52 protein-coding genes are annotated in these 54,957 nt (G+C 71.7%); 27 read left to right on the plus strand and 25 right to left on the minus strand.

The window, feature by feature from the left end; translation table 11 throughout:
* The first annotated feature begins 157 nt into the window (after window positions 1-157).
* The 4 genes from ACFKCF_RS57085 (at window position 158) to ACFKCF_RS57100 (ending at window position 3,782) form a co-directional block, all read left to right on the plus strand.
* Window positions 158-754 carry a DUF5994 family protein gene (locus ACFKCF_RS57085; protein WP_394505305.1) on the plus strand — a complete coding sequence of 199 codons (597 nt, stop codon included), beginning with the start codon at window positions 158-160 and terminating at the stop codon, window positions 752-754.
* A 115-nt stretch (window positions 755-869) separates the two neighbouring features.
* Window positions 870-1,193: an STAS domain-containing protein gene (locus tag ACFKCF_RS57090; RefSeq protein WP_394505307.1), complete on the plus strand. Its 324-nt coding sequence runs from the start codon at window positions 870-872 to the stop codon at window positions 1,191-1,193.
* A 5-nt stretch (window positions 1,194-1,198) separates the two neighbouring features.
* Window positions 1,199-2,221: an acyl-CoA desaturase gene (locus tag ACFKCF_RS57095; RefSeq protein ID WP_394505308.1), complete on the plus strand. Its 1,023-nt coding sequence runs from the start codon at window positions 1,199-1,201 to the stop codon at window positions 2,219-2,221.
* 88 nt (window positions 2,222-2,309) lie between these two features.
* The gene (locus tag ACFKCF_RS57100) at window positions 2,310-3,782 is read left to right on the plus strand and encodes a PP2C family protein-serine/threonine phosphatase (protein ID WP_394505309.1); all 1,473 of its coding nucleotides are present in this window, start codon (window positions 2,310-2,312) and stop codon (window positions 3,780-3,782) included.
* A gap of 160 nt (window positions 3,783-3,942) precedes the next feature.
* Here the strand turns inward: ACFKCF_RS57100 and ACFKCF_RS57105 are convergent, their stop codons facing one another.
* On the minus strand, window positions 3,943-4,113 hold the full coding sequence (locus ACFKCF_RS57105) for a hypothetical protein (protein ID WP_394505310.1): 171 nt from the start codon (window positions 4,111-4,113) through the stop codon (window positions 3,943-3,945).
* Window positions 4,114-4,860: 747 nt separating this feature from the next.
* Here ACFKCF_RS57105 and ACFKCF_RS57110 point away from each other — a divergent pair.
* The 8 genes from ACFKCF_RS57110 to ACFKCF_RS57145 all read left to right on the plus strand — a co-directional run bounded on the left by ACFKCF_RS57110 (window position 4,861) and on the right by ACFKCF_RS57145 (window position 10,168).
* Window positions 4,861-5,067 carry a cold-shock protein gene (locus tag ACFKCF_RS57110; RefSeq protein WP_394505312.1) on the plus strand — a complete coding sequence of 69 codons (207 nt, stop codon included), beginning with the start codon at window positions 4,861-4,863 and terminating at the stop codon, window positions 5,065-5,067.
* Between the two features lie 400 nt (window positions 5,068-5,467).
* Window positions 5,468-5,608: a hypothetical protein gene (locus ACFKCF_RS57115; protein ID WP_394505314.1), complete on the plus strand. Its 141-nt coding sequence runs from the start codon at window positions 5,468-5,470 to the stop codon at window positions 5,606-5,608.
* A gap of 186 nt (window positions 5,609-5,794) precedes the next feature.
* Window positions 5,795-6,076 (plus strand): hypothetical protein, encoded by a 282-nt coding sequence (locus ACFKCF_RS57120; protein ID WP_394505315.1) that lies wholly within the window; start codon window positions 5,795-5,797, stop codon window positions 6,074-6,076.
* Between the two features lie 50 nt (window positions 6,077-6,126).
* Window positions 6,127-6,420, plus strand: a complete 294-nt coding sequence (locus tag ACFKCF_RS57125) for a hypothetical protein (protein WP_394505317.1) — start codon at window positions 6,127-6,129, stop codon at window positions 6,418-6,420.
* A 131-nt stretch (window positions 6,421-6,551) separates the two neighbouring features.
* Window positions 6,552-7,163 (plus strand): cysteine hydrolase family protein, encoded by a 612-nt coding sequence (locus tag ACFKCF_RS57130; protein WP_394505319.1) that lies wholly within the window; start codon window positions 6,552-6,554, stop codon window positions 7,161-7,163.
* 367 nt (window positions 7,164-7,530) lie between these two features.
* Window positions 7,531-7,980, plus strand: a complete 450-nt coding sequence (locus tag ACFKCF_RS57135; RefSeq protein WP_394505321.1) for a nitroreductase family deazaflavin-dependent oxidoreductase — start codon at window positions 7,531-7,533, stop codon at window positions 7,978-7,980.
* A gap of 303 nt (window positions 7,981-8,283) precedes the next feature.
* The gene (locus tag ACFKCF_RS57140) at window positions 8,284-8,682 is read left to right on the plus strand and encodes a hypothetical protein (protein WP_394505323.1); all 399 of its coding nucleotides are present in this window, start codon (window positions 8,284-8,286) and stop codon (window positions 8,680-8,682) included.
* 169 nt (window positions 8,683-8,851) lie between these two features.
* Window positions 8,852-10,168, plus strand: coding sequence for a cytochrome P450 (locus tag ACFKCF_RS57145; protein WP_394505325.1), 1,317 nt, complete (start codon window positions 8,852-8,854; stop codon window positions 10,166-10,168).
* Window positions 10,169-10,321: 153 nt separating this feature from the next.
* Here the strand turns inward: ACFKCF_RS57145 and ACFKCF_RS57150 are convergent, their stop codons facing one another.
* Both ACFKCF_RS57150 and ACFKCF_RS57155 read right to left on the minus strand, forming a co-directional pair.
* Window positions 10,322-10,951 carry a DUF305 domain-containing protein gene (locus ACFKCF_RS57150; protein WP_394505327.1) on the minus strand — a complete coding sequence of 210 codons (630 nt, stop codon included), beginning with the start codon at window positions 10,949-10,951 and terminating at the stop codon, window positions 10,322-10,324.
* 77 nt (window positions 10,952-11,028) lie between these two features.
* Window positions 11,029-11,427: a hypothetical protein gene (locus ACFKCF_RS57155; protein WP_394505329.1), complete on the minus strand. Its 399-nt coding sequence runs from the start codon at window positions 11,425-11,427 to the stop codon at window positions 11,029-11,031.
* A 298-nt stretch (window positions 11,428-11,725) separates the two neighbouring features.
* On the opposite strand from ACFKCF_RS57155, the gene ACFKCF_RS57160 reads away from it, so the two are divergent.
* Complete coding sequence (locus ACFKCF_RS57160; RefSeq protein WP_394505335.1) at window positions 11,726-12,706, plus strand: NlpC/P60 family protein; 981 nt, start codon at window positions 11,726-11,728, stop codon at window positions 12,704-12,706.
* A 10-nt stretch (window positions 12,707-12,716) separates the two neighbouring features.
* Here the strand turns inward: ACFKCF_RS57160 and ACFKCF_RS57165 are convergent, their stop codons facing one another.
* On the minus strand, window positions 12,717-13,358 hold the full coding sequence (locus tag ACFKCF_RS57165; RefSeq protein WP_394505337.1) for a class I SAM-dependent methyltransferase: 642 nt from the start codon (window positions 13,356-13,358) through the stop codon (window positions 12,717-12,719).
* Window positions 13,359-13,495: 137 nt separating this feature from the next.
* Here ACFKCF_RS57165 and ACFKCF_RS57170 point away from each other — a divergent pair, with 137 nt between their 5' ends.
* Window positions 13,496-14,221, plus strand: a complete 726-nt coding sequence (locus ACFKCF_RS57170) for a LuxR C-terminal-related transcriptional regulator (protein ID WP_394505339.1) — start codon at window positions 13,496-13,498, stop codon at window positions 14,219-14,221.
* Between the two features lie 79 nt (window positions 14,222-14,300).
* Window positions 14,301-14,828, plus strand: coding sequence for a hypothetical protein (locus ACFKCF_RS57175; protein ID WP_394505340.1), 528 nt, complete (start codon window positions 14,301-14,303; stop codon window positions 14,826-14,828).
* Window positions 14,829-14,979: 151 nt separating this feature from the next.
* Here the strand turns inward: ACFKCF_RS57175 and ACFKCF_RS57180 are convergent, their stop codons facing one another.
* Together ACFKCF_RS57180 and ACFKCF_RS57185 are read right to left on the minus strand one after the other, a co-directional pair.
* Window positions 14,980-16,302, minus strand: coding sequence for an aspartyl protease family protein (locus tag ACFKCF_RS57180; RefSeq protein ID WP_394505342.1), 1,323 nt, complete (start codon window positions 16,300-16,302; stop codon window positions 14,980-14,982).
* A gap of 539 nt (window positions 16,303-16,841) precedes the next feature.
* Window positions 16,842-17,717 carry a winged helix-turn-helix transcriptional regulator gene (locus ACFKCF_RS57185; protein ID WP_394505344.1) on the minus strand — a complete coding sequence of 292 codons (876 nt, stop codon included), beginning with the start codon at window positions 17,715-17,717 and terminating at the stop codon, window positions 16,842-16,844.
* Between the two features lie 54 nt (window positions 17,718-17,771).
* Here ACFKCF_RS57185 and ACFKCF_RS57190 point away from each other — a divergent pair, with 54 nt between their 5' ends.
* Window positions 17,772-19,079, plus strand: a complete 1,308-nt coding sequence (locus ACFKCF_RS57190; protein ID WP_394505345.1) for an MFS transporter — start codon at window positions 17,772-17,774, stop codon at window positions 19,077-19,079.
* Window positions 19,080-19,307: 228 nt separating this feature from the next.
* On the opposite strand, the gene ACFKCF_RS57195 is transcribed toward ACFKCF_RS57190, so the two are convergent.
* From ACFKCF_RS57195 to ACFKCF_RS57220, 6 genes are all read right to left on the minus strand, one after another.
* A complete protein-coding gene (locus tag ACFKCF_RS57195; protein WP_394505347.1) occupies window positions 19,308-20,243 on the minus strand; it encodes an LLM class flavin-dependent oxidoreductase in 936 nt (311 codons plus the stop codon).
* 9 nt (window positions 20,244-20,252) lie between these two features.
* Entirely contained in the window at window positions 20,253-21,356 is a 1,104-nt protein-coding gene (locus tag ACFKCF_RS57200; protein ID WP_394505349.1) for an NAD(P)/FAD-dependent oxidoreductase, read from the minus strand.
* 88 nt (window positions 21,357-21,444) lie between these two features.
* Window positions 21,445-21,918, minus strand: a complete 474-nt coding sequence (locus tag ACFKCF_RS57205) for a MarR family winged helix-turn-helix transcriptional regulator (protein ID WP_394505351.1) — start codon at window positions 21,916-21,918, stop codon at window positions 21,445-21,447.
* Between the two features lie 62 nt (window positions 21,919-21,980).
* Window positions 21,981-23,873, minus strand: a complete 1,893-nt coding sequence (locus ACFKCF_RS57210; RefSeq protein WP_394505353.1) for a DUF2264 domain-containing protein — start codon at window positions 23,871-23,873, stop codon at window positions 21,981-21,983.
* A gap of 76 nt (window positions 23,874-23,949) precedes the next feature.
* Complete coding sequence (locus tag ACFKCF_RS57215; protein WP_394505354.1) at window positions 23,950-24,963, minus strand: LacI family DNA-binding transcriptional regulator; 1,014 nt, start codon at window positions 24,961-24,963, stop codon at window positions 23,950-23,952.
* Between the two features lie 110 nt (window positions 24,964-25,073).
* Window positions 25,074-26,087: a LacI family DNA-binding transcriptional regulator gene (locus ACFKCF_RS57220; RefSeq protein WP_394505356.1), complete on the minus strand. Its 1,014-nt coding sequence runs from the start codon at window positions 26,085-26,087 to the stop codon at window positions 25,074-25,076.
* Window positions 26,088-26,320: 233 nt separating this feature from the next.
* Between ACFKCF_RS57220 and ACFKCF_RS57225 the strand changes: the two genes are divergently transcribed.
* Genes ACFKCF_RS57225 through ACFKCF_RS57245 form a run of 5 tightly spaced genes read left to right on the plus strand, consistent with a single transcriptional unit; the run spans window position 26,321 to window position 32,272 of the window.
* The gene (locus ACFKCF_RS57225) at window positions 26,321-27,394 is read left to right on the plus strand and encodes a sugar ABC transporter substrate-binding protein (protein ID WP_394505358.1); all 1,074 of its coding nucleotides are present in this window, start codon (window positions 26,321-26,323) and stop codon (window positions 27,392-27,394) included.
* Window position 27,395: 1 nt separating this feature from the next.
* On the plus strand, window positions 27,396-28,901 hold the full coding sequence (locus tag ACFKCF_RS57230) for a sugar ABC transporter ATP-binding protein (protein ID WP_394505359.1): 1,506 nt from the start codon (window positions 27,396-27,398) through the stop codon (window positions 28,899-28,901).
* Complete coding sequence (locus tag ACFKCF_RS57235) at window positions 28,894-29,883, plus strand: ABC transporter permease (protein WP_394505361.1); 990 nt, start codon at window positions 28,894-28,896, stop codon at window positions 29,881-29,883. Before ACFKCF_RS57230 ends, ACFKCF_RS57235 begins: the two co-directional genes overlap by 8 nt.
* Window positions 29,883-31,625 carry a CocE/NonD family hydrolase gene (locus tag ACFKCF_RS57240; protein ID WP_394505363.1) on the plus strand — a complete coding sequence of 581 codons (1,743 nt, stop codon included), beginning with the start codon at window positions 29,883-29,885 and terminating at the stop codon, window positions 31,623-31,625. Before ACFKCF_RS57235 ends, ACFKCF_RS57240 begins: the two co-directional genes overlap by 1 nt.
* Complete coding sequence (locus ACFKCF_RS57245) at window positions 31,622-32,272, plus strand: GNAT family N-acetyltransferase (RefSeq protein WP_394505364.1); 651 nt, start codon at window positions 31,622-31,624, stop codon at window positions 32,270-32,272. Before ACFKCF_RS57240 ends, ACFKCF_RS57245 begins: the two co-directional genes overlap by 4 nt.
* On the opposite strand, the gene ACFKCF_RS57250 is transcribed toward ACFKCF_RS57245, so the two are convergent.
* Window positions 32,249-34,894, minus strand: coding sequence for a LuxR C-terminal-related transcriptional regulator (locus ACFKCF_RS57250; protein WP_394505366.1), 2,646 nt, complete (start codon window positions 34,892-34,894; stop codon window positions 32,249-32,251). The two genes, ACFKCF_RS57245 and ACFKCF_RS57250, sit on opposite strands and share 24 nt — an antisense overlap.
* A gap of 76 nt (window positions 34,895-34,970) precedes the next feature.
* On the opposite strand from ACFKCF_RS57250, the gene ACFKCF_RS57255 reads away from it, so the two are divergent.
* The gene (locus ACFKCF_RS57255; protein WP_394505367.1) at window positions 34,971-36,050 is read left to right on the plus strand and encodes a hypothetical protein; all 1,080 of its coding nucleotides are present in this window, start codon (window positions 34,971-34,973) and stop codon (window positions 36,048-36,050) included.
* A 68-nt stretch (window positions 36,051-36,118) separates the two neighbouring features.
* Window positions 36,119-37,348: an epoxide hydrolase family protein gene (locus ACFKCF_RS57260; RefSeq protein ID WP_394505369.1), complete on the plus strand. Its 1,230-nt coding sequence runs from the start codon at window positions 36,119-36,121 to the stop codon at window positions 37,346-37,348.
* 1 nt (window position 37,349) lies between these two features.
* Here ACFKCF_RS57260 and ACFKCF_RS57265 read toward each other — a convergent pair whose 3' ends face one another.
* Window positions 37,350-38,225: a dioxygenase gene (locus ACFKCF_RS57265; RefSeq protein WP_394505371.1), complete on the minus strand. Its 876-nt coding sequence runs from the start codon at window positions 38,223-38,225 to the stop codon at window positions 37,350-37,352.
* A 5-nt stretch (window positions 38,226-38,230) separates the two neighbouring features.
* A complete protein-coding gene (locus ACFKCF_RS57270; RefSeq protein ID WP_394505400.1) occupies window positions 38,231-39,607 on the minus strand; it encodes a M28 family peptidase in 1,377 nt (458 codons plus the stop codon).
* Window positions 39,608-39,683: 76 nt separating this feature from the next.
* Between ACFKCF_RS57270 and ACFKCF_RS57275 the strand changes: the two genes are divergently transcribed.
* Complete coding sequence (locus ACFKCF_RS57275; RefSeq protein ID WP_394505373.1) at window positions 39,684-40,511, plus strand: alpha/beta hydrolase family protein; 828 nt, start codon at window positions 39,684-39,686, stop codon at window positions 40,509-40,511.
* 59 nt (window positions 40,512-40,570) lie between these two features.
* On the opposite strand, the gene ACFKCF_RS57280 is transcribed toward ACFKCF_RS57275, so the two are convergent.
* The 10 genes from ACFKCF_RS57280 to ACFKCF_RS57325 are packed head-to-tail and all read right to left on the minus strand — an operon-like array spanning window position 40,571 to window position 50,866.
* Window positions 40,571-41,521 (minus strand): phosphotriesterase, encoded by a 951-nt coding sequence (locus ACFKCF_RS57280; RefSeq protein WP_394505375.1) that lies wholly within the window; start codon window positions 41,519-41,521, stop codon window positions 40,571-40,573.
* On the minus strand, window positions 41,518-42,741 hold the full coding sequence (locus ACFKCF_RS57285) for an FAD-dependent oxidoreductase (RefSeq protein ID WP_394505377.1): 1,224 nt from the start codon (window positions 42,739-42,741) through the stop codon (window positions 41,518-41,520). The genes ACFKCF_RS57280 and ACFKCF_RS57285 overlap by 4 nt, the downstream gene beginning before the upstream one ends.
* Window positions 42,738-43,430 carry an SDR family NAD(P)-dependent oxidoreductase gene (locus ACFKCF_RS57290; RefSeq protein ID WP_394505379.1) on the minus strand — a complete coding sequence of 231 codons (693 nt, stop codon included), beginning with the start codon at window positions 43,428-43,430 and terminating at the stop codon, window positions 42,738-42,740. The genes ACFKCF_RS57285 and ACFKCF_RS57290 overlap by 4 nt, the downstream gene beginning before the upstream one ends.
* Complete coding sequence (locus tag ACFKCF_RS57295) at window positions 43,427-44,191, minus strand: sugar isomerase domain-containing protein (RefSeq protein ID WP_394505381.1); 765 nt, start codon at window positions 44,189-44,191, stop codon at window positions 43,427-43,429. The genes ACFKCF_RS57290 and ACFKCF_RS57295 overlap by 4 nt, the downstream gene beginning before the upstream one ends.
* The gene (locus ACFKCF_RS57300; protein WP_394505383.1) at window positions 44,188-45,057 is read right to left on the minus strand and encodes an ROK family protein; all 870 of its coding nucleotides are present in this window, start codon (window positions 45,055-45,057) and stop codon (window positions 44,188-44,190) included. Before ACFKCF_RS57300 ends, ACFKCF_RS57295 begins: the two co-directional genes overlap by 4 nt.
* Window positions 45,054-47,081 (minus strand): GH36-type glycosyl hydrolase domain-containing protein, encoded by a 2,028-nt coding sequence (locus tag ACFKCF_RS57305; RefSeq protein WP_394505385.1) that lies wholly within the window; start codon window positions 47,079-47,081, stop codon window positions 45,054-45,056. The genes ACFKCF_RS57300 and ACFKCF_RS57305 overlap by 4 nt, the downstream gene beginning before the upstream one ends.
* Complete coding sequence (locus tag ACFKCF_RS57310) at window positions 47,078-47,878, minus strand: carbohydrate ABC transporter permease (RefSeq protein ID WP_394505387.1); 801 nt, start codon at window positions 47,876-47,878, stop codon at window positions 47,078-47,080. Before ACFKCF_RS57310 ends, ACFKCF_RS57305 begins: the two co-directional genes overlap by 4 nt.
* Window positions 47,875-48,792 carry a carbohydrate ABC transporter permease gene (locus ACFKCF_RS57315; RefSeq protein WP_394505389.1) on the minus strand — a complete coding sequence of 306 codons (918 nt, stop codon included), beginning with the start codon at window positions 48,790-48,792 and terminating at the stop codon, window positions 47,875-47,877. Before ACFKCF_RS57315 ends, ACFKCF_RS57310 begins: the two co-directional genes overlap by 4 nt.
* Window positions 48,789-50,075: an ABC transporter substrate-binding protein gene (locus ACFKCF_RS57320; RefSeq protein WP_394505391.1), complete on the minus strand. Its 1,287-nt coding sequence runs from the start codon at window positions 50,073-50,075 to the stop codon at window positions 48,789-48,791. The genes ACFKCF_RS57315 and ACFKCF_RS57320 overlap by 4 nt, the downstream gene beginning before the upstream one ends.
* A 23-nt stretch (window positions 50,076-50,098) precedes the next feature.
* The gene (locus tag ACFKCF_RS57325; RefSeq protein WP_394505393.1) at window positions 50,099-50,866 is read right to left on the minus strand and encodes a GntR family transcriptional regulator; all 768 of its coding nucleotides are present in this window, start codon (window positions 50,864-50,866) and stop codon (window positions 50,099-50,101) included.
* Window positions 50,867-51,061: 195 nt separating this feature from the next.
* On the opposite strand from ACFKCF_RS57325, the gene ACFKCF_RS57330 reads away from it, so the two are divergent.
* The 3 genes from ACFKCF_RS57330 to ACFKCF_RS57340 form a co-directional block, all read left to right on the plus strand.
* On the plus strand, window positions 51,062-52,789 hold the full coding sequence (locus ACFKCF_RS57330; RefSeq protein ID WP_394505395.1) for an ATP-binding protein: 1,728 nt from the start codon (window positions 51,062-51,064) through the stop codon (window positions 52,787-52,789).
* A 14-nt stretch (window positions 52,790-52,803) separates the two neighbouring features.
* Window positions 52,804-53,943: an exonuclease SbcCD subunit D gene (locus ACFKCF_RS57335; protein ID WP_394505397.1), complete on the plus strand. Its 1,140-nt coding sequence runs from the start codon at window positions 52,804-52,806 to the stop codon at window positions 53,941-53,943.
* Window positions 53,943-54,957 (plus strand): AAA family ATPase (locus tag ACFKCF_RS57340; protein WP_394505399.1); only part of this gene is annotated, 1,015 nt, incomplete at its 3' end. The genes ACFKCF_RS57335 and ACFKCF_RS57340, both read left to right, overlap by 1 nt.

Genomic DNA, 54,957 nt, shown 5'->3' on the forward strand with positions numbered 1-54,957 from the left:
CACCCACCCAGTCTACTTCCGGAATTTCAGAATTCCGGAAGTACGAGGTAGAGTGAAGACACCGAGGTCTTTTCGAGCGTTGGCAGCCAGGTCGGCGTCGCCCCCGGCGAACCACCACCGGCCTCTTTCGCAGGAGGCCTGGACAGGTCAGACGACCATGACGCCGACGCTTCTTTCTCAACCGACACCGCTCAGCCCTGTCTCATCGGCGATCCCTCGGGTCGATTCCGCGCTACGGCTCAGTCTCCACCCGGTGCTGGACCGACGAGCCGTGGTGGACGGGGCCTGGTGGCCATACTCCCGCGACGCGGCCGCCGAGCTGCCCGGTCTCATCGCCGCCGTCGACCAGCGGCTGGGGCGGACCACGCTGCTGGTCGGCGTGTCCCGGGACGCGTGGCAGCGCATCCCGCGCCGGATCCCGGCACGCGGGCGGCAGGTCCGAATCGGCTGGTTCCGCCACGCCGACCCTCACGTGGTCGTTCTGTTCTTCGCCACTGCGGAGCCGGTCGCCCTGCTGGTCATCCCGCCGAGCACCGCCGCCGGTTCCGCCGAGACCACGCTCAAGCTCACCGCACACGACACCGCCGGCTTGACTGCCGATGACATCCTCATCCTCACGCGTTTGCCGCGCGAGCCCGCCGCGCCTGTGTGCGCAATGGCCGCCGGCAGCTTGGCCTGCTGGGAGAACGAGGGCGGGTCGGTCACCGACCAGGAGGCGTGCTCCTCCATCGCACGACCGTCAGGACCCGCGTAACCCGGTCGCCTGCCCGCCGGATCGAACGGTTCAGGAGCCGCCCGTTCTGGCAGCAGGTCGGCTTTCCGGCCGGCAGGCATATCCCGTTTCAGCTTCTCCAGTGAGGAGACATTCCATGACCGTCATCGACACCGCCCCGCTCGCCGGGGTGAGCGCCCCGGCGCCGACCCTCGTGCATCTGTCGGGGGACATCGACATCTTCACCACAGCCCGGCTGCGCCAGAGGCTGATCAGCACCCTCGATCACAGCACCGACCTGCTCGTCCTGGATCTGTCCCGGGTTACCTTCTGCGGGGCAGGCGGGTTGGGCGTGCTGGTCGACGTGCAAGGCCGTGCCCGGACACGGGGCATCACGCTGGCTCTGACCGGTGCTCCCCCGCGCGTGGCCCGGCTGCTGCGCATCACCGGGCTGGACCGCCGCTTCCCGGTCATGGCGTGACCAGCATGCCGACCACCACCCGCACCGCCGCCGAGGCGGGCTATGACGGCCACGCGCCGTTCCCCCGGCCCGCTGCGCCCGCGCGGGCCGGTATCGTCCCGGTGACGCTGACCGCGGCAATCGTCATCGCGCCGTTCATCGCGCTGGGTGCCGGAATCTGGCTGGCGTGGGGAAGCGGGATCACTCTCACCGACCTGCTGCTGGCCGCCGTCTTCTACGTCGTGACCGGGCTGGGGGTGACGGTCGGCTTCCACCGGCTGCTGACCCACCGCTCCTTCACCGCCCGCCCATGGCTACGCGTCGTCCTGGCCGTGGCCGGGTCGATGAGCCTTCAGGGCAACTTGATCGACTGGGTGGCCGTCCACCGCCGCCACCACGCCTTCACCGACCGGCCGGGCGACCCGCACTCCCCCTACCGCTACGGCACCGGTCTCGGCGGGCAGCTGCGCGGCCTGGCCCACGCCCACCTGGGCTGGCTGTTTTCCAGCGAGCCCACCTCCGCCGCACGGTATGCCCCCGACCTGCTGCGCAACGACCCGGCCATGCTGCGGATCTCGCGCGCCTTCCCCGCCTTGTGCGCCGCTTCTCTGCTCCTGCCGTTCGCGGCGGGCTGGGCGATCAGCGGCAGCCTCTACGGTGGGCTGACCGCGTTCATCTGGGCCGGCCTGGTCCGCGTCGCCCTGCTGCAGCACGTGACCTGGAGCGTCAACTCCCTGTGCCACGTGATCGGTGAGCGGCCGCACCAAACCCGCCGCCACGACCGCTCCACCGACCTGTGGCCGCTGGCCCTGCTGTCCTTCGGGGAAAGCTGGCACAACGGCCACCACAGCCAGCCCAACTGCGCCCGGCACGGCCGCAGCCCCCGCCAGATCGACCCCTCCGCCGCGCTCATCGGCCTGTTCGAACGCCTGGGCTGGGCCACCCACGTGCACTGGCAGCCCGCCGACGTCCTCGACCACCAACGCATGGTGGCCGGCAAGCACACACTGCGCACCAGCACCCGCCCCAGCCCGCCCGGGAGACGTTAGCCCTGGTCAGCACGCTTGAAAGGAGCTCGTTCCGCATGGAGGAGACGATCTATTGTGAGGGGAGAGGCTCCAGGGGGAAGGCGTCAAGGTGACGGATGATGGTGAGCGGATGCTGGGCGGCCTCCTGGACGCCACTCAGCTGTCCGCGATGGAGGATCTGCCGGGCCTGGTCGCCGCGTACGGACGGCTGGCCGGCTTCTCTCAGACGATGATCTACGTAGCTGACCTGCAGCAGCAGCTGCTGGTGCCCTTGGCCGGGCAGCGCGACGTGTACGGCGAGCGGCTTGAGGCGATCCGGATCGACGCCACCATGGCCGGGCGCGCCTTCCGCGGCGTGGAGATCGTCGAGGCCCGGCATGTGATGGATCCCGCCGCTCCTGAGAGCGTCCCTGCCTCGCCGGCCGGCGAGGGGCCGCAGCGACTATGGGTGCCGTTGCTGAGCGGCACCGAACGGGTCGGCGTCCTGGGAGTGAGCGTGCAGCGGGGATCTGAGGCCGCGGCGTTGCTGGCCGGCCGGCTGGCCTCGCTCGTCTCGCTGCTGCTGATCAGCAAGCGCCCCTACAGCGATTCCTACTCCCGCCTGGTCCGCACCCGGCCGATGACGCTGTCGGCCGAGGTGTTGTGGAACCTGCTGCCGCCTGGGGCCTTCGCCGATGACAGGGTGGTGGTCAGCGCCGCGCTGGAGCCGGCCTACGAGGTGGGCGGAGATGCCTACGACTACGCGATCGACGGCGACATCCTGCATGTGTCGATCTTCGACGCGATGGGGCACGACACCGCGGCCGGGCTCACCGCCACCATCGCCATCGGGTCCGCCCGCACCAGCCGCCGCCAGGGCACGAACCTGCCCGCGACGAGCGAGGCTATCGACGCGGCGATCGCCGAGCAGGTCACCGGCCGCTTCGCCACCGGCGTCCTGGCCGATCTCGATCTGCGGACCGGCCGGCTGACCTGGGTCAATCGAGGTCACCATCCGCCGTTGGTGATCCGAGGCGGCCAGCAGGTCGCCACCTTGACCAGCGTGCCCGACCCACCGATGGGTCTCGGCCTGGACCTGTCCACCGGCCTGCTGCACTACCAGCTCGAACCCGGGGACCGGCTGCTGTTCTACACCGACGGCATCATCGAGGCCCAGAGCCCGAACGGGGAGCTGTTCGGGCTGGAGCGCTTCATCGACTTCATCATCCGCCGCGAGGCCGACGGCATGTCGGCCCCGGAAACCCTGCGCCGCCTGATCCAGGCCATCCTGGCACACCAGCGCGGCCGGCTGCAGGACGACGCCACCGTACTGACGGCCGAATGGCGCACCCAGCGGCAACAGCCGCTCACCCTGGAACGCTCCAGGCTGACCGCGCCGCACGAGGCACGAGGCAACACGATGATCAAAAGCCATCGGCACGCCGAAAATCAGGCGGCCAGCTCGACGTCGGTGAAGTCGACCTCTTTCAGCAGGGGGTCGAACGGATCCGGCTGGCGATGTAGCTCGTCGGTGGCGTACGCGCCGAAGCGGCTGATGTGGGCCGCAGGTAGGGGGCGATCTGGCCGATCTGGTCGGCGGTGATCTTCCGGACAGGGCGGCAACGCCATGTCGGCGTCGAGCCCCTCCCACTCGTGCCCCTGCGCGCACTTGATCATCGGCCCGCCTGGAACCCGACCCAGAGGGCCGGGGAACTCCTGGTAGCTGCGTAGCGCCGTCCCTCTGGGCGGGGTTAGCCGAAGGCTCAGCCAGTCGTTGACCTCGGGCTCCTCCCTGAAAAGCGCTCCGACCCGGCTACGGACGACTCTTCGGCGAGAGCCACGTCCAACCGCGCGGCCACCTCATCGGCCCGCTCGGGCACGACGACAGGGAGGTTCTCCCGGATCACACCCGCGATGCTGTCAAGGTCATCCATGCCTCGCATGGTTACACGCTGCGGGCCTGGTATCCAGCGGTGATCCCCCGAGAGCCCTGACGTGCTGCAGCCTGCCGCCCTCAGCGACGTACCGGACCTCGAACTCCCCGTCCCGAGGAGGCACATCCATCGCGCCCGCCAGCGCGCGCAGAGTCGTCATGGCTGAGCGTTCTGCACCACCAAGATCGGAGCCGAAAGCCGGAATCCGACAACTCAAGCTGGACACCGACAGCTTCTGTTGAGCGACAGGAGAGTGTCAGCGGGCCGCGACACCATTGTCAGTAGCAGAGTGTGATCAAGCAGGTGGGCGGAGCGTCTCGATGAACAGCAGCCGATCGGGCGGCGGCCGACCCTCACATACCACCGGTCCGGGTGCGCATGCCTGAGGTGGGCGGCGCACCCATGCGTCGTCACGTGGGACAACAGGGACATCACTCGGTATGTCACGGTGACCAGTCACTGTGCGACGACGCAATGCGTTCGGCATCAGCCAGGCGTTCGCGCGGGACTCGAGGGGTTGATTATGAGGGCGGCCCCCGCCCACGAGGAGGCGTGCGCTTCACAGCTGAAGGTGTGCTACGTTCTATCTAGTTGCAGTTGTGGTACCCCATGAAACTTGTGTGCACCTGACGGTATGTAGCGTCAGGTGCATTTTTGTTGCCGGTCTTCTCCGGGTGGGCTTATCGCGGCGACGCGGGATTCGTACAGTGCGGATTCCGGTTCTGCACCTATCAAGAGGAGATCGACATGGCTAGTGGAACCGTGAAGTGGTTCAACTCGGAAAAAGGCTTCGGCTTCATCGAGCAGGACGGCGGCGGCGCCGACGTCTTCGCCCACTTCTCCAACATCGTCTCTCAGGGCGGCTACCGCGAGCTACACGAGGGCCAGAAGGTGGCCTTCGATGTGACCCAGGGCCAGAAGGGCCCGCAGGCCGAGAACATCGTTTCCGCCTGACGAAGCACCGCCACGAGCAGGCCCGCACCTTCCCGGTGCGGGCCTGCTCGTTTCCGGGTCAGAGCGTGGCGGAACGAAAAATGTACGCTACGACTGTTCCCCCGGCTCAGAGCGAGCATGTGGGCTACGGCCCGTAGGCGCGCTGGCGTACGTTTCCGAATCCATGACACACGTGGGTCCGGCGGGCGGGTCGCCGTACCCTGTGACCGTTTGATGATCTACGGGTTCTCCGCCGCCTGCCGGTTGGCCGTCGGCGGGCGGCGCATCTGGCCCGCCGCCAAGGACGCCGCCGCGGGGCGTTGGGCCCGCCGCGGCCGGCGTCTACCAGCGGTTCAAGCAGCCGTTCCTGGACACGGTCGCAGGCGCCAAGAGCAAGGAGCTGCTGGTCCGGGACGAGGACGTGCAGGTGCTGCACGGGTTCGCCACCGCCGCTGACGCGCAGGCGTACCTGTCCACCGAGCTGTTCACCCAGGACGTCGTCACCGCTCTGCAGCCCTACCTGAACGGGGCTCCGGACGTGCGCATCTACGAGACCGCCTGACGCCGCCAACGGTGGTGGCGCCAGGCGTCATCACTGGGGCACGCAGCCTGAATGCGCTCGCCGCTCGCACACCCCGTCGGCGAGCTCGCCCTCGTCCCGCCATCGCGACGACAGCGGTTACGCATGTGCCGAGGAGTTGCCCGCACGGCTCCGCAGCCGCCCCACGTCCCGCAGACAAGGACTTTCGTGCCTGAGACCGAACACCTCCCCGGCACCGACCCCATCCCGGCCATCGACGCTGTCCAGCGGCGCACGATGACCGTGCCGGTCGCCGCACAGATCATCGGCACCGTGGGGGTAGGTGTCGCACCCTCGATCGGCATCCTGCTGGCCGGAGCGGTCACCGACAACGAAGCCTGGGCGGGTCTGGCCCGTACCGCGAGCACGCTCGGCGCAGCCCTGCTCGGCCTGCCGCTGGGCACTCTCGCCGCGCGCCGCGGACGCCGCGCCGCCCTCGCCGGCGGCTGATGGACAGCAGCCGCCGGCGGCGCGGTGCTGGTCGCCGCGGCACGTGGAGCATGATCGTCCCGCTCTTCGCCGGCCTGCTGCTGATCGGCGTCGGCTTGGCGGTGAGCCTGCAATCACGGTTCGCGGCCACCGACCTCGCATGGCCGCACCACAAAGCCCGCTCGCTGGCCCTGGTGGTCTGGGTGGGCACCCTCGGCTCCGTGCTCGGCCCGAACCTCGGCGTGCCCGGCGAGATCATCGGCGCCGCCACCGGACTCACCGTGTACGCCAGTGCCTTCCTCATCGCCGCGGTCTGCCTGGCCATCGCCGGTCTGATCGTGTTCGTGTGGGTGGACGGCGGCTGAGGGCGCCCAACCTTTGGTCCCAACGACTGATGGCCCGGCGAGCCGACGGACTTCATCGCCGGTTCGAGCCGGTGCGGGGAGCTTGGGCTGGGGAGGATGGGTACGTGGACCGAGCTGATGAGGTTCGCCGGGTGGAACAACTGCTGGACCTCGACGTGGCCAGGGTTGCTGTCGTCCTGGTTGATTTCCAGCGGGATTTCTGCGGTCCGCCCGGCGTTGACGGGACGCAGGCGGGGACGTCCGGCAACGCGGGCACGGCGATGCGGGCGAACGTGTTCGCGGCGGAGGCCGCGCGGCTGGGCGCACGGGTGATCTACGCGCAGCAGGTGCTGGAGTTCGATCGGCTGACTTCGCGGCAGCGACGCTGGGAGGAAGGCAGCCGGCTGTGCGTGGCGGGATCGCAGGGCGCGGAGCTGTTCGTGCGGCCGGTGCCGGGTTCCCGGGTGGTGCGCAAGGATCGGTTCGATCTCTGGCAGAGCCGCGAGTTCATGGACGTCCTGGCGGAGTGGGACATCGACGGCTTGGTGATCGGCGGGGTGGAGCTCCAGTGCTGCGTGCTGTACGCGGTCCTGGGGGCGGAGGAGCGTGGGTTCCACTATGTGGTCCCGCAGGACCTGGTGTCGGGCATCGACCGGTGCGAGAAGACTTCCAACCGCGCGGTTCGCGACTATCTTCGCTTTGCCCATCCGTCGCCGGAATCGGCAGAGGTGCTGCTGGCCGGTTGGCGCAGCCGGTTGGCTTGACTCGACGACAACGAGCTGAGCACCAGATCGCCCACTGCGGGCGCAACATTCGCAACCGCATCAGCACCTCCTGGGCGGCGTGACAGCGTGAGCGTCGCATGAGGCGCCACGGGGGCCGACAGAAACCTGCTGATCCGGGTCAGAAGCCGCGCACGCTCGTAGGTGATCCAGTCACCGAGACCTTGCGCACCTGGTAGAGGCTCAATCCGGTGGCGGCCACCAGCTGCCGGAGGCCGTGTCCGTACTTCGGCCGGCGTGAAAGCGCACACCCAGCACCTGACCGACCAAGACTGCGCCGTGGATGAAAACGCACGGGCCGGGTGTTGGAGCGTCCTGAACGTGAGTTGCCGATCAAGGGATGGATGCCATGCCTCTTGCGGGTGAGTACGAACCCAGCCCGACGCAGTGGGTGCGCGAGCAAGTGGAGCTGTACGAGAGCTCCGGCGGCACCAAGGGAACGACTCTGCTGGACACGGGAATGCCCGTCATATTGCTGACCACCCTGGGTGCCAAGAGCAGCAAGATCCGCAAGACGCCGCTGATGCGCGTGGAGCACGAGGGCCGATACGCCGCCGTCGCCTCGCAGGGCGGCGCTCCCGAGCACCCCGTCTGGTACTTCAACATCAAGGCCCACCCCCATGTGGAACTTCAGGACGGCCCTGCCAAGCAGGACATGAAGGCCCGTGAGGTGACCGGCGCGGAGAAGGCCGAGTGGTGGGAGCGTGCGGTGGCGGCGTATCCGCCGTACGCCGACTACCAGAAGAAGACCGACCGGGAGATCCCGGTGTTCGTGCTGGAGCCGCTGGACGGCGACTGACCGCGCGGAAGTCTTGCTCCACGGGACGTACGGGATCCGCGCCCGCCGGGCGCCTGTGCGTCCCGTGGTGCTTCTCCGTCGTCACGCCTGGGACATGCTGGCCGCAAGCGACGCCCCTCACGCTCAGCACGCCCTGCGGCGGGTCCGCCGTTGCAACCGACGTGCCCGACGGTTGCCGGAGGACGTCGCGAGCCGGCCATCAGGCCGGCCGCAGAACGCCGACACGATTCATAAGACTCTCATCCCATCACCATGTGGCTCCAAGACCCCTCCACCACCCTGGTGCCGTAAGGAGGAGGTGTCATGACCGTGGTACCGGATGTGATCATTGGGCCATCGCCTGTCACAGGCCTGCGGGAGTCGGTGAAGGCGTTCGTGGCCGATTGGGGCAGGCAGGCGAGGATTCCGGTGGAGGTGTGGGCCCTGCCGGAGGGTGCGGTTCCGCAGGAGGCGGCCCTCCTCGCCTTCGCGGTGCTGGTCGACGCGTTCTCGGCCGTCGAGCAGGCCACGTACGTCTCCATGGCGCTGACCGCGGGGGTCACGTTGAGGCTGACCGTCTGCGACGACGGGCCGGGGCTTGGCTCGCACGAGGTCATCGACCGGAGAGAGCTTCAGGCCCGGGCCGCCGCGTTGCGCGGGCGGTACGACATCGCCTCATCGGCCGGCAACGGGACGACCGTCACGCTGGAGCTGCCGCTGTGAGCCTCCGCCCTCGTCCTTGATCGCTGAACCAGCCGCCTCCACCTGCGGGTGAGCGGGTCGGACCCGAGGCGGTGACGGTCGCCGGAGGCCGCCGCGGGTGCTCGGCACCTTGCCAAGCCGCCCTTCACGGGAGATACGTAGAAGAGATCCGTATGTCCTTGGAGGGAACGTGTCGGTGATTCCCGGACCGCCCGCGCGAGGTGACGGCGGGCTGCATGACATCGCTGCCGCGGGCGGCCTGCACGCCTACCAACTGCGGCTGCACGCCGAATACGGGCCGGTCGTACGTTTCGAGCTGCCCGGCACGGACTCAGCGGTCTCCATCGCGGACCCGGTGCTGCTCGAGGCCACCGCCGAGGTCGACAAGCGGCCGGAGGAGCTGTTCGCGTTCCTGGCTCCGCTGTGCGAGGCCGGCAACCTGCAGACCTTGCCCGCGGACGAGCACACGCCATGGCGCCGCGCGGTCCTGTCCGTGCTGGCCGGCCGCCGCTCCCACGAGGCCCACTTCGCCGGCTTGACCGCGCTCGCCGGCCGGCTGGCGGACCGGTGGGCGGAACAGGCCGGCGAGGGACCGGTCGAGCTGCAGAAGGACCTGAGCGCGCTGTCGCTGCGGATGATCTGCCAGTACGCCCTCGGCACCGGCGTCCACGACCCGGACGAGGTCGTGACGGCCTTCGAGGTCGTGCTCACGGAGTACCTGGGCCGTCAGTACCAGCCGGCCGACCCGGGAACCGAGGAGGAGAGACGCAAGCGTGCCCAGGAGGCCCTGGCCTACCTGCGCGCCACCGTGAACGACGTGCTGGCCTCGGGCCGGCAGGACGGCAACGCCCTGGCCGCGGCGTTGGTCGCGGCGGGGATGAGCCCGGCCCGCGTGCGTGACACGGTGTTGATGATCATGCTTGCCGCCCATCACACGACCGGCGTGGCGGTCTCGTGGACCCTCCACCTGCTCTCCCGGCACCCCGCTGAGGCCGAGCGGGTCACGGCGGAGATCGACGAGGTCCTGTCCGATCGCGTCGCGCCCGAGTACGCCGACCTCAAACGGCTGACCCGTCTTCAGATGGCGCTCAAGGAATCGATGCGCCTGTATCCGCCGGGTCCGTACGGGGCCCGCGAGACCACCGAAGATCTCGTCCTGGCCGGCTACGAGATCCCCACCGGGACGACCGTCTTCTATCCGTTCTGGGCCGTCCACATGAACCCGCGGTACTGGCCCGATCCCGAGACGTTCGACCCTGGCCGGTTCGCCCCCGACCAGATCGCCGGCCGGCCTCGCTACGCCTACATCCCGTTCGGCCTCGGGCCGCGCAGCTGCGAAGGCGCGAGCCTGGCCATGATGGAGGCCGAACTGGTGCTGGCGATCCTCCTGAGAAGATTCCGCTTCCAGCCGGCCTCCGGACACGACGCCGTCCCCGTCGAACGGTTCGTGCTGTGGGCCGCGGACGGGATCCGCATGAACCTGACGCCACGACCGGCGACCCGGTGACGAACGCCCACGAGCTCCGGACGGTGCGCCGGGTCACGGCCGCCCGGCGCGGCGGACACTGGCACTCGCACGGTGTACGCCGCAGCGGATCGCCTCGCTGAAGGCCATCCCAACGGGCGCGAGACCCGCCCGGCCCCCGAGCGCGGCCGTCTCCTAGAGGCGGTCGAGGATCTCCCGCAGCTGGGCGACCTCGGCCTGCTGGGCGGTCTCGATGGTCCTCGCCAGCTCCTTGGCCTCGGCGTCGGAGCCCTGCGCCTGCTCGGTACGCGCCATCTGGATCGCGCCGTTGTGATGGGCGATCATCAGCTCGGCGAACTTCCGGTCGAACGCGCCGCCCTTGGCCGCCTCCAGCTTCTTCATGTCGTCCTCGGACATCATGCCGGGCATGTCATGGCCCATCCCGTGGTCCATGCCGCCGGACGGCATCGGCTTGCCCCAGGCCGTCAGCCAGCCCTTCATGGTCTGGATCTCCGGGTCCTGAGCGGCCTTGATCTTCGCGGCCAGCTCCTTGACCTCCTTGTCGGCGGCCCGGGTGGCGGCCAGGTCGGCCATCTCGACCGCCTGCTCGTGATGCGGGATCATCATCTGCGCGAACATCACGTCCGCGTCGTTGAAGGCCGCCGCGGGCGAGGCGCTCGCCGACGTCGCGGCGGGCGCGCTGCTGGACATGCCGGCCATGTCCGGCCCCGTCGAGCCGCTGTCGGCGCTGCCGCAACCGGCGACCAGCGCGAGCACGGCTCCGGCCGCCGCGGTGGCAGCAGAGATCCTGATATTCGTGAACATGGTGTTTTCCTTCGGTGATGGAGTTACGCAGGCCGTCATCGCGGACCGGCCTTTCGACCGTCCGCCGATATTTCGGCCTATATGCGCATCACCGAGAGCGCTGCGGGACCCGGCGCCAGGCGGCGCGGCGGCGCTCTGGCCGCCGTACGCGCCGGGGACCCCCAGCCGCCCATCCCCGCATGCCAGTACAGCGTGGCGGCCCAGACGACCGCGCCCACAAGTGCGACGACCGAGGTGAGCACGGCCAGGCACACGTCGCTCGGATCGAACCCGACCGCGTCTCGCGAGCAGATCGCAAGCTCGCTCCGGTCCATTTCGAAAGACGTCGCGGGAGAAGCGTGAACGTGCGAGCCTTGAGCGACGGCGACACCATGGTGAGAGGCGAGATGCCCGAGCGTGTGCATGCCGGCCACGCCGAACGCGATCAGCAGGGGCAGCAGCCAGGGAAGACCGGGCAGGAGCAACCGCCGTGCCATGCGCTCCCTCCTCACCCTGCCGACCTTAGTACTCATGCCAGGATAGCCAGCGACCTCACTGCTCATCCGGACAACAAGCCAACTATGGGCCATAGTAATAGAGGTCCCAGCGCAATGACTCTCCCGTTGAACGCCGAAGGCGCGCCGCGCGTATCTCCTCTTGGACCGGCGTGACCGTCCCCTAGCGCAGGTAGTACCGGCCGTTCCGGATCTTCGGTTGCCGCAAACAGGCCAGACAACCCTTTCACTTCTGTACTATTTCGCCCCAGGTTCTGGAGATTTACGAGGAGGCGTCGTAGTGGCCGTCCCGACAAGGCTTGGACGAACAGCGGCGATCGCGGCCCTGTCCGTGGTCGTGCTGGCCGCCACGTCCGGCACCGCCGTGGCCGAGCCGTCGCCGGCCAAGGCCAGGGCCAAGCTGGTGAAGCTGAACGAGCAGGCCGACCAGGTCGTCGAGCGCTACAACCAGGCCACGGAAGCGTACAAGAAGGCCAAGAAGAAGTACGACACCCTCAACGCCGAGCTCCGTCTCAAGGACGCCCGAGCCGGCGACCTGCGCGACGACCTCGTCCGGCTGGCCGTCAACGACTACCAGTTCGGCCCGCTCAGGGGATGGGAGCGGTTCGCCGGCCAGGCCGACCCCCAGGCGATCCTGAACGGCATGGCCTCCTTCCAGGAGATGACCGAGTCCCGGGCGGCCAAGATCCGCGCCTACGAGGCGGCCACCAAGGAGCTGCGCGATCGGCGCAACGACGCCAAGACCACCCTGGCCGAGGCCGACGCCGCGCGCGACAAGGTGAGCGACGAGAAGTCCAAGATCCAGAAGCTGATCGGCGAGCAGACCAAGCTGCTGCGCAGGCTGGGCGCCTTCAAGACCGGCGACCCCAACAGCGCCGGCATCAAGTACACCGGCCCGGCCTCCGGCAACGCCCGCGTGGCGCTGCAGTTCGCCTTCGCCCAGGTGGGCAAGCCGTACCGGTTCGGCGGCACCGGACCGGGCTCCTACGACTGCTCCGGCCGGACCCGGGCCGCCTGGCGCCAGGCGGGGGTCGAGCTGCCCCGTACGACCTGGACCCAGTGGAGCTGGGGCTCCGCCCGCCGCGTCCCCCTCAACGCGTTGCAGCCCGGGGACCTGCTCTTCAGCAAGGGGCTGGGGCACATGGGCATGTACGCCGGCAACGGCAAGATGGTGCACGCGCCGCAGACCGGGGACGTCATCAAGGTCGTCAACCTGGACGACTACTGGCGCACCCGCCTGCTCGGCGCGGTCCGCCCCTGACCGGGGCGCTCTACGTGGTCCGGTGCGCCCGGCCGATGAGATGCGCGAGGGCGGGGACGGGCGGCTGCGGCGCGAAGGCGAACCGCTCCACCTCGTCCACGGCGAACCCCGCCCGCCGGATCGCGGCGAGCGTGTCGCGGTTGGGACTGCATCCTGCGGCCATGCGCCGCCACAGCGGGGTGATCACGTCTTCCAACAGGCCGAGCGCCGGGTTCGACGAACGTACATGCTCGTAGAAGCGCAGCTCTCCGCCCGGCCTGAGCACCCGGGCGATCTCGGCCAGCGCCGCCGCCGGGGAGGGCACGCTGCACAGCACGAGCGAGACCACCGCGGCGTCGAAGGCGTGGGCCTCGCCCGGCAGGGCCTCGGCGTGCCCGGCCACGACCCGTACGGGCACGGGCGCCGAGGCGGCCTCGGCCTCGGCGAAGCGGCGCAGGGTGTCCTCCGGTTCGACCGCGACGACTTCGCTGACCGTCTTGGGATAGTGGGCGAAGTTGCGGCCGTTGCCGGCGCCGATCTCGACCACCCGGCCCTCGAGCCCCTCCAGGAGCCGTTTGCGGTGTTCCCGCCCGCCGCGCTGGTCCGCGGCGGCGGAGGTCTCGACGTACACGCGGGCCAGGCGGGGATGCTGGAATCCGGACAGGTCAGTCACGACGATCACCTCTGTCAAGGGGCTGATGTCTTCCAGACTGGCTCATGACGGACGGAGACGACGGGCCGTGGTTCCCGGGCCGCCAAGGGATCGGTCAGAATGTCCCAGTACGGCGGTGCGATCGGATGAGGGGGCGCGTGGACGAGAGCATGTCGTTGGCCCAGCTTGCCCATCAGCTGGAGGAGGTGGTGGGTGAGCTGCGCGGCATCCCCGTCGACGTCGAGCGAGTGGAGGACAACGAGCTCGTCCGGGAGCAGATCGCGCAGGCCGTCCGCACGGCCGGCGAGCTGCGCGCCATGCACCCGGTGGGTTCGACGGAGCACGGCCGCGAGGAGCAGAAGAGCCGCCTGCGCGTGCTCGACGCCCTGCGGCGCGGCATGGCGATGCGCACGATCGTCCACGCGAGCGTCCTGGACGACCATCGCAAGGCGGCCCGGATGAGGGAGCTGCACGCCGCCGGTGACCTGCATCGGGTCATCGACGAGCCGATCCAGCAACTGCTCGTCTTCGACCGCGCGGTGGCCTTCGTCCGGATCACCCCCGTCCCCCACGCGCCGGGAGCTCTGGTGATCAGGCAGCAGAGCCTGATCACGACCCTCATCGACCTGTTCGAGCGGACCTGGGTGAAGGCCAGGGAGATCACCGAGCCCACGCGCCGGCTGACCCAGCGGGAGCGCGAGGTGCTCGCGCTGATCGCCGAAGGGCGCTCCAACAGCGCCGTCGCCCGCGCTCTGTCGATCACCGAGGCGGCCGTCGGCAAACACGTGGCCAGCGTGTTCACCAAGCTCGACCTGCCCGCGACCGCCGACGACAACCGGCGCGTGCTGGCCGTGCTCGCCTACCTGCGCGGCACGGCGGGGTAGGGCCAGGACTACCCCGTCCTCGCCCCAGCCCCCCTGCGGACGGGATCCGGCACGCACTTCAATGAACGTCATGCAACGTATGACTGGATTGCTAGTCGGCGCGGTCTTCGGCGCGGTCTTCGTCGTCGTCAACGCGCAGAGTCCGCTGAACACCTTGACCGTGAACCTCCTGCGCGCGGTCGCCTGCCTGGCGGCCGCGAGCGTGGTCGCCATGTGGTTCGTCGCGGCCCGAAGACAGCACACCGGCGACGGCCCGCGGCCGAACATGTTCGGCCGCGGCTATCTGATCGTCGTCGCCGCCGAGGCGCTCCTGCTCTTCGGCGGGCTCCGGGTGCTGGCCGCCTGGGGGCTTCCAGCGCAGGCCAACGTGGCCTGGGTCGCGTTCGTGGTCGGCGTGCACTTCATCGCCCTGGCGCCGATCTGGAAGGACCGGGGCATCGCCGTACCCGGTGCGGTCCTCACCCTGCTCGGCGTCGCCGGCCTGCTCCTGGCCCCGACGGGCGCGGTCGCCTGGGTGCCGCTCGTCAGCGGCGTGCTGTCCGGGGCGGCACTCCTGACCGGCGCCGTCACTTTCGGCTGGCGCACGGTGGCAGCGCGAACGGCCTAGTACTCGAGTGGCCTTTCGCTCATGGTGGCCATCCGCGCTGGTAGTGACGGCGCCGGGCGAGGGGGTGAGGGCCTCTGGTCCGCCGCACCCCCTCGCCGGTAGAAGCCGGCAGTTCCAGGTAGCTCCTATGACGCCCGTGCGGTCACGGTGATCAGGTGGCCGCGCCGCGGGCGATGTAGAGGTTCATGTCGGTGAAGTCGACGGTGATGTTGTAGGGCTTCCAGAAGCAGTGGGAAAACCAGCCCATCGCGTCGAACCCTGTCCCATAGGGCCAGGGCACGTTGACCGGCTGGTTGGGGTTCGTGTAGCAGTAGACCTCCTTGGCGGCGGCGCTGCCGAGGCGGATCTCCTTCGGGTAGCAGGGGTAGACGACGGCCGGATGGCTGCTGCCGAAGGTGCCGATCTCGCGGTCGTAGTCGCTGCGGACCCCCAGCTGCTCGGCCGTCGGCCCGCGCAGGCCCGCGGCGATCTCGCTGGTTCCGCCGAAGTTCACGCCCACCACCCCTGTGCGGGAGCCGGTGGCGCCGGTGAAGCTGCCCGTGCTGTGCAGGTATTGCTCACGCGCCAGCCACATTGGAAGGGGCTGTACGCCCGCCGATCTGGCGGTGGCTCGTGCCTTCCTGGCCGTTTCGGGAGTTCTGCGGCGCAGGATCAGTTGCCGGCCCGCGTAGTCGAAGGTGGTCAGCAGGTGGTAGAAGACCCACGTGCCGATCAGGCCGTCGCTGTCGGTGCCGACGTCCTCACCCGACTCCGTTGACGACCAGCCCACCGGGACGTTGCGTAGTTCGATGCCGCCCAGCTTGATGGAGTCCAGTATCCCGTAGTGCGCCCAGATGACGCTGTCCTCGTAGTCGATCTTCTGGCTGGCGACGGGGCTCAGCCCGGCCTCCTTGGCCACCGACGCGCGCATGCTCAGGTTCGGGGCGCCGGTGTAGAACATGAAGCGCTTGGTCGGTCCACCGTTGACTGAGGCCTCCACCAGCGGAATCGGGTCCATCTGCTTGATCGGCAGCCGCGCGAGGTCGCCGTGGATCTGGTACCCCTCGCCGCTGACTGCCGCGAACCACTTGGCGTAGCTGTCCTCGCCGGCCGCCTTCCAGTGGGGTGCGGACAGGGTCAGTTTGTCCTGCCGGATGTAGCAGTCGGCCAGGAAGGAGTGGGTGTTCTTGTCATCGGGCGCCAGCTGGAGGGCCAGCTTGAGGTATTTTTCGGCGTCGGGGAACTGGTTGGCCAGCAGCCCGACATAGCCGCGCTGGCGGGCCGCGTGCAGGTTCTTGGGGTCCTTCTTCAGGATCTCCTCATAGGCGCGGCCGGCCTGTTCGAACTTGCCGGCCTTGAACAGCGCGTCCGCGTCTCCGCTGCCGGCCAGCGCCGGGGCCGCCTCGCCCAGCAGCGGCGCGGCCGCGGCGGCACCGGCCAGCACGGCGGCGCCCCGAAACAGCGAACGCCGGTCCCATTTCCCGTCATCTGCCACGCCTTCTCCTTCTCTGATCGCCTTCGTCGTAATGTCGTGTCCCAGCGGACGGTCACAGCAGCTCCGGCCGGCTCGTCCCGCCCTGCTTGACGAGGGCCGGGCGCCGCAGCCACCCGGGGCCACCTGGGCCGCACCGCGTCGTCCCGACGCGGGCGGCCGGATCGCCGCACAGCACGCTCCGTGAATCGCCCGCCGGCCGACCCCGTCCACTGTCGACCGGCCGTATCCCCGCCTCGTTCGCGCGGTGTCATGGTTGTGTCACACCTGCCTCGGCCACGACACCGCGTCCGCATGCCCGCACAGTCCGCCAGAAGTGGTTGTCCGCGGAGGACCCATTCCGTAGGCCGCGGCGCAACGCGCGGAGGGAGCGCTGCCGGCCGGCGCGGTCGCCATGCCGGCGGTGGCCGCCGGGCGGCGCGAGGGCTACCGGCGTTCGTCGAGCGATCCGGCCGTTACCGGGAGCAGCGGCTCGGACCGGACAGGCAACGCAGAGCCGAGCATCTCATGGGTGATGGGCGACGAACGCGCACGGATCGTTGTCACGAGCTCCGGACGAGGGCGAGCATCTCGTCCACTGAACCGGCCGGATCGCTGATCGGGAACTGCACCGCCCGGATGATCGCGTCGGGATCGACCAACAGGGTGAGGCGCTTGAAGCGGTCGACGCCGGCCGCCCGGAAGGTCGGCAGCAGCAGCCCGGCGGCGAGCTTGCTGTCCTGGTCGGACAGGAGGGGATAGGGCAAGCTCGCGTGCGTGACGAAGGCGGCCAACTGGTCGGGCCGCTGGGTGCTCACGCCTCGGATCGTGGCACCTGCCGCCTCGAAGTCGGCACACCGTGACGCGTAGGTGAGAGCCTCCAAAGTGCAACCCTTCGCCCCCGGGATGTCGGCCCAACCGGGCGGGTAGTCCTGGGTTCCCGGGGCGAAAGCGCCGGGGAAGAAGTAGAGCACAGTCCAGACGCCGCCCGGTGCGTTGGGCGCGACCGGCTCGCCGTCATGTCGTTGCAGCACGACCTCCGGCATTTTCCGGTCGACCAGCTCGTGCACGCGACGGCTCTCGGCGGACCCGTCCTGGCTGGTCGCGGTCAGCGCCCCATCGCCCATCACATGTCTGGCACCCCAATCCTGCAGGGCGATGAGCGCCGGCAGCAGGCCTTCACCCTTCGTGGTCAGCACGTAGTCGTAGCGCGGCGGGCGATCGGAATAGGGCCGCCTCTCGAGCACCCCGTGGTCGACGAGCCTGGCCAGGCGTTCGGCCAGAGCTCGACGGCTGACGCCGAGCTCACGCTGAAGGCTGTCGAAGCGGGTGGTGCCGCCGGCGATGTCGCGCACCACCAGGAACGTCCACCAGTCGCCGATCACTCCGAGCGCTTGCGCGATACCGCAGTCGGAGTCGGGCAGATCGGCGCGCTTCACGTACTCCAGTATAGTGCGTTTCATTATGGAACTTACTTGAGGAGAGGCGCTGGGATGGGAATCGACCATGGAGGTGGGGCGGGCGTCTTCTGGCGGTGGTGGGCGGCCGGCACGACCAGCGCGGCCGGCTCGGCGGTAGGCGCAGTGGCGCTGCCGCTGACGGCCTTGACGGTGCTCGACGCCTCCGCGTTCGAGATGGGTCTGATTGCCGCCGCCGGTTACGTCGCCTGGATCGTGATAGGCCTGCCTGCCGGGGTGCTGGTGCAGCGGCTCCCCATGCGAAGGGTTCAGGTCGGCGCCGACCTGGCTCGCGCGGCGGCGGTCATCTCCATTCCGCTGGCCTGGTGGCTGGACCGGCTGTCGGTCGTCCAGCTGGTGGTCGTGGCCCTCGTGATCAGCTTCGCGAACGTCATCTTCGACGTCGCCAACTCGACCTTCCTGCCGTCGATCGTGAGCAAGGAGCAGTTGCAGTCCCGTAACAGCCTGACGTCCGGCACCCACGCCACTACCCAGCTCGGCGGGCCGTCGGTCGGCGGTCTCATCGTCCAGGTGCTCGGGGCGGTGCCCACCCTCCTCGTCGACGCGGCCAGCTACCTCGTCTCGGCCCTGTTGCTGCGGACCCTGCCCGAACGCCGCGCAGAGGCCCCCGACCGATGGCCACCGATGCGCGCGATGATCCGCGAAGGCTGGCGTTTCGTCGTGCGCCACCCGGTCATGGGTCCGTGCATGTGGGCCGCCACCGCGGCGAACACGGTCTGCGGGGCACAGCACGCGCTCTACGCGCTGTATCTCGTACGCGAGCTGCACGCCGAGCCCGGCCTCGTCGGCCTGCTGCTGGCGGCGGACGGCGTCGGCACGCTGATCGGCGTGGCTTTGACGAACCAGGTCACGGCCAGGCTCGGCACCGCCCGCGCCGTGATCATCTCCGGCTTCGTCGCGGTCGCCGGGGCGCTCGTCGTTCCCCTCGGCAGCGGGTGGCAGGGCTTCGCCGCCTTCGCCGCCGGCAACATGGTGTTCGCCGCCGGCGTCGTGGTGCTCAGTGTGGTGACCCGCACGTACCGGCAGATCGCCAGCCCGCCCGACCTGCTGCCTCGGGTGATGGCCACGGTCCGCTTCGTCTCCTGGGGTGCGATCCCGATCGGCGGGTTGGTCGCCGGAGTGATCGCCGGGGTGCTCGGTGGCCGGGTCACCCTGATGATCTTTGTCGTCGCGGCCGTCTGCATACCGCTGGTCCTGCTGGCCTCACCGATCCGGCACCTGCGCGACCTCACCGACTATCGGCAGAGCGACGAATCCACCGGCCCGCCGCCGCATCTCCAGCGGCTCGCCCCTGAAGTCCAAGCGGACCCGTCCACCCCGTGAAGCCCAGGTACGCGAACTCCCGCCTGTCGGCGGGAGCCGGCCACAGGATCGAGCGGACGGTCGGATCACCGGTACCGGCTCACCACGGGAGCTCGATGGCGCTCCACGACGACGGAATCCCCGCTCAGGAGCGGCGGGGAGCCCGGCTCGTCATCCGTGGCCGCATGGCGCGGTGAGCTGCGGCATCTGGCTCGCTGTACATCGATTTGCCCCCACTGACGCGCCGCTTCACGAGGCCTTGATCGCCTCGCGCACGGCCGGGACGATCTCCCCGGCCCAGCGGCCGAGGGTGACGAGGTCGGCGGAGCCCTGATCGGCCGAGAAGAGGATGAAGCCCGACGCGTCGTGCTCCAGCACGGCCCCGGTCAGTTCCTCGACCCACTGATCGACGGAGCCGCCGATCCAGCGGCCGTCACCGTCGCGGGTGGCGGGCAGCGGCCGGTCGGTGATGCGGCCCGGGAAGTTGTAGATCGTACGGATCTCGCGTGGATCCCGGCCCACGGCCGCCGCCGCCTCGTCGATGATCGGCCGCGAGGTTCGGTAGCGCTCGCTGAGCCAGTCGGCCGCGTGGCCGGGGAGCCAGCCGTCGGCCACCCGGCCGGTGGCGGCCAGGGACTTCGCGCCGTTCGATCCCGTCCACACCGGGGCGGCGGCCACGGGAGCCGGCTCGATCCGGCGCACCTGGTAGTGGCGGCCCTCGTAGGTGACCGGCGGGCCCCCTCCCGACAGCTTTTTGACCAGGACGATCGCCTCCTCGAACGCCTCCACGGCGGCGCCCGGCGACAGCCGGGGCACGCCCATGTCGGCGATGCGGTCCCACAGCCCGCCCGCGCCCATGCCCAGCACGACGCGGCCCTGCGACAGCGCCGACAGCGACGTGACCGTCCTGGCCAGCATGGGAGCGGGGCGGGTCGGCAGGTTGGTGACGTTGACGAGGCCGGCGATGTGGCGCGTGCTCCCCAGGATGAAGCCGAGGGCGGCGTACGCGTCCAGGCGCCTGCCGATGTAGGGATGGTCCGACAGCGACAGGAGGTCGAGCCCGTCGCGGTCGGCCTGCCGGGCCATGCGCAGCAGGACCGGCGCCTCGTCGACGCTGCTGTGCGCGCCGAAGCCGAAGATGACGTCATGTCCGGACAAGGTGCTGCCTTTCCTTTCGAATTTCATGATCACGCCTCAGGCGCGGGCGGAGCCGAACTGCTCGGTGAAGCGGCCGGTGAACAGATCGGCTCCCTTGTACGCCGACACCGTCTCGGCCGGGACGACGGCCGGTCCCTCGGGCGAGGGCAGCTGGCCGACACCCCCGCGCGGCCCGAGCGGGAGCAGGATCATGGGGTGCGGCAGGGGCTGGTAGGCGGCGGTGGGCCGCTCCCCGCGCAGCTGGGCGATGATGTTGCCCGCGACCACCTCGGCGTGCTGCATCGCGTACCCGGCCATCTTGGCCTCGGGGACGTCGGTGATGTCGCCGATCGCGTAGACGTGGTCGTACCCGCGGACGTTGAGCGTCTCGGTGACCCGCACCTGTCCCTGCGGGGTGCGGGTGGTGAGCCGGCCGTCGGCGAGGTAGTCACTGTTGACGCGCACGCCGTAGGCGCGGAACCAGATGTCGGCGGTGAGCTCCTCCCCGCCGGTGGTGGTGACGGTGAAGGTCCCGGCCTGGCCGGCCCCGGTCGCCGGCGGCGCGGCCAGCTCGGTGCCCAGCCGCAGGTGGATGCCGAGCTCGTCGAGCTGGCGGTGCAGGTCCTGGCGCAGCCGCGGCTCGAATCCGGGCAGCAGCTGCTCGGCCGGGTCGACGACGGTCACGTGCTTGTGCTCCCAGACCTCCTTGATCTCCCCGGCCAGCTCCAGGCCGACCGGGCCGGCGCCCAGGATCAGCACCCGTTCGGCGCCGGCCAGCTCCTTGTGGGTCCCGCGGAGGTCGTCCAGGACCTGCTCGGTGGAGTCGGCGACGGGCTTGGCCGGGTAGGTGTAGCTGGAGCCGGTGGCCAGGACCAGGTAGTCGGCCTCGACCCGCTGCCCCGAGGCCAGGGTGACGCCGCCGGGATCCACGGAGACCGCCCGGTCGCGGATGACCGTGCCCCGGGTCAGGAACCCGCTGTAGGGGAAGAACATGTTGCTCCCCCAGTCCGGCCGGGTCACCGACCGCAGCGACCCGGCCGTGTTGAAGAACGCGTCACGGGGATCGACGAGGACGACCTCGACGTCCGCCTCGACGTCCAGCGCCTTGGCGAGCGCCGAACCCCCGTAACCGCCGCCGACCACCACCACTTTACCACTCATGATTGCACGCCCCGATCAACAAAAAAGATTGAGTTCGTGCTACGAACCATATTAGTTCGCTACACGAACTTCAACTCGAGGGGCGGCTCTACGCGTGGGCCCCCTCGCCGGGCTCCAGGAAGACCACGGGGACCTTGTTGTCCTGCACGACCCGTCCGAGCAGGTCGGCGAGGGTGTCGCGGTCGGCGTCGGGCAGGCCCGTCGTCAGGGCCTCGACCCGCCTGCAGGTCTCGGCGTAGAACTCCGTCACGAGCTCGGAGCCTTTCCTGGTCAGCGCGATCCGCAGCGCGCGCGAGTCATGAGGGTCCGGTCTGCGCCGGACCAGGCCGTTGCGCTCGGTGCGGTCCACCAGGCCGGTCAGGCTGGACTTGGCCAGCCCGAGCGTCGCGCCCAGCTCGCTCATGCCGATCGGCTGCGCCATCAGCACGCACAACAACTGCCCCTGTTGCGAGGTGAGCCCATATTCCCTGGCGGACTCGGCGTACACGGCGTTCACCAGGAACGTCGACCGCACCAGCGCGGCCACCACCCCGAGCCGGCCAGCATCATCATGCTTTTCCACGCGTTCAGGGTAACATCCAAAGACCTTACAATTCGCAGGACGAACTACCGCTCACGTGGGGCTTACGCGCCCCCCTGCCTGCGGGTTGCGGTGGGCCCTTCGACGAACTCGGGGACGGCGCCGAGGCGGACCGTGATCGGATCCCCTGCGGCCGGCCACAGGGTGACCTCGTCCCCGTTCACCCGCACCTGCGGCGCGAGCGGCTCCCGTTCGGCCGCCGTCAGCAGGACCAGGCTGACGTACACGGCGGTCCCGCCCGGGTGGGCGTCGCGGATCAGGTAGGGCGTGGCGGAGTGCGCTCCGAAGGCGTTCACGCCGTACGCGCTCGCCATGCCCGCCCCCGTGTAGCCGTGCAGGCCGCGCATCACACTGGTCAGGCCGTCGGCGCGCCGGGCCAGCGCCCAGGCGTCACCGGACCGGGCCTCGGGCGGCTGCCGGTCCGCCAGCGCGTGGCCGCCGTCGCGTACCTGGTGTCCGGCGGGCGCCGTGACCTGGTGGATCCGGATCTCGGCCGCGCCGTCGACCACGGAGGCGGTCACCACGCGGACGGGGCCGTCCTGGTGCGCCGAGGCGGCGAAGCGCTCGCCCACGGCGAGGGGTTCGATGCGGCGCCGCCGGGAGATCGCCCCTTCGGGTGAGGTGACGGCGAGTTGCCCGTCGACCGCCCGCTCGCCGATGTCGGGACCGGTGTGGCTGGTGTAGGCGAGCCGCAGGTAGTGCGGGTCCGGCGCGCCCGCGGGGTCCTGCACGCGGTCGCGGTCGCTGCCGTGGTTGACCAGCCGGACGACGCCGTCCTCGCGGGTGGCGTGCAGCAGCCAGCCCGGCGGGGGCATCGCCACGACCTGGTCAGCGAGGTCGACCGGCGCGGCCGCCTCGGCGTCCGTCCAGGCCGGGTGCTCGGGCGGCAGCAGCAGGCCGAGGAAGGCCTTGCTGGCCCAGTACGGCGAGGCGGGGCCGGAGTAGTCCTGGGTGCCGGGCGGGAACGGGTCGTACCAGCCGCAGGTGAGCAGGCCGCGCTCGTCGGGGGCGCCGCGTTCGACGAAGTGGCGCAGCACGCCGCTCGCGATCCGCCTGGTCCGCCCCGGGGGCAGGGGCGAGGCGCCGGTCAGCGCGCCCAGCCAGAGCGGCGCGACCGTGGCGAACCGGTAGATCAGCGACCGCCCCTGGTGCACCGGCCCGCCGTCGGCGGCGAACAGGTGCTGGTAGTGCTCCAGGAACCGGTGCAGGCGGTCCGCGTAGAGCCGCGCGCGGGCGGTGTCGCCGGCCATCCGCGCCCACAGCGACGGATACAGGTGCATCGCCCAGCCGGAGTAGTAGTCGAAGTTCTTGCCCTTGCCGTCGGAGTACCAGCCGTCGCCGACGTACCAGTCCTCGATCCGCTCCAGCCCGCCGGCGATCTCGCCGGGGTCGTGCGGCCCGCCCACCTCGGCCAGGAACTGCTCCACGACGACCTGGAACAGCACCCAGTTGTTGTCCGGCGTGCGCCGCCCGACGAACCCGGCCAGCCAGGCCACCACCCGTTCCTGCTGCGCCGGTGAGAGCCGGTCGTAGAGCCAGGGCCGGGTCTCGTGCAGCGCGAGCGCGATGGAGGCGGCCTCCACGAGCGGCTGCGACATGTCGGCCAGGGGCGGCCAGGCGTACGGGTGCGCCGGGTCGGTGCCGGCCACCAGCCCCGCGGCGTAGCGCTCCAGCAGGGCGGGCGGCACCTGTCCGCCCGCCCCGGCGATGCGGAAGGCCGCGAGCAGGAACGTGCGGGCGAACCCCTCCAGACCGTCACTGACGGTGCCCGACCGGCTTGCCCGCCCGGGCAGGCGGTATTGGGCGAACCCCTCCGTGGCGTACGGCACCACGGAGTCGAGCAGATGATCCGCCACGCTCTCCCAGTGGGCGCGGGTCCAGCCGGTGAACTCGGACAGGCGCGGGTCGGCGGGCGGGAGGCGCAGGGGGGATGGCATGAACCGGATACTACGGCATCCACCTGCGCCGACCCTCGACGGCGTGGGGCTCCGCGCGTAAACGGTTTAACCCGTCTCAGACGGGCAGGAGAGGGCGGACGGAGTCGCGGACGATGATGTGCGTGCCGAGCATCACGTGCCGGCTCGTCCCGGCCGCGTCGGTGTCCAGAGCCAGCCGCACGGCGGTACGGCCCAGCTCCTCGTGGGGCACGTGCACGGTGGTCAGATCGATGTCGTCGGCCGGCGGAAGGTCGTCGAAGCCGACCAGCGACACGTCGTCCGGCACCCGCAGGCCGCGCTCCCGCAACGCCGCCCGGGCTCCGGCCGCCATCAGGTCGTTGCCGGCGAAGACCGCGGTGAAGTCACGCGGCCCCGCGTCCAGCCGCTCCCGCATCATGCGGTAGCCGTCGCGCCGGTCCATCACCACGCTGTCCACCTCGAGCCCGGGATCATGCGCCACCCGGTGCGCGGCCAGCGCCGACCGGTAGCCCGCGATCCGGCTCTCCGGCGTCGTGTAACCGGCCCGCCGCCCGAGGAACAGGATCCGCCGGTGGCCGGCGGAGAGCAGGTGGCTGGTGATCGCATGGGCGCCGCCGGTGTTGTCGTACTCCACCACGATGGCCGGCACCTCCTCCCCCAGCGCCGGACGCCCGCACAGCACCAGCCGCGACCCCGCCACCGCCAGCGCCCGCGCGTAGTCCGCCATCCGCTGCCGGTAGGCGTCGTCGATCGGCATGTTGCCGACCAGGATCACCGCCTCGGCGTGCTCCTCCCGCAGCAGCCGCACCATGGCCAGCTCCCGCTCGGCGTCCCCGCCCGTGGTGCCCACGATGCACAGCCGGCCCTCGCGCACCGCCTGGTCCTGCACGCCCTGCGCCACGTGCGCGTAATGCGGGGACACCACCGAGTTCACCACGATCGCCACGCTCTTCGGCCGCGCCCCCGCCAGCCCCCGCGCGTGCGCGTTGGCCACGTAGTCGAGCTCCTGGACCGCCCGCATCACCTTGCTCCGCGTGGCGGGAGCGCTCGGGTACGAGCCCGACAGGATCCGCGACACGGTCGCCACCGACACGCCGGCGTGCTTGGCCACGTCCCGGATCGTCGAGGGACGGGGCCGACCATCCTCAGGAACGGCCCGGCGCGGCATCCATCCCCCCATCCCCGCTGTTAAAGCGGTTTAACGATATCCCACGACCACGGTCAGGCGCGTGCGCTGGAAGCCCGCACGACCAGCTCCGGCGCGAAGAGCACCTGCCGGTGCCGGTGCCGCTCCCCCTCGTCGATCTCCTCCAGCAGCAGCTCGGCCGCCACCCGGCCGAGCTCCTGGCGCGGCTGGCGGATCGAGCTGAGCGGAACGGTGGCCGCCGCCGCGTAGTCGATGTCGTCGTAGCCGATGACGGCGACGTCGTCCGGGATGCGCAGGCCGAGCGCCGACAGCCCCTGCATCACGCCGAGGGCGAGGGTGTCGTTGGCGCAGAACAGGGCGGTGGGCCGGGCGTCACCGGGCAGCGCGGCCAGCCGCTCGGCGGCGTGCCGGCCCGAGGTGAAGCTGAGCGAGGGCACCTCCACCAGCTCCAGCGCCGCCTGCCCGCCCGTCTCGGCCACCGCCGCGGCGGCGCCCTTGTGACGTTCGGCGACCTGGCTGAGCGTGCGCGGCCCGCCGACGAACGCCAGCCGCCGGTGCCCCTGGCCGAGCAGGTGCTCGGCCGCCATGCGGCCCCCGAGCACGTCGTCGGCGGCGGCCGAGCAGCGGTTGAGATACGTGGAGCGGTGGGCGAGCAGCACGACGGGCGTGCCGCGGTCGATGAGCTGCTCGAGCCGCCGGCTCTCGCCCTCCACCGGCGTGATGAGGACGCCCTGCACGCGCTGCTCCTCCAGGTGGTCGAGGTAGCGGCGCTCGCGCGGGCCGTCCTGGTCGCTGTTGCAGAGCGTGACCATCATGCCGCTGGCCTCGGCGGCGGCCTCGACGCCCTTGGCGACGTCGGTGCAGAACGGGTTGGTGACGTCGGGGACGATCAGGCCCATCGTGCGGGTGCGGCCCGAACGCAGCGCGCGGGCGGACTCGTTGCGGACGAAGCCGAGCTCGTCCATGGCGTTGAGCACCCGCAGCCGGGTGGCCGGAGCGACCGCGTGGGGCCGGTTGAGCACGTTGCTGACGGTGCCGATCGACACGCTGGCCAGCTGCGCGACCTCCTTGATGCTCGCTATCGCCACGGTCCCTCACAGCACCCGAACAGAAGCAGGATCTTGGTCGCTAGCAGGGTACTACAGCTCCATGACTTCGCTTGAAACGTAACAATGACCGCGCCTCTCACACGGGCTCCGCAACATCTTCGTGACCTCGAAACTGAACTGCAACCCTTGACGCACCTTGCGTAACAAACCTAGCCTTCCCTGCCAGGCGGTTTAAAACGTTTCATTCCCCCCGGACCGCCTGAGGAGGCAATGTGAACGGCTCATGGGAGCGTGCCGGCCGCCTGGGCGCGGTGCTCGCCGTCGTCCTGGCCGGGACTCTCGCGTGCGGCGGCGGCGGAGCCGCGGGCGCCCAGGACGAACCCGTCACCGGCGGCGGTACGACGACCGCCGCGCCCCCCACCCCGCCGCCGGGGGTGGTGGAGTTCCAGCAGGCCGAGCCGGGCAGCGGCAAGGGCCTGACCATCGGTTTCACCCAGCTCTCGCTCGCCTCCGGCTTCCCGCAGGACGTGCAGAAGAGCGTCGAGGAGCAGGCCAAGCTCGCCGGCGCCGAGCTGATCACCTGCGACTCCAAGCTGGACGCGGCCAAGGCGCTGGACTGCGCGAAGCTCTTCAAGACCCGGGGCGTCCAGGGCCTCATCACGTTCCAGGCCGACACCAACGCGGCGCCGCGCATCTGCGCCGCGGGCCCGGCGGTGCCGGTGATGGCGGTGGACATCGCCCAGAAGCCGTGCGAGACGTCGTTCGTCGGGGCGGCCAACTCCTACGCGGGCCGGCTCATCGGCTACGAGCTGGGCAAATACTTCAAGGAGAAGTTCGACTGCCAGTACGACGCGTTCATCTCGCTCGAGGCGCTGCAGGTCGGCGAGGTGAACGAGCAGCGCATGGGCGGCATCCGCGAGGGCTTCGCCGGCGTGTGCGGCGAGGTGCGCAACCTGCGCAAGCTGGACTCGGGCGGCGCCGGCGGCGACGTGGCGCAGAAGCTCATGACCGACACGCTCACCGCGCTGCCCGGCCGGCACCGCGTCATCGTCGTCGCCATCAACGAGGACAGCATCCTCGGCGCGCTCGCCGCGGCCCGCGCCCAGAACCGCACCGACGACCTCTTCCTCGGCGTCCAGAACTTCAATCCCAAGAACTGCGTCATCTACCAGCACCCCAACTGGATCGGCAGCGTCGCCTACTTCCCCGAGCGCTACGGCGAGATCCTGGTCCCGAGCCTGATCAAGGCCGTCAAGGGCGAGAAGCCGGCCGCGCAGCTCCTCGTGCCGCACGTGGTGGTCAACAAGGCCAACGTCAAGCAGCACTACCCCCAGTACGCCTGCTGACGTGGCCGGGCACCCCTTCCTCAGCGCGCGGGGCATCCGCAAGTCGTTCGGCGAGGTCGAGGTCCTGCACGGCGTGGACCTCGACGCCGCCCCCGGCTCCGTGCTGGCGCTGCTCGGCGAGAACGGCGCGGGCAAGTCCACGCTGGTCCGCATCATCGCCGGGGACCTGCGCGCGGACGCGGGACAGATCGCCCTGGACGGCACCCCCCAGGACGTCAAGGACGTCGCCGCCGCCCGCGCCCTCGGCATCAAGCTCATCTACCAGGAGATCAGCGACGCCCCGCCGCTCAGCGTGGCCGAGAACATCGTGCTCGGCGCGTGGCCGGCCCGGCGCGGCTTCGTCAAGAGCCGGGAGACCAGGGCGCGCGCCCGCGAGGTGCTGGACGCGCTCGGCGTGGACCTGCCGCTGGACGCGCCCGTGGGCGGCCTGCGGCTGGGCGAGCGGCAACTCGTCGAGATCGCCCGCGCCCTGTCCGGCCAGGGCCGCTGCCTGATCTTCGACGAGCCCACGGCGGCGCTGTCGGACGCCGAGACCGAGCGGCTCTTCGAGGTGATCGACGGCCTGCGCCGGCGCGGCGTGGCGATCCTCTACATCACCCACCGGCTGGACGAGGTGTTCCGCATCGCCGACGAGGTGTGCGTGCTGCGCGACGGCCACATCGTGCTGCACGAGAAGGTCGCCGACGTGGGCAAGGAGCCGGTCATCGAGGCGATGGTGGGCCGTTCGGTGGAGCGCCGGGACCGCGAGCGGGACCGCGCCGTCGCGGACGCGCCCCCGCTCGTCCGGCTGGAGGGCGCGTCGAGCGGCGCCGCCTTCCGCGACGTCGACCTGGGCGTGCGGCCCGCCGAGATCGTCGCCCTGTACGGCAAGGTCGGCTCGGGCGCCTCGGAGGTGGCCGAGGCCATCTTCGGCATGCACCCGGTGGAGGCCGGGTCGCTGAGCATCGCCGGCCGCCGGGTCCGCTTCCGCCACCCGGCCGACGCCATCGCGGCGGGCGTCGGCTGCCTGCCGGGCGACCGGCAGCGCGAGGCGATGTTCCGCTCCCGTTCGGTGGCCGAGAACCTGGCGGCGCCGAGCTGGCGCGGCATCGCCGCCGGGGGGTTCCTGACCCGGCGCCGCGAGGCGGTCGCCTACCGGCGCTGGCACGACAAGCTGCGCATCCGCTCCACCAGCGACCCCGACCAGCCGATCTGGACGCTGTCGGGCGGCAACCAGCAGAAGGTGGTGCTCGGCCGCTGGCTCGAACGCGGATCGCAGGTCATGGTCCTGGTCGAGCCGACCAGGGGCGTGGACGTGGGCGCCCGGCAGGAGATCTACCGGGCGGTGCGCTCCCTGGCCGAGCAGGGCAGCGCGGTGGTGGTGGCGACCTCCGACTACGAGGACGTCGTGGAGCTGGCGGACCGGGCCGTCGTCATGGTCCGGGGCAGGACCGTGGCCGAGTTCACCGGCGACGCCATCGGGGTGGAGGCCCTCACCGGGGCGGCAGGAGGAGTGATCGATGAGTGAGACGCTGACCCCGGCGGGGACGGCGACCAAGCCCGAGGCCCGGCCGAGGACCCGTCGGCGGGCCCCGGAGACGGTCGCGCTGCTCGTCTTCCTGATAGCCGAAATCATCTTTTTCTCCATCAAGTCCCCTTATTTCCTGAACTGGGATAACTGGGGGAACATCCTGACGGCGGTCTCGATCACCGGCGTGCTGGCGGCGGCGGGCACGCTGCTGCTGGTGGCCGGCCAGTTCGACCTGTCGGTGGGCTCGGGCGTGGCGTTCGTCGGAATCGTGCTGGTCGAGACCGCGCCGTCGCTCGGCATCTGGCCGGCCATCGCGCTGTCGGTGCTGGCCGGGCTCGGGATCGGGCTGCTCAACGGCTTCCTCGTCACCGTGGTCGGGGTCAACGCGCTGATCACGACGCTGGGCATGCTCGGCATCTTCCGCGGCCTGACGCTGGTCATCGGCAAGGGCCAGAGCATCTTCATCGAGGGCTTCGACTGGGCCACCGCGCGGCCGTTCCTCGGCATCCCGATGCCGGCCGTCGTGCTGGTCGTGGTGATCGCGCTGTTCTTCGTGCTCATGCACTTCACCGTCTTCGGCAGGAAGATGTACGCGATCGGCGCCAACCCGGTGGCGGCCCGGCTGGTCGGCATCCGGGTCAACCGGGTGATCTTCGCCGGGTTCCTGCTGTCCGGGGCCTGCATGGCCCTGGCCGGGCTGCTGGTCACCTCCCAGCTCGGCTCCAGCTCCGCCAACACCGGCGTGGGCCTGGAACTGGCCGTCGTCACTGCGGTCATCCTCGGCGGCACCAGCCTGTCCGGCGGCACCGGCACCATCGCCGGGACCGTGGTCGGCCTGCTCATCGTGGGCGTGCTGAGCAACGGGCTGACGCTCCTGAACGTGGACTCGTCCTGGCAGCAGGTCGCCACCGGCGTGCTGCTCATCCTGGCCGTGGCCGTGGACCGGGTGCGCCAGGCCTACCTGAGGAGGGCCGGCTGATGCAGTCCGTACGGGTCGAGCGCGGGGTCGCCGTGCCGATGCGGGACGGGACCGTGCTGCGTGCCGACGTGTGGCGCCCGGCCGAGGGCGGGCCGTGGCCGGCGCTGCTGCAGCGGCTGCCGTACGACAAGTCCTCCTCGTTCATGGCCCAGCACATCATCGGGCTGGAGCCGCTGCAGGCCGTCGAGGCCGGGTTCGCCGTCGTCATCCAGGACACGCGGGGCCGCTACAGCTCCGGGGGCGCCTTCAACCCGTACCTGGACGAGACCGAGGACGGCCTGGACACCATCGCGTGGGTACGCGCGCAGGCGTTCTGCGACGGCCGGGTCGGCATGTACGGGGCCTCCTACATTGGCGCCACGCAGCTCCTGGCGGCCAGGGCCGCGCCCGAGGGCCTGATCGCCATCGCCCCGCAGCTCACGGCCGCCGAGTACCACGACGTCTGGTCGTACTCGGGCGGCGCGCTCCAGCTCGGATTCCTGCTGCTGTGGATCGCCGAGTCGCTGGCGCCGGTGGACCTGCTGCGCCGCCCGGCCGGCGCGGAGCGCGACCGGGCGCAGGCCACGCTGCTGGAGATCCTGCGCGACCCGCACGCCGCCTACGCCCGGCTCCCGCTGGACCGCGACGAGCTGGCCGAGCTGGCGCCGTACTACCGGGAATGGCTCAGCCACCCGGCGCGGGACGTGTTCTGGCAGCTCATCGACCCCTCGACGGCGCACCGGCGGATGGACGTGGCCGGGCTGCACATCGGCGGCTGGCACGACATCTTCCTGCCGGGGACGGTGCGCACGTACACCGGCCTGCGCGCGCAGGCGCCGTCGGCGTGGGCGCGGCAGAGCCAGCACCTCGTCGTCGGCCCCTGGGCACACGGGAACCTCGGCGACTACCAGGGCGACCTGTGGTACGGCTACGGCGGCGCGTCCGCGGCGCTGGACCTGACGGCCACGCACCTGGAGTTCTTCCGCGCCGCCGCCGAGGGCCGCCCCGCCGAGCTGCCCCCGGTGAAGATCTTCGTCATGGGCGCCGACGCCTGGCGCGAGGAGTCCGGCTGGCCCCTGGCGCGCGCCCAGGAGACGCCCTTCTACCTGCGGGGCGACGGCCGGGCGAACTCGGCGGCCGGCGACGGGGGGGGGCTCGCCCGGACCCCGCCGGGGCCGGACGAGCCCGCCGACCACTTCACCGCCGACCCGGCCGACCCGGTGCCGACGGCGGGCGGGGCGACGTTCCTGCCCGGCGTGCTGTACGGGCGCAACTCCGGGCCGAAGGACCAGGCGGAGGTCGAACGGCGCCAGGACGTGCTCGTCTACACCGGCGACCCGCTGGAGTCGGACCTGGAGGTGACCGGCGAGGTGGTGATCGAGCTGCACGCCGCCTCCGGCGCCGAGGACTGCGACTGGACGGCCCGCCTGGTGGACGTCCACCCCGACGGGCGCGCGTACGGCGTGGTGGACGGGATCCTGCGCGCCCGCTACCGGCACGGCACCGATCGCGAGGTGCCCCTCACCCCCGGCGAGCCGGCGCTCTTCCGCTTCCCGCTCGGCTCGACCAGCCAGGTGTTCAGGGCGGGGCACCGGATCCGGCTGCAGGTGGCCGGCTCCAACTTCCCCCGCTTCGACCGCAACCCCCAGCAGTGGGTCCCGGTCGCGACGGCGGGGCAGCAGGACCTGCGGCCGGCCCGGCAGACCGTCTTCCACGACGCCCTGCGCCCGAGCCGCCTGCTGCTCCCGATCATCCCGTCATGACCGTCGTGACCGTCGTGACCGTCGTGACCGTCGTGACCGTCGTGACCGTCGTGACCGTCGTGACCGGCGGCGACCGGCGGCGACCGGCGGCGACCGGCGGCGACCGGCGGCGACCGGGACGCTACCCGAGCGTCGGGCCTCGTAGGCTGGCCCGCGTGGAGATCCGCGACAGAACCCCCGACGACCTCGACGCCTGCACCAAGGCCCTCGCCGAGGTCCAGGCCAGCGACCGCTACCCCGTGGACTGGCCGCGCGACCCGGCCGGCTGGCTGACGCCGGACGGCATGGTCAGGGCGTGGATAGCGGTCGAGGGTGCGGCGGTGCTCGGCCACGTGGCGCTCACCCGGGACATGGAGGTCACCCGCCTGTTCGTGGTCCCCGCCGCCCGCGGGAGCGGCCTGGCCGCCCGGCTCCTCGGCACCGTCCGCGCCGCCGTCGAAGCCCCTCTCAAGCTGGAGGTCTCCTCCGAGGGCACGGCCGCCATCGCGTTCTACGAACGGTCCGGCTGGCGCCGGGTCGGCAGCGGCCGCGCGCGCTGGCTCAACGCGGCCGGTGAGCCGGCGCTGGTGCACCACTACGTGAGCCCGCCCGCCGGATCCGGCTCAACCGGCCGGCTGCCCCGGTCAGGTGAAGAGGAGGTCGGCTAGCTCGGCCCGGCTGTTCAACCCGGTCCGCTCGTAGACCTGCACCAGCGTGTTCGCGACCGTCCGGCGGGAGAGCACCAGCCGGTCGGCGATGTCCTGGTTGCTCAGACCCGAGGCGGCCAGCTGAGCGATCTGCCGCTGCCTGGCGGTCAGCTGCGGCACGGTAAGGCCGGTCAGCGCCGGGGTGCGCGCGCCTTCGCAGCGGCGGGCCAGCCGCCACGCGCGGGTCTCGGCGGCCCGCTGCCGCCGCGGCAGCCCGTGCCGGCCGTACGCGGCCGCGGACTGGGCGGCGGCCTCGGCCGCGTGCAGCAGCATGCCGAGCGACTCGAAGGCCAGCGACACCGCGTCGAGCTCCGGGGGAGCGTCATCGGCCGCCGCGTGCCGGGCGAGGAGCGGGGCCAGGTCGCCTTCCACGGAGCCTGCCAGCCGGGCCAGCCGGTCGGCGACCAGGCCGGATGCACCGAGCCGGACCACGTCGTGCAGGGCGTACAGCTCGTACGTGGGCAGGTCACCGGCGGCGTCGGCGGTTTCGAGCGCCGCCTCGACCGCACCGGCCAGGTCACCTTCGGCCGCGAGCGCCCACGGCCGCGCCAGCCGGAAGGCGAACTCGACCTCGTGGCCCACCCGCAGCCCCAGCTCGCCGGCCAGCTCCGTGGTCGTCCGCACCGCGGCCACGTCGCCGGTGAGCGCGTACGCGTGGGCCAGCTCGGCCAGGCACAGCCCGCCGTGCAGGGTACGGCCCCGCAGCCGCACGGCGGCCTGCCGGCACAGCCGGACGGCCTCGGCGGCCCGTCCCTGGAGCCTGGCCATCCGGCCCCGCAGGGCGCCGAACGTGATCAGCGCGCGGTCCCAGCCCACGTAGTCCTCGCCGATGCGGTACCCGATGTCGGCGAACCGGCGCGCCGCGGCCAGGTCCCCGGCGAGAACGGCGGCGCCCACCCCCGTCACCGCCAGCGTGGCCGTGAGCGACGGCATCCCTTCCCGCAGGTCGCCGACGCTGCCGAGCGCCTCGTCGACGCGGGCGACGGCCTGCCTGGCGCGTCCTTCGTGGAGGAGCCGGCCTCCCTCCAGCGAGGCCAGCCCGATCTCGAACCGGGAGGTGCGCGGGGCGATCCGGCGGATCTCCGCGACCGTCCGCCCGAGCTGGTCGAACATGCCCATCGTGTACTCGATGGAGCCGCGCATCACCAGGAGGCCCTGGCGCGGCTCCGTACCGGTCATCGTGGCGTGGGCGTCCGTCAGCATGGCCCGGGCGTCGGCCTCCCGGCCAAGCCCCCAGAAGAGGTTGAGCGCGTGCACGGACACCAGATCGGCCCGCGTCATGTCGTCCGCCGGGGCGTCGGTCAGACCCGGCAGCACGGCCTCGACCTCGTCGTACCGGTCGTCGTAGAACAGCACCGACGCCAGCGCCAGGGCGGCCGTGGCCCCTCCCCCGGCCGCCAGCGCCGCTCGCCCGAGCCGGGCCGCGAGCCGCAGGTCGCGGACGCTGCGCGCGAGGTTGCACGCCTCGACGAGCGCGGCGGGGTCTCCGGCCGTCCCGCTGTCGAGCCGCCAGACCGCGACGCGGAGCGGGTCCGCGCCGGTGCGGCCGCCCACCTCGTCGGCCAGGCTCCTGAGCACCTCACGGGTACGCAGAGTGCCGCATCCGGCCCGGATCACCTCGCCGTAGAGCGGATGCGCGAGCCGTACGGCCAGCGGCTCCAGGGGCCGTAAGGCCAGCGGTTCGAGAGGCCGTACGGGCAGCGGCTCCGGGGGCCGTACGGCCAGCGGCTCCGGGAGGCGTGCGGGCAGCGGCTCCGGGGAGATCGTGACGAGCTGGCGATCCTCCAGGCGCCGCAGCGTCTCCGGCGGGGCGAGCGCGGTCAGCGCGTCCACGGGCAGCGGCTCGCCGTGGGCGACGAGCTCCAGCGCGGCCCGTTCGCCGGGGTCGACGTCGCCGATCCGGCTCTCGATCAGCTCGCGCAGCCGCGTAGTCACCGGGATCTCGCCCGACCAGTGCCACACCCCGCGCCGCTCGGCGAGCGCGCCGCCCGACTCGCCGGCCAGCACCAGCTCGCGCAGGAACAGCGCGTTGCCGTCGCTGGCCCGCCACAGCCGCCGGACCGTGGGCGCCTCGACCTGCCCGCCCAGCGCTCCGGCCAGGACCAGGCCCGCCTCCCGGAGCGTCAGCGGGGCCAGGTCCAGGCGCGGGAGCAGGTCGTCCTTCCACAGCGCCGTCACGGCGTCGGGCGCGCGTTCGCCGCTGCGCGTCGTCGCCAGCACGCGGGCCCGGCCGCCGGTCACCAGGTGGTGCACCAGCACGGCCGAGACCGGGTCCAGCAGGTGGGCGTCGTCGACCATGAGCACCAGCCGCTCGCGGTCCAGCGCGTCGGCGGCCCAGCGGATCACGTTGCCGTGCGGCGGCTGGGCGGGCAGCAGGTGCGCCATGACGCCCAGCGGGAGATCCGAGGCGGCGGCGGTGGCGAGGACCCGGGCCACGTCGCCGGTGCCGGACAACACCTCGGCCGCCAGGCGGCTCTTGCCGGCGCCCGCCGGCCCGGCCACGACGGCGCCGCCGGCCTCCACCGCCGATCGGATCGTGGCGAGCTGGGTTTCCCGACCTGCGAAGGGCCACAGATGACGCACAGAGGGATGGTACGGGCGAATATTTGAGTAGGCCATGCTCTATGCGCGACCTCGCTGGGCGGGAGACGTTTCTGCCATGACCGCGATGCCATCCCGCGCCCACCTCAACCCTCTTGTACGGAAATATCTGGACGATGAGGGCGCCGAGGTGGAGTCCATCCGAGTGGAGCCGATCGACCACACGTCCGGCACCCCGTCCACCGGCAGCCTGCGCCGGGTCAGCGGCACGACCACGTGCGGGCGCACCTGGTCCTTCTTCGTCAAATCCCTCCATTCCGCCCGGCACTGGGTGAACATCGACGTGATCCCCGAGCCCGCCCGCACGGAGTTCGTCGCCGGGTTCCCGTGGCGGACCGAGGCCGACGTGTACACCTCCGGCCTGCCGCTCCCGCCCGGGCTTCGGCTGCCCCGCCTCTTCCTGGCCGACGACCTCGGCGACGAACGCCTCGACCTGTGGCTGGAGGACGTCCGCACCGCCCCCGGGGAGTGGGATCTGACCAGGTACGCCGCCGCGGCCCGCGCGCTGGGCCGGCTCGCCGGGCTGCGCCCCGCCGACGGCTCCCGCCCCCGTACGGCGCTGCGGACCTACGTCGGCCAGCTGCTCATGCAACACGCGCTGCCCATCCTGCGCGACCCCGCCTTCTGGCGGCACCCCCTCGTCGCCGCGCACGCCGACCCTCTCCTGCAGATGGACCTGGACACCCTGGCCCGCCGCATCCCCGCCCTGCTCGCGGCCGCGGACCGCCTGCCCCACACCATGGCGCACGGCGATGCCGGGCCCCAGAACCTCCTCGTCCCCGCCGACGAGCCCGGCCGGTTCGTGGCGATCGACTGGGGCTGGCAGGACCCGGTGCCGATCGGCTTCGACCTCGGCCAGCTGCTCGTGGGCCTGGCGCACGACGGCCTGACCGAGCCCGGCGAGCTGCCCGTGATCCATCGGACGATCCTGGCCGCGTACCAGCGGGGCCTGGCCGACGAGGGCGTGCCCGCCGACCACGCCACGGCCGGGTACGTCACCACGCTGGTCCTGCGCAGCGCCTTCACCGCGATCCCCGCCGAGCGCCTCGGCGAGCCGGTCACCGGCGACCTGCGCGAGCTGTTCCGCAAGCGCGTCGGCCTGGCCCGCTTCATCGCCGACCTCGGCCTCGCGCTCTGATACATCACGAATTTAAATAAATCTCTGATATATTTTCGCCGTCGATGACCGCTGCGCAGGAGACGACGATGAGCGACGAAGCCCGGAGCCCGCTGGAGCCGGAGCCGATCCACGTGCCCGACGACGTGCTCGCCGATCTCCGGCGGCGCCTGGAGCTGACCCGCTGGCCGGACGACGTGGGCAACGACGACTGGCGCTACGGCGTCAACCGGGCCTATCTGCAGGAGCTCGTCGGCTACTGGCACACCGGCTACGACTGGCGCAAGGCCGAGGCCGCGATCAACGCCTACGAGCACTACCGCGTCACGGTCGACGGCGTCCCCGTGCACTTCATGCGCAAGCCCGGCGTGGGGCCGCGCCCGACGCCGCTCATCCTGACCCACGGCTGGCCGTGGACGTTCTGGCACTGGTCCAAGGTCATCGACCCGCTGGCCGACCCCGGCGCGCACGGCGGCGACCCGGCCGAGGCCTTCGACGTCATCGTCCCCTCGTTCCCCGGCTTCGGCTTCTCCACGCCGCTGCCGGACCACCCGGACATGAACTTCTGGAAGGTCGCCGACCTCTGGCACACCCTCATGACCCGGGTCCTCGGCCACGAGAGGTACGCCGCCGCCGGCTGCGACGTCGGAGCCCTGGTCACGGGCCAGCTCGGCCACAAGTACGCCGCCGAGCTGCACGGCATCCACATCGGCTCCGGGCAGAAGCTCACGCTGTTCAACGGCGACCGGGCCTGGGACCTCAGCGGCGGGCAGCCCATCCCCGACGGCCTGCCCGCCGACGTCCACGCCCGGATCGTCGCCCTCGACAGGCGTTTCGCCGTCCACCTCGCCGCCCACGTCCTGGCCCCGAGCACCCTCGCCTACGGCCTGACCGACTCGCCCGCCGGAATGCTCGCCTGGATCCTGGAGCGCTGGGTCAGCTGGAGCGACCACGGCGGCGATCCGGAGTCGGTCTTCACCAAGGACGACCTGCTCACCCACGCCATGATCTTCTGGGTGAGCAACTCGATCGGCACCTCGATCCGCACGTACGCCAACAACAACCGCTACCCCTGGACGCCCTCGCACGACCGGCAGCCGCCCGTCGAGGCCCCGACCGGCATCACGTTCGTCGGTCACGAAAACCCGCCCGGCGTCACCACCGACCAGCGCGTCCGCCACTTCGCCGGCAGCGACCGCGGCGCCTGGTACAACCACGTCAACCTGACCGTCCACGACCGCGGCGGCCACTTCATCCCGTGGGAGATCCCCGGGGAGTGGGTCGACGACCTGCGGCGCACGTTCCGCGGCCGCCGGTAGGTCACCGGCTCTCGCGCAGCCGGAGCTCCACGTGCGCGTGGCGGAACGGGACGGGCATGCCGTACGCCGCCGCCAGTTCGGCGTCCTCGGCGCGGACGAAGTCCAGCACCAGGCTGTCCTTGACGCCGAACACCGCGTCCGAGTCGAGGTAAGGGGACTCGGAGACGAACACGTGCGTGGTGAGCGGCGCGTGACCGGCGGCGCCGGCGATGAAGTGGATGTGCGCGGGCCGGTAGGGGTGGCGGCCCGACGCCGCCAGGAGCTGCCCGACCGGCCCGTCGTCGGGGATCGGGTACGGGGCCGGAAGGATCGTGCGGAACGCGAAACGCCCCTGGTCGTCGCAGGTGAACAGGCCGCGCAGGTGCCCGGTGGGGACGTCGTCCCGCTGGACGTCGTAGAAACCCTTCTCGTCGGCCTGCCAGACGTCCACGACCGCGCCCGCGAGGGGGTGACCGCCGGCCGCGAGCACCTGCCCGGTGACGAGCGTCGGCTCGCCGCCGGGCGCCAGGCAGATCGCGTCGCCGAGCCGCCGCGGCGGGGAGTCGACCATGTGGAACGGCCCCAGGACGGTGGAGTCCGTGGCCCCGGCGGGCGCCCGGTTGGCCATGGTGTCGACGAGCATCGACAGGCCGAGCACGTCGGACAGCAGGACGAACTCCTGGCGGGTGCCGTCGCAGGTCTGCCCGGTCCTGGTGAGGAAGCCGACGGCCGCGTCCAGCTCGGCCTGGGTGAGCTCGACGTCCTTGGCGAAGGCGTGCAGGTGACGGACGAGGCTGGTGAGGACCTGCCGCAGCCGGGCGTCATGGGCGCCGGCGAACGACGCCGCGACGACGTCCTCGGAACGCTCTTCGGAGAACCGAACGGGAGTCTGTGACATCGTGATCACGTCCTGGCGGCGTTGGGGCGTTGTCCCCCAGCATGACCATGGTCGGCGGGGCGCCGCCACCCGGACCCGGTGGCGCGCAGGTCCGCGGGAGTCCACCCGGCGGTGCCCGCCACGATCCGGACGGCCGCGCGGGCCAGCGGCTCCAGCCCCGCCACGTCGATCTTGTCGATCGTGTCGGCCGAGTCGAACAGGTACATCGGCGCCGACAGGAAGTGCACCAGCGGCACCCCCTCGGGGTGGAAGAACGCGCCGTCCGTCGGCGGCATCGGCGAGAACACGTCCGGTGGCAGGACGAACGACCGCCGCAGGTCCTCCGCCTCCAGCGTCGCGGCGACCAGTCTCTCCAGCTGGGGAGCTCGCGTCGTGAACCACCATCTGACCTCGGGCTCGGCGGTCGGCACGAGCGTGCCGTCCACCGCCTCGCAGCGGAGCGCGGCGTGCTCCAGGTGCAGTTGGAGCACCACGCCGGCCAGCTCCGGCCGGTGGCGGTCGATGAAGGCGCGGGTGCCCGCCGCGTGGGCCATGTGGCCGGAGGTGAGGAGGAACGTCAGGTTGTGCGGGCGCTCCTCGGCCGGGACTCGGGCCCAGTGGCGGGCGGTGGCCAGGACGAGGGCCAGGCCGGAGGCGTCCTCCACGGCCGAGGCCCACGGGGCGTCGTGGTGCGAGGCGACGATGACCGTGTGCGGCGAGCTGCCGGGGAGGGTGGCGATTACGTTGTGGGTGATCACGGTGTCGGTGGCGGACTCGGCGATCAGCTCGCCCTCGCACGGGAGGCGGGCCAGGAGCCGGCGGGCGTCCGTCCCGGACAGCCACAGCGCGGGGATGGGGCGCTCGACCGCGTCGTACGGCACGTAGTAGTCGCGGGTCTCCCACGGGAGGCCGGTCAGCGCGCCGACGAAGCCCGCGGCCCCGGCGGCCAGGGCGGGCTCGACGACCTCCATCATCCGCGGGCCGAACGGGATCGTCTGGACGAGGGTGTCGAAGACGCCCTCGGGGTCGTACGCCGAGGTGGCGAGCGTCTTGACGTATGACTGCGGCAGCTCGCTGAAGGTCACCTCGTCCACGACGATGTCGCCCGGCCGGGCGTCGGCGAGCCGCGCGATCCGCCCCCGCAGGCCGCCGGTCGGCGCGGTGTGGGGCAGCGGCAGGCCGGTCCACGAGGTGCCGTCGTCGAGGCGCAGCAGCCCGGTGCCCGGCTGCCAGCGCGGCACCTCGACCGGTTCGAGCGTGACCTCCAGGCCGAACTCCGACAGGCGCTCCGCCAGCCACCGCTCGGTCCACGCGTCCGCCGGGTAGCCGGGGCGGCGGACGCCCTGCCCCACGACGGTCTCGATCCAGCCCAGCATCTCCGCCGCGGAGGGCACGTGCTCCATGGCCACGATCCAACCATTGACACGACCCACTTGTGAAGCGAGAGTTTCGGTCATCCGTACAAATTGTGGAGGCTGTATGAAGTTCGTCGTGGCCGCCGTCGCGCTCGTGCTCGGGCTCCTGGCCAGGCCCGCCCAGGCCGCGGACACCATCGAGGCGCACTACAAGGTCGCGGGCGCGTGGACGGTCACGACCGCCGACGCGCCCGGATACAAGCTCTACTACCCGGCCGACCTCGGGGCGGGCGGCTTCAAGCACCCGATCATCACCTGGGGCAACGGGACCAACGCGGTGCCCACGCAGTACCCGGGGCTGCTCAACCAGCTGGCCTCCTGGGGGTTCGCCGTGGTCGCCTCCACCGACACCACGACGGGCACCGGGTCCGAGATGATCGCCGCCGCCCAGTACCTGATCGACCGGAACACCGACAGCTCCAGCGTCCTCTACGGCAAACTCGACGTGACCAAGGTCGGGGCGGTCGGCCACTCCCAGGGCGCGGGCGGTTCGGTGAACAGCGCCACCAAGTCCGGGGGCCTCATCGACACCGTCGTCCCCATCGCGCTGCCCGCCCCGATCTGGGTGAGCGCCGGCGACGCGTTCCACGTGGACCAGCTGACCTGCCCCGTGCTGTTCGTCAGCGGGTCGAGCGACACGATCATCTCCCCCAACTCGGCGCTGCAGACGTACTACGGCCAGGTCCCGGGCGCGGCGGCGAAGGCGCTGCTCAAGGGCGCCGGCCACAACACGATCCAGGGCACGGGCGGCGGCTTCCTCGGCTACGTGACGGCGTGGCTGATGTACCAGCTGCAGGGCGACACGTACGCGCGCGGCGCCTTCGCGGGCACCTCCCCCGAGATCAACACCAACGCCAACTGGCAGAACCAGGTCGAGAAGAACCTGCCTTGAGGCAACCGGACGGCGCGCGCGACCATGCGTCCCGCGGACGTCATCGCCGCCGCGCGCGCCTAACGGCCCGGCCGCAGCGCGAAGGCGGCACGCGGATTGGCGATCAGCGCGGCCTTGGCCGCCTCGCCGAGCCCCTCCGCCTCCAGCCGCGGCACGAACCGCTCCAGCAGGTACGTCAGCCCCGGCCCGCCGCCCAGCCCCGGCCAGTACGACCGCCGCGCCAGGTCCATGCCGAACAGCAGCCGATGTCCCAGCCCGCGCCCGGCCAGCTCGGCGACGAGCGCGACGATCTCGCTGTCAGGCCCGTACTTGATCCGCCCAGGGCGGTCGAAGGCCAGGTACGCCCCTCTCTCCGCCAATGACGTGAGATACCCGGCGTCGGGATTGTGGTCGATGTGCCCGAGCACCACCCGATCGGCCGCCACGCCGTGGGAGGCCAGCGCGTCCAGCAGCTCGTGCCCCATCGTGCCCTTGTCGCAGTGGGTGACGACCGGCACCCCGGTGCGCAGGGCGGCCGCGGCCACCGCGCCGCCCAGCCGCTCCACCCCGCGCCCGAACGCGTGGTACGAGGTGGCGATCTTGATGGCCCCCGCCCGCGCCGTCGACCGCCTCATCAGCGGCCCGACCAGCCCGTACTCGTCCATGCCGAGCTCGATCTCGGCCGCCAGCAGCTCGGCGATCTCCTCGGTGGAGTAGCGGTGCAGCCAGTGGGCGTCGCTGTAGTAGGTGCTCTTGTGGAAGCCGGTCACCGCGATCACGTGCAGCCCGGTCCGCTCGGCCAGCGCCTTCATCAGCGACGGGCTGCGGCCGAACCCGAGCGGCGTCATCTCGACCACCGCCGACAGCCCGAGCCGCCGGGCCGCCGTCACCTCGGCGACGGCCGCGTCCAGGGAGTCGAGCCGGTAGTCAGGCTCGTTGCGGACGGGCCAGTCACCGGTCATGAAAAAGTGCTCATGCGCATAGGTGACGCCGATCTCCTCGACGTCCCCCAGCACCGTGCGAACCGTCACAGGAGCGCTCCTTCCTCACGCAACCGGGCGCGCAGCAGCTCCACGTCCACCGCCGCGGGCTCCACCCCGGCCTGTACGGCCAGCGCCGCCGCCGTCCCGGCCGCCTGCCCCATCGCCATGCACTGCCCCATCGACCGGGCCGAGGCGTGCGCGTCGTGCGTGGCCGACAGGCACCGCCCCGCGACGATCAGCCCGTCGACCTCGACCGGCAGCAGGCACCGGTACGGGATCCCGTAGGTCCCGTAGTCGTGCACGTACTCCCACCGGGTGGCCGCCCCGGCGGCGTGGTCCTCGATGGGGGCACCGCACCGGGCGATCGTGTCGGGAAAATCCCTCCCGGCCAGCACATCATCAGAAGTCAGGACATATCGCCCCACGAGGCGCCGGGACTCCCGCACCCCGATCCGTACGGACGTGCCCAGCAGCACCGCCGACTCGTACCCCGGCACCTTGGCCCGCAGGAAGCGGACGTACTCCCGCACCTGCGCACGTCCCTCACGTTCGGCACGCGACAGCTCGAACGGGTCGGTCGGGTCGAGCCCGCTCACTCTGGTCAGGTTGGTGTGCACGATCCCGTCGTTGACGGTCCTGTGCACGGAGCCCTCGCGCCTGGGCAGGTCGGCGTCGGCCATCAGCGCGTGCAGCTCGGCCGTGCTGGTGGCCGAAAGATCCACCCCGCCCAGCCGGAACGTGGCCGTCATCGGCTGCGAGCGCATGCTCGGCCGCTCCAGCGTGGCCCCGGCCCGCCAGGCCACCTCGCCGTCGCCCGTCGCGTCCACGACCACCGGGGCCCTGACCAGGAAGCGGCCGGCCACGGTCTCCACCTCCACCCCGGCCCCCGGCACGTAAGCGCACACCCGCGCGTGCAGCAGCACGCCGGCGCCGGAGGTGAGCTCGTCCCAGACCAGCTTGAGCTCCTCCGGCTCGTACGTGACGCCGGTGCCGGCCCCGTACGTGTTGGGCCGCTCGAAGGCGGCTCCGGCGGACAGGAGCCGTTCGCACACCTCCCAGCCGATCCCGCCGACGACCCGCCGCGAGACCGGGCCTGGGGCGTAGAAGCCGTAGAACGTGTCGAGCACGGCGACGCCGGTGCCGCCGAGGAAGCCCGCAGGCTCCACCAGCAGGCACGACGCGCCGGCGCGGACCGCCGCCACGGCCGCCGCGCACCCGGCGCTGCCGCCGCCGGCGACGACCACATCACCTTCCCACAGGACGTTCACCGCAGATGCCACCCTCCGTCGACGGGAATGACCGCGCCCGTGGTCCGCCCCGACGAGGGCGAGAGCAGCCACAGCACGGCCTGCGCGACCTCCTCCGGCCGGCAGGGGCTCGCGCCGAGGGGCATCAGCGCGGGCATCCTGGCCTGGACGGCGGCGGACGTGCGAGCGCGGACGCTCATCGGCGTGGCCACGAGGCCGGCCGAGACCAGGTTGACCCGCACCCCGCGCGGCGCGGCCTCGCGCGCGGCGGTCCTGATCAGCGGGATCAGCGCGCCCTTGGCCGAGGCGTAGGCCACGGTGCGGAAGTCGTCGTCGATCGACGTGCCGAGCGCCGAGCCGATCACCACGATCGACCCGCCCTCGGGCAGCGCGGGGATCGCCGCGCGCAGCAGCCGGAACACCGACTCGTGGTTGACCCGGTGCACCTCATGCCAGGCCTCGTCGGTGCACTCGGCCACGCCGCCGTCGCCGAGCCTGCGGCCGGACATGCCGACCGCGTGCACGACCCCGGCCAGCCCTCCGTGCCGGGCCGTGGCCTGGGCCAGCGCCTTCTCGACCCCGCCGGGCTCGGTGATGTCGATGCCGTCGGCCAGGTCCACGCCGTACGCGCTCTTGCCGGACGCCTCGACCGCCTCCAGGCAGGCGCGGCCGATGCCGCCGTCCGAGCCCGCCACCAGGACGGCGCTCATGGCTTCCGGAGCACGGCGGCGGCGCGGCGGGCGTGTTCGAGATAGGCGGCCTCGAACAGCTCGTCGGAGCGGGGGCCGCCGACGAGCTTGGCGCTGGAGATGACCGGCGGCGTCCAGCCGCCCGCGACCAGCAGCTCGGCCGTGCGGACCTTGATCTCGTTGACCACGGAGACGGCCGCCAGCGTGCTGCCGGGGCCGACCGGCTCGGCCAGCCCCTCGACCTGGCACAGCGCGTCGCCGACCGGGGTGCGCAGGTCGATCACCACGTCGGCGTGGTCGGCCAGCCGGGTGCCACTGGGATGTCCGGGCTCGACGGCCATGGTCTCGTTCATCGAGGTCACGGCCACGACGGACAGGCCCGCCTTGCGCAGGCCCATGGCCATCTCGATGGGCACGGCGTTCAGCCCGCTGACGCTGAAGACGATGGCCGCGTCGCTCGGCCGCAGCTCGAAGTTGGCCAGGATGGCCTCGGCCAGCCCTTCGACGCGTTCGATGAACATGGCCTGCCGCATCCCGTTCGCGCCGGCCACCTGGGTGTAGAAGGTCGTGGACAGGTCGACGATGGGGTGGAAGCCGGGGTAGGAGCCGTAGCGGGGGAACATCTCCTCCACGCCCATCCGCGAATGTCCGGTTCCGAACGTGTGCACCACTCCTCCGCCGAGGATCGCCTCAGAGGCGATGCGAGCGGCTTCGGCAAGGGCATCCTCCTGTGTCCGTTCGATCTCGCCGAGCAGCTCCATGGCGCGGCTTATCCACTTCATCCAGATCTCCTCCCGTAGAGTGCGGCGCCGATGGCCCCCGCCATCGGGCCGAGTACGGCGGGCAGCACCGTGACCTCTCCGATCAGCGGTCGTCTGCGCGCGAGTTCGGTGTGCAGGGTGGATCGCATGAGGTCGAGCGCGCCGGAGACGCCGCCGCCGACGACCGCCGAGCCGACGCCGAAGAACGCCGCCGCGTCGCCCAGCGCCACGCCGAGCGCCCACCCCGCCTGCTCGAACACCTGGACAGCGCGTTCGTCCCCGGCCCTGGCCGCCTCGGCGACCTCCGCCGCAGTGGCCTTCGTCCCGGCTGTCCCCAGGCCATGGGCCCGCACGATGCCCGGCCCGCCGGCGAACGTCTCCACGCAGCCCCGGTTGCCGCAGCAGCAGAGCGGCCCCCAGGGTGAGACCGTGACGTGGCCGATCTCGCCGAGGTTGTCGCGCGGCCCGACGAGGACGGCCCCGCGCAGCGCCACGGCCCCGCCCACGCCGGTGCCGAGCACGGCGAACAGCACGTCGGCCAGACCGCGGGCGGCGCCCAGCGCCAGCTCGGCGCGCGCGAAGGCGCGGGCGTCGTTGACGACGCGGACGGGAACCCCGGTCAGCGCGCGCAGCCGGGTCCCCACGGGGTAGCCGTCCCAGTCACCCGGAGGATTCGGGACGAACAGGGCGGTCCCGGTGTCGCGGTCCACGTGGCCGGGGAGCCCGATCCCAATGGACTCGGCGTGCGGGGCCAGCGAGGCCGCGAGCTTCACCGTCTCGTCGGGGCCGGGCGGTGTGGGCACGGTGCCCGAGCCGGAGACCGCGTCGCCTTCCAGCGTCACCCATTTGGTGTACGTGCCGCCGACGTCGATCCCGAGCGCGGTCACGGCCCGACCTCCAGCGCCCGGGAGGCGAAGCGGGCCCCGCCGCGCGGCCGCCGGAAGGGCTCGACGCCGAGCAGCCGCAGGTAGGCCAGCAGCGGCTGGGAGTGGCTGTGCAGGTTGGCCACCGGGTACGCCTGCATGGCGACGCCGACCTCGGCCAGGTCCCAGGTGCGGCCGGGGCGGCCCGTCTCGGGGGCCAGGTAGGCGTCCGGGCCCGACAGCGTGCCCTCCCAGACGTCCGGGTAGGCGGCCGTGTGCGCGGCCAGAGTCATCCGCCGCCACCAGTCCCAGGCCAGGTCGGGGAGGTGTTCGGCGGCGGCCCAGACGAGCGTCATGTTGATCGCGTACCAGATCGTGCCGACCCCGCCGGGGCCGTAGGCGTCGCGGGCGGGCCAGCGCAGCCGGGCGCCCAAAGGGGAATCGGCGGCGGACGTCTGCTCGATCGTGCGCAGCAGCTCCACGGCCCGCTCGGGCGGGGCGGCCCCGCACAGAATGGCCCAGGGCTGCACCTCCAGCCACAGATCGTCGTCGCCGACGACCGCTCCCGGGCCGTACGCGCGGCGGTACCAGCGCCCGTTCCACTCCCCCGCGACCAGGTCGCGCAGCTCCTCGCCCAGCTTGCGGGCCTCGGCGGCGGTCGCGTCGTCGCCGAGGCGCTCGGCCAGCGTCGCGTAGCGCGGCAGGACCCAGGCGGCCATGGCGGAGTTCAGGACGGACTCGCCCTGGGCGATCATCACCTCGCGGGGCACGCCGCTCTCGGTGATGGCCATGTCGTTCCAGTCGGCGTTGAGGATGCGGACGTGCCCGTGCTCACCCCGCCCGACCACGTCGGCGAAGAACCTGAACTGCCTGCGCAGGTTCTCCCCCAGCGGCACCTCGGGGGCCTCGTGAACCGGGTGGTACGGCACGTCCGCGTGGAAGGCGGCCTCGTCGCCCGTCGCGCCCAGGTACTCGGCGGCCAGCCACAGGGCCCACAGGTTCTGGTCCGACGGGCGGAACAGGTCGGTCCAGGGCCGCTTGTCCGGTCCGAGCGCATAGGGCAGGTCTCCGTCGGGCCCGCCCCACGCGCACGTGTTGCGCAGCACGGACAGCGCCAGATCGGGCTCGATGTAGACGAGCGGGAGCGCGTGCTGGAGCGGATCGCGGGCGGCCCCGTTGAAGCCGTGCCGGAAGGAGTAGCAGGATCCCTGGTCGAGGGTGTGGCCGCCGAGCACGCCGTCGGCGCAGGCCGCGCCGGTGAGCAGGGCCGCGTGCCAGGGGATCTCCCGCTCGGCCTCGGGCGCCCGCGCGGCGGACGCGCGCGGCAGCCGGGCGCGCAGGACCGCCAGGCTCTCCTCGAAGGTCGCGGTCCGGGAGGGGGAACCGGGCGCCGAACCGGAGGCAGGCGCCGGTGCGGGGTCGCCGAGCAAGCCGTAGCGGAGGTCCAGCACCCGCTCCTCGCCCGCCGCCAGCTCCAGCGGGAGCGCGAGCCGTCCGGACCGCGTCCTGGCGCCGCCGATCAGCTCCAGTTCGAGCCCGGGATCGCCGGCGTCGGCGCGACACTCGACCGGGCCGGTGATGAGCTCGACCCGGGCCGCCCTGGCCGCCCACTCCTCGGTCAGCTCCAGCCGGGCCGGCGCGTCGAGCAGGTTGCGCACCCGCAGCCGGATCAGCACCCATGGCTGCTCGCCCTCCGGGCAGAGGACCGTGCGTTCCAGCGCCACCCGCTCGTCGGCCACCCGGACGACGGCGAAGGTCGGCCCGAAGATCCGCTCAGATCCCGAAATATCGCTGGAAAGCTCGCCGACGCGGGTCACGCCGGTCCGCCGGGTGAGCCACAGCAGGCCGGTGTGCTCGTCGAACAGGTCGCTCAGCCCGTAGTTGTCCGACACCAGCGTGATCCGCCGGTTGCCCACGTGCGCGAAGTGCCGCCGCGTGGGCGGGTCCAGCACGGGGTCCCACTCGGCGCGCGGGTCCCGCTCCTGGTCCAGCGTGTACGCGAACGCGGGCAGCCCGTACGCCGTCGTCCACTCCCCGTACGAGCTCATTTGCGCACCCCTCCCAGGGTCAGCCCGGCGACGTAGTAGCGCTGCAGCAGGAACATCAGCGCCAGCGGCGGCACCGCCGTGATCAGCGCGGCGGTGCTGACCAGGCCGATGCTGAAGTCGTACTCGGTCTGCAGCTGCGACAGCCCCACGGGCAGCGGCCACAGCCCCGGGTTGTTGGCCACGATGAGCGGCCAGAGCAGGTTGTCCCACTGCGCGAGGAACTGCAGCAGGAAGAGCGTCAGCAGCGCGGGCCGCAGCAGGGGCACGCCGATGCGGGCGAAGATGCGCAGCTCGCTCGCCCCGTCCACCCGCGCGGACAGCAGCAACTCGCGCGGCAGCGCCAGGGCGAACTGGCGGACCAGGAACACCCCGAAGGCGCTCATCATGAACGGCACGATCATGCCCTGGAAGGTGTCGATCCAGCCCAGCGCCTTGACGATGAGGTACATCGGCACGAGCACCACGATCGGCGACAGCGACAGCGTCCCCACGATCACCGCGAACAGCGCGCGGCTGCCGGGGAAGCGGAGCTGCGCGAGCGCGTACCCGGCCGCGGCGGACAGGATCACCTCGAGGACCGCGATGCCGAGTGAGAGGATCAGGCTGTTGCGCAGGTAGAGCGGGAAGCCGCCCTGGCCGAACAGCTGCGCCACGTGCGCGCCCAGCTGGGAGGCGTCGAACGACAGCCCGCCGAGGTCGCTCGCGTCCGAGGCCGAGGAGAGCGCGACCATCGCGTACACCGGCAGCAGCATGACGGCCACGACCAGCGTCAGCACGGTCCCGCGTAAGACCTTCACCCGTCATCGCCTCCCCGCAGCACGCGGAACTGCGCGACCGACAGCGCCAGCATGGCCACCAGCAGCACCATCGCGATCGCCGACGCGTACCCCATGCGCTCGAACGTGAAGCCGGTCGCCCACATGTACAGCGGCAGCACCTCGGTCGCGCCCGCCGGGCCGCCCTTGGTCAGCAGGAAGGCCGGCACGAACGACTGCATCGCCCCGACCACCGCGATGACCAGCACGAACAGCAGCGTGCGGCGCAGCAGCGGCAGCGTGATGCGGAAGAAGATCCGCACCGGCCCCGCCCCGTCGAGCCCGGCGGCCTCGAAGACGCTCAGCGGCAGCCCCTGCAGGCCCGCGGTCAGGATGATCACGAACAGGCCGAGGTGCTTCCACGTCGTCATGATCACCAGGGCCCAGAGCGCCAGGCCCTCGTCGGTCAGCCACGGCTTCGGCTGCGCGCCGGCCAGCCCGATCAGCGCGTTGGCCAGGCCGTCCTCGGCGAAGATCACCGACCAGGTCAGCGACGTGGCCACCAGCGGCATCGCGGCCGGGATCATGATCAGCCCGCGGAGAAAGGCGTTGTAGCGGCCCGGCTTGCTCAGCGGCACGGCGATCGCCAGGCCGAGCACGATCGAGGGCACCACGGAGCCGGCGGTGTAGACGGCGGTGACCCTGGCCGAGTTCCAGAAGCCGGGGTCCTCCAGCATCCTGCGGTAGTTGTCCAGGCCCGTCCATTCGGGGGCGCCGGCGAGGTCGTAGCTGGTGAAGCTGAGGTAGACCGCCGACACGAACGGCACGACCCAGAAGAGCAGGAAGTACAGGGCGGCGGGCAGGGACAGCAGGGCGCCGGTGCGCGCCTCCGCCCAGCGCTGCCCCTTGCCCGAGACCCGCGCGACGCGGGGCGCGATCCCCAGCGACAGCGTCATAGGGCGATCCGCATCGCCTGGTCGAAGTCGGCCGCGGCCTGCTCGGGCGTCTTCTTGCCGAACGCCACCGCGTCGCCGGCGTCGGTGAGCGCCTTGGCCATCTCGTTCCAGACGGGCGTCTGCGGGCCGAAGTCGGCGTGCGGGGCGGCGGCGGCCATGATGTCGATGGCCTTCTGGTCGGCCCCGGGCAGCTTCTCCCAGCCCTTGACCGGGGTGAGCAGGCTGGCGTCCTTGAGCTGCTTGGCGGCGACGTCCTCGCGCTGGAGGTAGTCGATGAAGTGCCAGGCGGTGTACTGGAGCTTGGACTTCTGGGCGACCGCCCAGCCCCAGGTGTAGGCGGGCGCGACCGGCTGTCCCGACTCCCAGCGGGGCATCGGCGCGATGTCGAAGCCCTTGCCGAAGGTCAGCTTGGGGTTCAGCGTCGGGAACAGGTCCATCGCGAACAGCCCGGACACCAGCATGGCCGCCTCACCGGTGGCGAACAGCCCGAACCCGGACAGCGGGTTCGACAGCTTCGGGTTGCCCAGGCTGCCGTAGTAGCGCAGCGCCTCGACCCCGGCGTCCGAGGCGAGCGTGGCCTTGGTGGCGTCGGGGCTGAGTATCGTGCCGCCCTTGCCCTTGACCAGGGCCAGCAGCTGCATCAGCGTCCACTGCGGGCTGCCCAGGATCCACTGCAGGCCCACCTTCCTGCCGTCGGCCGAGGTCAGCCGCTTGCTGTATTCGGCGACCTCCTCCCAGGTGGTGGGCGGCTTGTCCGGGTCGAGCCCTGCTTCGGCGAACCGGTCCTTGCGGTAGTAGAGGTAGCAGATCGTGTAGTCGATGGGGACGCCGTACAGCTTGCCCTCGTACGACAGCGAGCCGATCGCGTGCTCGTCGTACGCCTGGACCAGCGCCTTCTCGTCGGCCACGCCCATGGCCTTGGGGATGATCGGGGCGAGCCGGCCCTTGCGCGCGTGGCCCGGGATCGTCCAGCCGCCGATCTTGACCAGGTCGGGCGGGACGTCGCCGGCGAACGCGGTCAGCAGCTTGGCGTCGAGCTTGTCGACCGGCACGTACAAGGGGGTGATGTCGACGCCGCCGAACTCCTGCATGTAGCTGCGCAGCAGCGGGTTGAAGACCTTGTCGTACGCCTTGGTCTGGTGCAGCCAGACGGAGAGTCTTCCGCGCGGCACCCCGTCGGCGGGGACCGGGGCGGCCGGTTCCGAGCCGCAGGCGGCGAGCAGGCCGGACGCCGTCGCGAGGGTGGCGGTTCTGAGCAGGGCACGGCGGGTCAACCTGGTCATGCTCGACCTCCCGGTATGGGGGTTTACTGGCCCATGAGAGCGTTGTTGGGGTCGTTGAGCTCCACGGAGAACACGGTGAGATCGCCGCGGGCGTGACGGATGGTGTATTCGAGGGCGATCCCGCTCTCGGTGCACGTGCTGCGGGCGGTGGCCAGCAGGGCCGCGGCCATGGGCACGCGCAGCAGCTCGGCGAGCCGGTAGTCGGCGTTGACCGCGCCGATCGTCTCCCGGCCGCTCGCTGGGGTCAGGCCGTACTTGGTGCGCAGCAGGTCGTAGAGCGAGCCGGTCAGGTCCTCGTCGAGGATGCCGGGGACCAGCTCCACGGGCAGGTGGGCGCTCTCCAGCATGCAGGGCACGCCGTCGAGCAGGCGCAGCCGCTCGACGAAGACGATCTCCTGGTCCTCCCGCACGCCGAGCGCGGCGGCGGCGTCGGGCCCGGCCTGCTGGAGGTGGGCCTTGAGCAGCCGAGTCGCGGGCTTGCGGCCCAGCCGCGCCATCGTCTCGGTGAACCCGACCGGCCGCGATCCCAGCTCGGGGGCCACGGCCTGCGGCGCGGTGTAGGTGCCGCTCCCCTGCCGGGCCACCAGCAGCCCTTCCTGGACCAGGTCGCCGATCGCCCGCCGGGCCGTCGCCCTGCTCACGCCCGCGTAGACCATCAGGTCCTTCTCCGCGGGGATCATCGTGTCGGGCTCGCAGTCGCGGATCACCGCCCGCAGGCGCTCGCGCAGCTGGTAGTAGAGCGGCACCGCGGCTGACGGGTCGAGCGCCAGCCTGCGTTCCCAGTCGGTCATGACGTCTCCGCCTCAGTTGTACGGACGACCGTATCTTTTCTGCTCACCGAGCTAGTGTCAACCATGTGAGGTGCGAGCCGCTCGCCAGGCGTGAAATGAGCCGGACGCACACCTCGGGCCCACTACGCTCCTTTAGAAGGGCGTTTCGTGGGGGCGGAGGGATGAGTGACGGTCAACGGGGCGGTAAACCATCAGGTGACAGAGGCGGCATCCACGGCGGGTGAGGCCGTCGGGCGGGTGCTCGGCACGCAGGCGGCCTCGCCGCTGTCGTTCTGGGTCGGCCTGGAGCCGGGCAAGGTCGTCCAGCTCGACGACGTGGTGGTGACCAGGCGCGAGGTGCCCGGCCACGGGACCGTGCTCGTGGCGGGCGTGGTGACGACCGTGGAGGCCAGGCACGAGGGCGCCGCGTACGACTCCGACGTCTTCCTGATCGCCGACGGCGCGCTGCCGGCCGCCGTGGTCGAGGTGGCGGAGGTGCGGGTGACGCGGGTCGAGCCGGAGGTGTTCGTGCCGCCGCTGCCCGGCTCCAAGGTCTTCCTGGCCGGCTCGGGCGACCGCGACCAGGCCCTCTACTTCGACGTGATGGACCGCCGGATCCCCCTGGGCATGGGCCGCGACGGCCAGCCGCTGTACGTCAACTTCGACTTCCTCGACGGCACCCGCGGCGCCCACGTGTCGATCTCCGGCGTCTCCGGCGTGGCCACCAAGACCTCCTTCGCGACCTTCCTGCTCTACTCGATCTTCAATTCGGGCGTGCTGGAGGGAGAGGCGGCCAACACCAAGGCGCTGATCTTCTCCGTCAAGGGCGAGGACCTGCTCTTCCTCGACCACGACAACCTGCGGCTCGACGAGCGCGCCAGAGGCGTCTACGCCCGGCTGGGGCTGCCCGCCAAGGCGTTCGGCAGCGTCCACGTCTTCGCCCCGCCCCGGCCCAACGACCCCAACGGCGTGCCGCACGTCTCCGCGCGCACCCAGGGGGTGAGCTCCTTCTACTGGACGCTGGTCGAGTTCTGCCAGGAGGAGCTGCTGCGCTTCGTCTTCGCCGACTCCGACGACGAGCGGGCCGGCTACTCCCTGCTGGTCGGCCAGGTCGCCGCCCGGCTGAAGTCGTGGGCCGAGCCGGTGGGAGACGGCGGCGCGATCATGGTGCGGGGCACGTCCTGCCGTACGTTCACCGACCTCGTCGAACTGCTGTCCGACCAGCTCCAGGACGAGGGCACGCGCGGCGAGTGGACCGGCGCGCAGACGCCGCTCGGCACCGTCAACGCCTTCCTGCGCAGGCTCCGCAGCGCCGTGCGGCCGCTGTCCCCGATCGTCCGTGGCGACCTGCCGTTCTACCGCAACCACTCGGTCCGCACCTCCGACGCGCAGGTGTCGATCGTGGACCTGCACAACCTGCCGGAGCGGGCGCAGCGGTTCGTGGTGGGCGTGGTGCTGCGCGGCGAGTTCCACCGCAAGGAGTCCTCGGGCACGGCCCGGCCGCTGCTGTTCGTGGTGCTGGACGAGCTCAACAAGTACGCCCCGCGCGAGGGCGACTCCCCGATCAAGGAGATCCTGCTCGACGTGGCCGAGCGGGGCCGCTCGCTGGGCGTCATCCTCATCGGCGCCCAGCAGACCGCCTCGGAGGTGGAGCGGCGCATCGTCTCCAACAGCGCCGTACGCGTCGCCGGCCGCCTCGACCCGGCCGAGGCCGCCCGCTCCGAGTACGGCTGGCTGCCCCCGGCCGTCAGGGAGCGCGCCACGATCGCCAAGCCCGGCACCATGTTCGTCGCCCAGCCGGAGATCCCGGTCCCGCTGGCCGTCGCGTTCCCCTTCCCGGCCTGGGCGACCCGGCCGGCCGAGGCCGCGACCGAGCCGGCGAAGGTCTCGGCCGATCCGTTCCAGGGCCTGCCCGGCGTCGAAGAAGACATCCCGCCCTTCTGACCACAGGTGGTTTCGTGAAGATCCTGCACACCGCGGACTGGCACGTGGGCAAGGTGCTCAAGGGCCGCCCCCGCTTCGACGAGCACCGGGACGTGCTGCGCGAGCTGGTCGCCGCCGCCCGCACCCACGACGTCGACGCCGTCATCGTGGCCGGCGACCTGTTCGACACCTCGGCGCCCACGCCCGAGGCCCAGTCGCTGGTGCTCAACGCGCTGATGGCGCTGCGCGGCGACGGCAGGGACGTGGTGGTGCTGGCCGGCAACCACGACAACGCGCAGCTGCTGGAGGTCTACCGGCCGGTGCTGGGCAAGCTGGGCCTGCACGTCATCGGCGCGTTCCGGCGCCCGGACGCGGGCGGCACGCTGGCCTTCACGGCGCGCTCGGGCGAGCCGGTGCGGCTGGCGGTGCTGCCGTTCCTGTCGCACCGCTACGTCGTACGCGCCGCCGAGGTCCTCACCGGCACCGCCGCCGACCACAACCGCGACTACGCCGCCCGCATCGGCGAGCTGATCGGCGCGCTCACCGCCGGCTTCCACGCCGACACCGTCAACCTGGTCACCACCCACGGCACCTTGCCCGGCGGGGCGTTCGGCGGCGGCGAGCGGGAGGCACAGTCGATCTTCTCCTACTACTTCGAGCCGACCGCGTTCCCGCCCGCCACCCAGTACGCCGCCCTCGGCCACCTGCACCGCCGCCAGCAGATCCCCGGCCCGTGCCCGATCTGGTACAGCGGCTCGCCGCTGGCCGTCGACTTCGGCGAGGAGGGCAACACCCCGGGCGCGCTGCTGGTCGAGGTCACGCCAGGCAGGCCCGCCGTGGTGCGGGAGCTGGCGTTCGCCTCGGCGCGGCGGCTGCGCACCGTGCGGGGCACGCTGGAGCAGCTGGAGGCCATCGAGCCGGGCGACGACTGGCTCAAGGTGATCGTGGAGGAGAAACCCCGGGTGGGACTCGCCGACGACGTGCGCGGCCTGCTGAACGGCGCCGTGGACGTGGTCCTGGACGAGCGGTTCCGGCCGGTGCCCGCCACGCGCCGCACCGGCTCGGGCGAGCGCAGCCCGCGCGAGCTGTTCCGCGAATACCTGACCGCCACCGGTCGCCACGACGAGCAGGTGGCCACGCTGTTCGACCGGCTCTACGACGAGGTGACCGGCTGATGCGCCCTCTCCTGCTGCACCTGGACCACTTCGGCAGCTTCCGCGAGCCGGTGACCGTCGACTTCTCCGACACCGAATACTTCGCGCTCGTGGGCCCGACCGGCGCCGGCAAGAGCACCGTCATCGACGCCATCTGCTTCGCTCTCTACGGCACGGTGCCCCGCTGGGGCAGGGAGAACTCCATCGCCCACGCCCTGGCCCCGTCCGTCGCGGCCGGCAAGGTGGCGATGGTGTTCGACAGCAACGGGCGGCGCTTCGGCGTGGCCCGCTCGATGGTCCGCGACGCCAAGGGCGCGGTGCGCACCAAGGAGGCCCGGCTCGACGAGCTCGACCCGGCCGCGCCGCTCGAGCAGGCGTTCGACGCGGTGGTCAAGCCGCTCGCCGAGGGCGAGAACGTCACCCCGGAGGCCCAGCGGGTGACCGGGCTGGAGTACCGGTTCTTCACCCAGTGCGTGGTGCTGCCGCAGGGGCGCTTCGCGGAGTTCCTGCACGCGGCGCCGCGCGAGCGGCAGGACCTGCTGGTGCAGCTGCTCGACGCCGACGTCTACGAGCGGATCAGGCAGAGCGCCGCCCGCGAGGAGGAGGCCGCCAAGCAGGCCGCCTCCTTCGCCCGCGACCAGCTCACCAAGCTGTCCGGCGCGACCGCGGAGGCCGAGCGGGAGCTGACGGAGCGGCTGGAGGCGCTGCGGCGGCTGGCCGAGACCATCGGCGCCGACCTCGACCTGCTGCGGGCCCGCGAGGCCGACATCCGCCGGGCCGAGCAGGAGCTGGCCGCCATGGCCGAGCGCCGGTCGCTGCTGTCGTCGCTGCGCATGCCCGCCGCCGTGCCCACGCTGGCCTCGGCCCGCCGCGCCGCCGCCGAGGCGGTGGAGGCGCTGACCGGCGAGGTGGCCACGCTGGAGGCCGACGACCACGAGGCGTACGAGGCGCTGGCCGCGCTGGGCGACCGGGGTGCGCCACGGGCGGCGCTGGCCGCGCTGGACGCCCGCGAGCGCCTGGCCGCCGACGCCGGCC

This window comes from Nonomuraea sp. JJY05, from assembly GCF_043496855.1.
In the GTDB taxonomy this organism is placed as follows: Bacteria; Actinomycetota; Actinomycetes; order Streptosporangiales; family Streptosporangiaceae; genus Nonomuraea.

Excerpts from the sequence above, each read along its gene's own strand:
- ACFKCF_RS57295 (WP_394505381.1), bottom strand. The coding sequence starts at position 44,191 with ATGAAGTGGATAAGCCGCGCCATGGAGCTGCTCGGCGAGATCGAACGG.
- ACFKCF_RS57150 (WP_394505327.1), bottom strand. The coding sequence starts at position 10,951 with ATGTTCACGAATATCAGGATCTCTGCTGCCACCGCGGCGGCCGGAGCC.
- ACFKCF_RS57260 (WP_394505369.1), top strand. The coding sequence starts at position 36,119 with ATGAGCGACGAAGCCCGGAGCCCGCTGGAGCCGGAGCCGATCCACGTG.
- ACFKCF_RS57325 (WP_394505393.1), bottom strand. The coding sequence starts at position 50,866 with ATGACCGACTGGGAACGCAGGCTGGCGCTCGACCCGTCAGCCGCGGTG.
- ACFKCF_RS57245 (WP_394505364.1), top strand. The coding sequence starts at position 31,622 with ATGACCGTCGTGACCGTCGTGACCGTCGTGACCGTCGTGACCGTCGTG.
- ACFKCF_RS57135 (WP_394505321.1), top strand. The coding sequence starts at position 7,531 with ATGCCTCTTGCGGGTGAGTACGAACCCAGCCCGACGCAGTGGGTGCGC.
- ACFKCF_RS57265 (WP_394505371.1), bottom strand. The coding sequence starts at position 38,225 with ATGTCACAGACTCCCGTTCGGTTCTCCGAAGAGCGTTCCGAGGACGTC.
- ACFKCF_RS57305 (WP_394505385.1), bottom strand. The coding sequence starts at position 47,081 with ATGAGCTCGTACGGGGAGTGGACGACGGCGTACGGGCTGCCCGCGTTC.
- ACFKCF_RS57255 (WP_394505367.1), top strand. The coding sequence starts at position 34,971 with ATGACCGCGATGCCATCCCGCGCCCACCTCAACCCTCTTGTACGGAAA.
- ACFKCF_RS57110 (WP_394505312.1), top strand. The coding sequence starts at position 4,861 with ATGGCTAGTGGAACCGTGAAGTGGTTCAACTCGGAAAAAGGCTTCGGC.
- ACFKCF_RS57085 (WP_394505305.1), top strand. The coding sequence starts at position 158 with ATGACGCCGACGCTTCTTTCTCAACCGACACCGCTCAGCCCTGTCTCA.
- ACFKCF_RS57210 (WP_394505353.1), bottom strand. The coding sequence starts at position 23,873 with ATGCCATCCCCCCTGCGCCTCCCGCCCGCCGACCCGCGCCTGTCCGAG.
- ACFKCF_RS57175 (WP_394505340.1), top strand. The coding sequence starts at position 14,301 with ATGACTGGATTGCTAGTCGGCGCGGTCTTCGGCGCGGTCTTCGTCGTC.
- ACFKCF_RS57140 (WP_394505323.1), top strand. The coding sequence starts at position 8,284 with ATGACCGTGGTACCGGATGTGATCATTGGGCCATCGCCTGTCACAGGC.
- ACFKCF_RS57155 (WP_394505329.1), bottom strand. The coding sequence starts at position 11,427 with ATGGCACGGCGGTTGCTCCTGCCCGGTCTTCCCTGGCTGCTGCCCCTG.
- ACFKCF_RS57190 (WP_394505345.1), top strand. The coding sequence starts at position 17,772 with ATGGGAATCGACCATGGAGGTGGGGCGGGCGTCTTCTGGCGGTGGTGG.
- ACFKCF_RS57270 (WP_394505400.1), bottom strand. The coding sequence starts at position 39,607 with ATGGAGCACGTGCCCTCCGCGGCGGAGATGCTGGGCTGGATCGAGACC.
- ACFKCF_RS57195 (WP_394505347.1), bottom strand. The coding sequence starts at position 20,243 with ATGAAATTCGAAAGGAAAGGCAGCACCTTGTCCGGACATGACGTCATC.
- ACFKCF_RS57200 (WP_394505349.1), bottom strand. The coding sequence starts at position 21,356 with ATGAGTGGTAAAGTGGTGGTGGTCGGCGGCGGTTACGGGGGTTCGGCG.
- ACFKCF_RS57315 (WP_394505389.1), bottom strand. The coding sequence starts at position 48,792 with ATGACGCTGTCGCTGGGGATCGCGCCCCGCGTCGCGCGGGTCTCGGGC.
- ACFKCF_RS57290 (WP_394505379.1), bottom strand. The coding sequence starts at position 43,430 with ATGAGCGCCGTCCTGGTGGCGGGCTCGGACGGCGGCATCGGCCGCGCC.
- ACFKCF_RS57240 (WP_394505363.1), top strand. The coding sequence starts at position 29,883 with ATGCAGTCCGTACGGGTCGAGCGCGGGGTCGCCGTGCCGATGCGGGAC.
- ACFKCF_RS57095 (WP_394505308.1), top strand. The coding sequence starts at position 1,199 with ATGCCGACCACCACCCGCACCGCCGCCGAGGCGGGCTATGACGGCCAC.
- ACFKCF_RS57235 (WP_394505361.1), top strand. The coding sequence starts at position 28,894 with ATGAGTGAGACGCTGACCCCGGCGGGGACGGCGACCAAGCCCGAGGCC.
- ACFKCF_RS57275 (WP_394505373.1), top strand. The coding sequence starts at position 39,684 with ATGAAGTTCGTCGTGGCCGCCGTCGCGCTCGTGCTCGGGCTCCTGGCC.
- ACFKCF_RS57320 (WP_394505391.1), bottom strand. The coding sequence starts at position 50,075 with ATGACCAGGTTGACCCGCCGTGCCCTGCTCAGAACCGCCACCCTCGCG.
- ACFKCF_RS57090 (WP_394505307.1), top strand. The coding sequence starts at position 870 with ATGACCGTCATCGACACCGCCCCGCTCGCCGGGGTGAGCGCCCCGGCG.
- ACFKCF_RS57105 (WP_394505310.1), bottom strand. The coding sequence starts at position 4,113 with ATGGATGACCTTGACAGCATCGCGGGTGTGATCCGGGAGAACCTCCCT.
- ACFKCF_RS57125 (WP_394505317.1), top strand. The coding sequence starts at position 6,127 with ATGATCGTCCCGCTCTTCGCCGGCCTGCTGCTGATCGGCGTCGGCTTG.